51 protein-coding genes and 2 tRNA genes (2 of these 53 only partly in view) are annotated in these 56,418 nt (G+C 56.8%); 24 read left to right on the forward strand and 29 right to left on the reverse strand.

Annotated features, from left to right (window positions below):
* The 3 genes from MTP43_RS14090 to MTP43_RS14100 all read right to left on the reverse strand — a co-directional run.
* On the reverse strand, positions 1 to 335 hold the 5' portion of the coding sequence (locus MTP43_RS14090) for a DUF3592 domain-containing protein (protein WP_015537049.1). Its footprint begins 121 nt before the window's first position; 335 of the gene's 456 nt are visible here — the first part of the coding sequence; the start codon lies at positions 333 to 335; the stop codon falls past the left edge of the window.
* Positions 336 to 1,160: 825 nt separating this feature from the next.
* On the reverse strand, positions 1,161 to 2,429 hold the full coding sequence (locus MTP43_RS14095) for a GHKL domain-containing protein (RefSeq protein WP_113621617.1): 1,269 nt from the start codon (positions 2,427 to 2,429) through the stop codon (positions 1,161 to 1,163).
* Positions 2,426 to 3,124, reverse strand: a complete 699-nt coding sequence (locus MTP43_RS14100) for a LytR/AlgR family response regulator transcription factor (protein ID WP_005924492.1) — start codon at positions 3,122 to 3,124, stop codon at positions 2,426 to 2,428. Before MTP43_RS14100 ends, MTP43_RS14095 begins: the two co-directional genes overlap by 4 nt.
* Positions 3,125 to 3,303: 179 nt before the next feature.
* On the opposite strand from MTP43_RS14100, the gene MTP43_RS14105 reads away from it, so the two are divergent.
* Positions 3,304 to 3,891: an accessory gene regulator B family protein gene (locus MTP43_RS14105; RefSeq protein WP_005924490.1), complete on the forward strand. Its 588-nt coding sequence runs from the start codon at positions 3,304 to 3,306 to the stop codon at positions 3,889 to 3,891.
* Positions 3,892 to 4,126: 235 nt separating this feature from the next.
* Here MTP43_RS14105 and MTP43_RS14110 read toward each other — a convergent pair whose 3' ends face one another.
* The gene (locus MTP43_RS14110) at positions 4,127 to 5,302 is read right to left on the reverse strand and encodes an IS110 family transposase (RefSeq protein WP_113620806.1); all 1,176 of its coding nucleotides are present in this window, start codon (positions 5,300 to 5,302) and stop codon (positions 4,127 to 4,129) included.
* A 257-nt stretch (positions 5,303 to 5,559) separates the two neighbouring features.
* On the opposite strand from MTP43_RS14110, the gene MTP43_RS14115 reads away from it, so the two are divergent.
* The 9 genes from MTP43_RS14115 to MTP43_RS14155 all read left to right on the forward strand — a co-directional run bounded on the left by MTP43_RS14115 (position 5,560) and on the right by MTP43_RS14155 (position 12,237).
* Entirely contained in the window at positions 5,560 to 5,730 is a 171-nt protein-coding gene (locus MTP43_RS14115) for a hypothetical protein (RefSeq protein WP_005924488.1), read from the forward strand.
* 18 nt (positions 5,731 to 5,748) lie between these two features.
* Complete coding sequence (locus MTP43_RS14120) at positions 5,749 to 6,279, forward strand: DUF5626 family protein (RefSeq protein WP_005934533.1); 531 nt, start codon at positions 5,749 to 5,751, stop codon at positions 6,277 to 6,279.
* 13 nt (positions 6,280 to 6,292) lie between these two features.
* Complete coding sequence (locus MTP43_RS14125) at positions 6,293 to 6,439, forward strand: cyclic lactone autoinducer peptide (protein WP_081027705.1); 147 nt, start codon at positions 6,293 to 6,295, stop codon at positions 6,437 to 6,439.
* 47 nt (positions 6,440 to 6,486) lie between these two features.
* A complete protein-coding gene (locus MTP43_RS14130) occupies positions 6,487 to 7,251 on the forward strand; it encodes a hypothetical protein (protein ID WP_005934532.1) in 765 nt (254 codons plus the stop codon).
* A gap of 2 nt (positions 7,252 to 7,253) precedes the next feature.
* Positions 7,254 to 7,535 (forward strand): hypothetical protein, encoded by a 282-nt coding sequence (locus tag MTP43_RS14135; protein ID WP_005943373.1) that lies wholly within the window; start codon positions 7,254 to 7,256, stop codon positions 7,533 to 7,535.
* A 203-nt stretch (positions 7,536 to 7,738) separates the two neighbouring features.
* A complete protein-coding gene (locus tag MTP43_RS14140) occupies positions 7,739 to 8,305 on the forward strand; it encodes a hypothetical protein (RefSeq protein ID WP_005934531.1) in 567 nt (188 codons plus the stop codon).
* Positions 8,306 to 8,317: 12 nt separating this feature from the next.
* Entirely contained in the window at positions 8,318 to 9,055 is a 738-nt protein-coding gene (locus tag MTP43_RS14145) for a DUF3658 domain-containing protein (protein WP_223387800.1), read from the forward strand.
* A gap of 198 nt (positions 9,056 to 9,253) precedes the next feature.
* Positions 9,254 to 10,864, forward strand: coding sequence for a recombinase family protein (locus MTP43_RS14150; RefSeq protein WP_242965742.1), 1,611 nt, complete (start codon positions 9,254 to 9,256; stop codon positions 10,862 to 10,864).
* Positions 10,865 to 10,875: 11 nt separating this feature from the next.
* On the forward strand, positions 10,876 to 12,237 hold the full coding sequence (locus MTP43_RS14155) for an MATE family efflux transporter (protein WP_249234924.1): 1,362 nt from the start codon (positions 10,876 to 10,878) through the stop codon (positions 12,235 to 12,237).
* Positions 12,238 to 12,322: 85 nt separating this feature from the next.
* On the opposite strand, the gene MTP43_RS14160 is transcribed toward MTP43_RS14155, so the two are convergent.
* Positions 12,323 to 14,236, reverse strand: a complete 1,914-nt coding sequence (locus tag MTP43_RS14160) for an FAD-dependent oxidoreductase (protein WP_005924459.1) — start codon at positions 14,234 to 14,236, stop codon at positions 12,323 to 12,325.
* Positions 14,237 to 14,455: 219 nt separating this feature from the next.
* Here MTP43_RS14160 and MTP43_RS14165 point away from each other — a divergent pair, with 219 nt between their 5' ends.
* The gene (locus MTP43_RS14165) at positions 14,456 to 15,373 is read left to right on the forward strand and encodes a LysR family transcriptional regulator (protein ID WP_204987144.1); all 918 of its coding nucleotides are present in this window, start codon (positions 14,456 to 14,458) and stop codon (positions 15,371 to 15,373) included.
* A 335-nt stretch (positions 15,374 to 15,708) separates the two neighbouring features.
* On the opposite strand, the gene MTP43_RS14170 is transcribed toward MTP43_RS14165, so the two are convergent.
* From MTP43_RS14170 to MTP43_RS14180, 3 genes are all read right to left on the reverse strand, one after another.
* Positions 15,709 to 16,725: an ATPase P gene (locus MTP43_RS14170; protein WP_249234925.1), complete on the reverse strand. Its 1,017-nt coding sequence runs from the start codon at positions 16,723 to 16,725 to the stop codon at positions 15,709 to 15,711.
* 156 nt (positions 16,726 to 16,881) lie between these two features.
* Complete coding sequence (locus tag MTP43_RS14175) at positions 16,882 to 18,384, reverse strand: carbon starvation CstA family protein (RefSeq protein WP_249234926.1); 1,503 nt, start codon at positions 18,382 to 18,384, stop codon at positions 16,882 to 16,884.
* Positions 18,385 to 18,946: 562 nt separating this feature from the next.
* On the reverse strand, positions 18,947 to 19,882 hold the full coding sequence (locus MTP43_RS14180) for a LysR family transcriptional regulator (RefSeq protein ID WP_097782740.1): 936 nt from the start codon (positions 19,880 to 19,882) through the stop codon (positions 18,947 to 18,949).
* A 157-nt stretch (positions 19,883 to 20,039) separates the two neighbouring features.
* Here MTP43_RS14180 and MTP43_RS14185 point away from each other — a divergent pair, with 157 nt between their 5' ends.
* The 3 genes from MTP43_RS14185 to MTP43_RS14195 are packed head-to-tail and all read left to right on the forward strand — an operon-like array spanning position 20,040 to position 22,183.
* Positions 20,040 to 20,252 carry a hypothetical protein gene (locus tag MTP43_RS14185; RefSeq protein ID WP_005924418.1) on the forward strand — a complete coding sequence of 71 codons (213 nt, stop codon included), beginning with the start codon at positions 20,040 to 20,042 and terminating at the stop codon, positions 20,250 to 20,252.
* Positions 20,253 to 20,263: 11 nt separating this feature from the next.
* Entirely contained in the window at positions 20,264 to 20,800 is a 537-nt protein-coding gene (locus MTP43_RS14190; RefSeq protein WP_113621622.1) for a histidine phosphatase family protein, read from the forward strand.
* A 33-nt stretch (positions 20,801 to 20,833) separates the two neighbouring features.
* Positions 20,834 to 22,183, forward strand: coding sequence for an MATE family efflux transporter (locus MTP43_RS14195; protein WP_113621623.1), 1,350 nt, complete (start codon positions 20,834 to 20,836; stop codon positions 22,181 to 22,183).
* Positions 22,184 to 22,237: 54 nt separating this feature from the next.
* Here MTP43_RS14195 and MTP43_RS14200 read toward each other — a convergent pair whose 3' ends face one another.
* The 5 genes from MTP43_RS14200 to MTP43_RS14220 all read right to left on the reverse strand — a co-directional run bounded on the left by MTP43_RS14200 (position 22,238) and on the right by MTP43_RS14220 (position 29,306).
* Positions 22,238 to 25,537, reverse strand: a complete 3,300-nt coding sequence (locus tag MTP43_RS14200; RefSeq protein WP_249234927.1) for an ATP-binding protein — start codon at positions 25,535 to 25,537, stop codon at positions 22,238 to 22,240.
* Positions 25,534 to 26,142 (reverse strand): DUF4194 domain-containing protein, encoded by a 609-nt coding sequence (locus MTP43_RS14205; RefSeq protein WP_015537060.1) that lies wholly within the window; start codon positions 26,140 to 26,142, stop codon positions 25,534 to 25,536. Before MTP43_RS14205 ends, MTP43_RS14200 begins: the two co-directional genes overlap by 4 nt.
* Complete coding sequence (locus tag MTP43_RS14210; protein WP_249234928.1) at positions 26,129 to 27,559, reverse strand: Wadjet anti-phage system protein JetA family protein; 1,431 nt, start codon at positions 27,557 to 27,559, stop codon at positions 26,129 to 26,131. The genes MTP43_RS14205 and MTP43_RS14210 overlap by 14 nt, the downstream gene beginning before the upstream one ends.
* 326 nt (positions 27,560 to 27,885) lie before the next feature.
* The gene (locus MTP43_RS14215; RefSeq protein WP_249234929.1) at positions 27,886 to 28,434 is read right to left on the reverse strand and encodes a hypothetical protein; all 549 of its coding nucleotides are present in this window, start codon (positions 28,432 to 28,434) and stop codon (positions 27,886 to 27,888) included.
* Between the two features lie 362 nt (positions 28,435 to 28,796).
* On the reverse strand, positions 28,797 to 29,306 hold the full coding sequence (locus MTP43_RS14220; RefSeq protein ID WP_249234930.1) for a hypothetical protein: 510 nt from the start codon (positions 29,304 to 29,306) through the stop codon (positions 28,797 to 28,799).
* Positions 29,307 to 29,754: 448 nt separating this feature from the next.
* Here MTP43_RS14220 and MTP43_RS14225 point away from each other — a divergent pair, with 448 nt between their 5' ends.
* Positions 29,755 to 30,426, forward strand: a complete 672-nt coding sequence (locus MTP43_RS14225; RefSeq protein WP_097785130.1) for a hypothetical protein — start codon at positions 29,755 to 29,757, stop codon at positions 30,424 to 30,426.
* A 68-nt stretch (positions 30,427 to 30,494) separates the two neighbouring features.
* Here the strand turns inward: MTP43_RS14225 and MTP43_RS14230 are convergent, their stop codons facing one another.
* A complete protein-coding gene (locus MTP43_RS14230) occupies positions 30,495 to 30,821 on the reverse strand; it encodes an acylphosphatase (protein ID WP_249234931.1) in 327 nt (108 codons plus the stop codon).
* Between the two features lie 12 nt (positions 30,822 to 30,833).
* Complete coding sequence (locus MTP43_RS14235; protein WP_249234932.1) at positions 30,834 to 32,489, reverse strand: putative manganese-dependent inorganic diphosphatase; 1,656 nt, start codon at positions 32,487 to 32,489, stop codon at positions 30,834 to 30,836.
* Between the two features lie 250 nt (positions 32,490 to 32,739).
* Between MTP43_RS14235 and MTP43_RS14240 the strand changes: the two genes are divergently transcribed.
* Together MTP43_RS14240 and MTP43_RS14245 are read left to right on the forward strand one after the other, a co-directional pair.
* Positions 32,740 to 34,098, forward strand: a complete 1,359-nt coding sequence (locus MTP43_RS14240) for an MATE family efflux transporter (protein ID WP_249234933.1) — start codon at positions 32,740 to 32,742, stop codon at positions 34,096 to 34,098.
* Between the two features lie 250 nt (positions 34,099 to 34,348).
* Positions 34,349 to 35,005: a phosphatase PAP2 family protein gene (locus MTP43_RS14245; protein WP_249234934.1), complete on the forward strand. Its 657-nt coding sequence runs from the start codon at positions 34,349 to 34,351 to the stop codon at positions 35,003 to 35,005.
* A gap of 69 nt (positions 35,006 to 35,074) precedes the next feature.
* On the opposite strand, the gene gluQRS is transcribed toward MTP43_RS14245, so the two are convergent.
* From gluQRS to MTP43_RS14265, 4 genes are all read right to left on the reverse strand, one after another.
* A complete protein-coding gene (gene gluQRS, locus MTP43_RS14250; RefSeq protein ID WP_249234935.1) occupies positions 35,075 to 36,046 on the reverse strand; it encodes a tRNA glutamyl-Q(34) synthetase GluQRS in 972 nt (323 codons plus the stop codon).
* Positions 36,047 to 36,169: 123 nt separating this feature from the next.
* Positions 36,170 to 37,528: a 6-phospho-alpha-glucosidase gene (locus tag MTP43_RS14255; protein ID WP_249234936.1), complete on the reverse strand. Its 1,359-nt coding sequence runs from the start codon at positions 37,526 to 37,528 to the stop codon at positions 36,170 to 36,172.
* A gap of 68 nt (positions 37,529 to 37,596) precedes the next feature.
* The gene (locus tag MTP43_RS14260) at positions 37,597 to 39,156 is read right to left on the reverse strand and encodes a PTS transporter subunit EIIC (RefSeq protein WP_249234937.1); all 1,560 of its coding nucleotides are present in this window, start codon (positions 39,154 to 39,156) and stop codon (positions 37,597 to 37,599) included.
* 86 nt (positions 39,157 to 39,242) lie between these two features.
* Complete coding sequence (locus tag MTP43_RS14265; protein WP_015537071.1) at positions 39,243 to 40,061, reverse strand: PRD domain-containing protein; 819 nt, start codon at positions 40,059 to 40,061, stop codon at positions 39,243 to 39,245.
* A gap of 349 nt (positions 40,062 to 40,410) precedes the next feature.
* On the opposite strand from MTP43_RS14265, the gene MTP43_RS14270 reads away from it, so the two are divergent.
* Entirely contained in the window at positions 40,411 to 41,025 is a 615-nt protein-coding gene (locus MTP43_RS14270; RefSeq protein WP_249234938.1) for a hypothetical protein, read from the forward strand.
* Between the two features lie 64 nt (positions 41,026 to 41,089).
* Here MTP43_RS14270 and MTP43_RS14275 read toward each other — a convergent pair whose 3' ends face one another.
* Positions 41,090 to 42,214, reverse strand: coding sequence for a DUF362 domain-containing protein (locus tag MTP43_RS14275; RefSeq protein WP_097782755.1), 1,125 nt, complete (start codon positions 42,212 to 42,214; stop codon positions 41,090 to 41,092).
* 208 nt (positions 42,215 to 42,422) lie between these two features.
* Between MTP43_RS14275 and MTP43_RS14280 the strand changes: the two genes are divergently transcribed.
* Complete coding sequence (locus MTP43_RS14280; protein ID WP_154265617.1) at positions 42,423 to 43,700, forward strand: chloride channel protein; 1,278 nt, start codon at positions 42,423 to 42,425, stop codon at positions 43,698 to 43,700.
* Positions 43,701 to 43,778: 78 nt separating this feature from the next.
* On the opposite strand, the gene MTP43_RS14285 is transcribed toward MTP43_RS14280, so the two are convergent.
* Positions 43,779 to 44,630 carry an undecaprenyl-diphosphate phosphatase gene (locus tag MTP43_RS14285; RefSeq protein WP_217285294.1) on the reverse strand — a complete coding sequence of 284 codons (852 nt, stop codon included), beginning with the start codon at positions 44,628 to 44,630 and terminating at the stop codon, positions 43,779 to 43,781.
* A 197-nt stretch (positions 44,631 to 44,827) separates the two neighbouring features.
* Here MTP43_RS14285 and MTP43_RS14290 point away from each other — a divergent pair, with 197 nt between their 5' ends.
* The 5 genes from MTP43_RS14290 (at position 44,828) to MTP43_RS14310 (ending at position 48,473) form a co-directional block, all read left to right on the forward strand.
* Entirely contained in the window at positions 44,828 to 45,241 is a 414-nt protein-coding gene (locus MTP43_RS14290) for a potassium channel family protein (protein WP_005924324.1), read from the forward strand.
* A 44-nt stretch (positions 45,242 to 45,285) separates the two neighbouring features.
* Positions 45,286 to 45,954 carry a potassium channel family protein gene (locus tag MTP43_RS14295; protein ID WP_015537076.1) on the forward strand — a complete coding sequence of 223 codons (669 nt, stop codon included), beginning with the start codon at positions 45,286 to 45,288 and terminating at the stop codon, positions 45,952 to 45,954.
* Positions 45,951 to 46,382, forward strand: a complete 432-nt coding sequence (locus tag MTP43_RS14300; protein WP_005924318.1) for a hypothetical protein — start codon at positions 45,951 to 45,953, stop codon at positions 46,380 to 46,382. The genes MTP43_RS14295 and MTP43_RS14300 overlap by 4 nt, the downstream gene beginning before the upstream one ends.
* The gene (locus tag MTP43_RS14305; RefSeq protein WP_249234939.1) at positions 46,379 to 47,734 is read left to right on the forward strand and encodes a PH domain-containing protein; all 1,356 of its coding nucleotides are present in this window, start codon (positions 46,379 to 46,381) and stop codon (positions 47,732 to 47,734) included. The genes MTP43_RS14300 and MTP43_RS14305 overlap by 4 nt, the downstream gene beginning before the upstream one ends.
* A gap of 76 nt (positions 47,735 to 47,810) precedes the next feature.
* On the forward strand, positions 47,811 to 48,473 hold the full coding sequence (locus tag MTP43_RS14310; protein WP_112121720.1) for an HAD family hydrolase: 663 nt from the start codon (positions 47,811 to 47,813) through the stop codon (positions 48,471 to 48,473).
* 354 nt (positions 48,474 to 48,827) lie between these two features.
* Here the strand turns inward: MTP43_RS14310 and MTP43_RS14315 are convergent.
* The 8 genes from MTP43_RS14315 to mnmG all read right to left on the reverse strand — a co-directional run.
* A tRNA-Glu gene (locus tag MTP43_RS14315) sits at positions 48,828 to 48,899 on the reverse strand.
* Between the two features lie 91 nt (positions 48,900 to 48,990).
* Positions 48,991 to 49,067, reverse strand: a tRNA-Met gene (locus MTP43_RS14320).
* Between the two features lie 415 nt (positions 49,068 to 49,482).
* Positions 49,483 to 50,814, reverse strand: a complete 1,332-nt coding sequence (serS, locus tag MTP43_RS14325) for a serine--tRNA ligase (protein WP_249234940.1) — start codon at positions 50,812 to 50,814, stop codon at positions 49,483 to 49,485.
* A 95-nt stretch (positions 50,815 to 50,909) separates the two neighbouring features.
* Entirely contained in the window at positions 50,910 to 51,785 is an 876-nt protein-coding gene (locus tag MTP43_RS14330) for a ParB/RepB/Spo0J family partition protein (protein WP_005924304.1), read from the reverse strand.
* Between the two features lie 22 nt (positions 51,786 to 51,807).
* Positions 51,808 to 52,641, reverse strand: coding sequence for a ParA family protein (locus MTP43_RS14335; protein ID WP_170126605.1), 834 nt, complete (start codon positions 52,639 to 52,641; stop codon positions 51,808 to 51,810).
* A gap of 972 nt (positions 52,642 to 53,613) precedes the next feature.
* A complete protein-coding gene (locus MTP43_RS14340; protein ID WP_113991691.1) occupies positions 53,614 to 54,408 on the reverse strand; it encodes a ParB/RepB/Spo0J family partition protein in 795 nt (264 codons plus the stop codon).
* A 154-nt stretch (positions 54,409 to 54,562) separates the two neighbouring features.
* Positions 54,563 to 55,270: a 16S rRNA (guanine(527)-N(7))-methyltransferase RsmG gene (gene rsmG / locus MTP43_RS14345; RefSeq protein WP_005924286.1), complete on the reverse strand. Its 708-nt coding sequence runs from the start codon at positions 55,268 to 55,270 to the stop codon at positions 54,563 to 54,565.
* A 63-nt stretch (positions 55,271 to 55,333) separates the two neighbouring features.
* A protein-coding gene (gene mnmG, locus MTP43_RS14350) for a tRNA uridine-5-carboxymethylaminomethyl(34) synthesis enzyme MnmG (protein ID WP_117949336.1) crosses the window boundary here: on the reverse strand, positions 55,334 to 56,418 show its 3' portion. It continues 790 nt past the right edge of the window; only the last 1,085 of its 1,875 coding nucleotides appear in the window; its start codon lies off the right edge, out of view; the stop codon is at positions 55,334 to 55,336.

A 56,418-nucleotide genomic window follows, 5' to 3' on the forward strand; every position in this document is an offset into this window, starting at 1 on the left:
GTGTCTTTTCCAATCTTGTATTGGTACCGAATCACCCAAGGATAAATTACATCTTCATCAGCAAGGTGATAGGTACTCATGTGGAATTTTATGTGAACCCTTTTTACTGCATTAACTTTTCCGGAAACAATCTTTCCGTTTTTCAGCAGGTCTGCTTTGCGGATGTCTGTAATCCATGCTACCCCGATAATTGCCATAGCAATAAGCCACGCAGCTATGAGTGCCCCGATTCCAACTTGCTTATAGGCGATAGAAATCAGAAAAGCAACAAAAATCCCAACAGCACCAAGAATATGGAGCAAATCTTTAGAAAAGAACTTATGGATTTTTTTCATGGAAAGACACTTCCTTTCTCGGTAGACAACATTATTTATTCTATTGTATCATATGCTCTGTGTTTTTTCAAACCAAGTCAAGTGATTGGTGAAACGACATGAAATAATTGCATCTCACGACAGGTCACCGAAGATAATTGGATTTTTGCAAAAAGAGGAGTAGTGTATCGTCGAAGGATGTGTTATACTCAGTCCATGGAACAATTATGAACTTTATTGTTACTCGGCAGGGTTTGGGGCAGGCACGCCCCAACAAGATCACTTGGAAAACTCGCAAGAGTTTGAGAAGTGAAGTCCCGGATGGACAGAACATTTTCAAGAATTGAAAATTTGTGGCCACGGGACGGTTCTTGCTCTCCACCGCTGCGCTCAAAACGCATTTCCGAAAGTTGTTTCCGAATTGTTAAGACGCAAAAATAAGTAGAGAGTTCCGCTGCTCGTGTATGTTGATCGCCGTTTGCTCCGAACGAAGTTCCTGCCCCTGTTTTGCAGCGGCGTTGGCCGAAAAGCCGGTATCACGCTCGGACGGCTCATGAAATTCTCAAGGTACGGCTTCCCCAAAAAGAAAATACCGCCCACGCAGTACAGGCGAAGGATTTTGTCGGGTGAAACAGACGGCAAAATGATCGGGTGTGTTGCGGGGCGGTAAATCTTCGCAGGAAATAAAACCGCACAGAATCGTTTCTTTACAGAAATCGCTGTGGATTTGTTGGGAATGATAACATAAGTATTGATGTGTGTCAACACTTCAGGATAATGAATACATCAGATGAATGAAACACACAAAGTACAAGCAAAAGCAAAGCAATGTTTTAGGAGAATGTTTTAATTTTCGCAGTTCAGGCGGACTTGGACGGTAAACACACCGTCTTTCTTTTTCGTATAGAAGTCACCATGGTTCTCCTGAACGATACGATTTATATTTTTTAGTCCGTAACCGTGATACTCTCCGATGCGGATTCCGCGAGAAGTATCACTGTATGGGTTTTCCAGCCGATAGAAGAGGCTTCGATACTGCTTGCGCAGCTGTAGATGAATGATTCTCTGTTCCGCTGGCAGGTCGCAACAGGCTTCGATGGCATTGTCAAATGTGTTTCCGATAATGATGCTCAAAGACAACGATGAGATCGTCAGGACTTCAGGAATCGTCACATCCAGTTTGACGTTGATGTTATTCCTTTCCGCAATTCGTAAGTAATAATTCAAAAGAGCATCAACAACAGGATTTCCGACCGCAGAAATATTTGTGGAACGCTCGAAAACATCCGTGGCAGCCTGCGCAATCTTGTGAAGTTCTTCGGTATCACCGTGTTCTGCAACTGCCTGCATCGCCAGGATGTATTTCTTCACATCATGCCGCAGAGAACGGACTTCTTCCTGGCGTTCTTTGAGCTGCTGGTAGTATTCCATTTGAAGATTGTACTGCTGTTCGTTGAACTTAACTTTGAATTTTTCCAGTTCATTTTCCCGGAGAGCTTCCACATAGAACACGATCAGGATGTTTATAAGGAGAAGCACCGCCATAAGACCGACCATATAATCCGGGAAATACTCATCCACAGCATGATACTGTGCCACATAACAGACAGCAATACTTGCGATTTGAATCGCAATGATCGGCAGCAGCCATAGGATACGCAGAGCATTTCCTTTTCGGCTGAAAAAATGTGAGATCAGGACTACGAGTGGAATTTGAATCAGGTTTGAAAAAACAACATAGACCAACCGTGCTGCCCCAGCCTGCATTAGAATGTCGGTATCCGGGATACGCAGCCCAATCAGAAGCATTGCAAGCACTTCCACCAAAGCAATCAGTGTGAAGAAAGCTCCGCTTGCAAAAACCGCCTGCCACGGTCGAACCTCATAGAACAGCAATGCAAGGAAAAATCCGCCAACTAAAAGATAGATCGTGCGCTGCGTCACCCAATCCGGGAATAAACTCAAAGCACACTGCCCAGCAATCAAGAGTGCAACATAGGCATAGAACCACCTTGAGACGGGCTCCTTTTTGGGAAACAGCCGACCGATAAAAAGCAGCAACAGGGCAATGTTGGCAAAGCTCCCTGCAAACTCAACGAAATAATAAAGCATCATCTTCCCAAATAAGCGTTGAAGATCTGATTGAACTCCTGACGCTTCCTCCTGCTGATCGGCAGCTGATGTCCGCTGGAAAGAAAAACAGCGGTTCCCGTAGCGTAAACAATGTGTTCCATGTTGACGAGATAACTTTTGTGTGGTGACACAAAGCACCGTTTGGGAAGCTGCTCCAAGGCTTCAGGAATGCTCATTCGCAATGTAAGGTCTTGCTCCTTGCAGTGAATCAGAACTTTATGTCCGTGGCTTTCCAGAAAGTAAATGTCCGATGTTTCCAAGGACATGGTAACACCATCGTATTCGATCGTGAAATGTTTGGAGTTCAGTTCCTGAAGGACGGCATCCATTGCCGCAGCGAACAGCGTCTGATCCAAAGGTTTGACAAGGTAGCGGAATGCAATGCCATATCCCTGCACAGCGTACTCATGCCGCTTCGTGACAAATACCACCAAAGGATGCTTCTCCATCTGAATCAAAGACTGCGCCAGCTGAAAACCGTTGGATGGCATCTCGATATCGAGAAGAAGCAGATCAAAGGATTTCTTCTGCATTTGCAATTCGCTCAGAAGTTCGTTTCCATCCATGTAAGTTTCAATGTCAAAGCAGCCTTGCACATCGTACTGCTGGACGCTTTGAACAATGCCATCAAGGTCTGATTTCTCATCATCGCAGACTGCAACGTGGTACTTCAGCATTTCGACAACCTCCACAAAATAATGTCCTGCTACTATTATAGACTGTGCAAAGGCTCCTTACAAGTAGCCTGACCTACCACTTTTGTCACCAGAACGACCAGTTTTGCCAAACCTCTTGATTTTGCTGAAATTTATGATACAGTGAAGCAAAAATCAGAAGATAAGGTGGCGCAACTGCAATGTGGGAACGCACGCTGTCTCAAAAATCAGTCCGTCTTTTCTGCGAGCAAAAAGTGATAGATGAAGCAAAGGCGGATGCGTATGTCTATGGGTACGAGTTGCTCATATCATCTGTTGTGAGCGTTCTGCTTGTTGTTTTAATCGCTGTTGTGTGTGGTGATGTGCGGTACGCACTTTCATTTTTGATTGGGTTTATCCCACAGCGAATCTACATTGGCGGATACCATGCAACATCGCACACCAGATGCTATTTGGCATTCTCTGGACTGGCACTTATCTGCATTTTGCTAAGTAAGGCAATCGCAGCAAATCACCTTTTCCGTATCCTGACAACAGTAGCTCTTTTGGGCATCTCTATCTTTCTCTCACCTATCGAAGCAAAGAATAAGCCTTTAAGTGAAAAGAAGCGGTCAAGTTACAAGATGGTCGCATCTGTTCTTTCGTCAATAGATTTCCTGCTTGCCATTTTTAATGTGCTTCCGTATACACGTCATGTAGTTTGCTACTATCTCTCCAAATGGGTATTGATTGTATTCTCAACAATTCCTTTGGTTCAACAAAAATTTAATGCCAACTTTTGTAGATAGGGAGACTAACTATTAAAAGTCAAGCCCCAAAATGAAAAAATCCGCCAACCGACCGCTGCCCCTGACAAACAGCATTCAAATGCTGGAATCAGAGCAGCGAGGGCGACGGAGAGAACAGCAAAGCAAGCCCAGCCAGCCCTCGCACAAACAGGATAGCATTTGAATGCTTCGGTTCGTCAAGGGTTCGCTGCGCCAGCTAAGTTTCTGTTGGAATTAGCTCAGGCTCAGGAGAAAATCATGCAGCTGCAAGATATGCTTTCCCGGATTTCTGTAAGGCATAAATCAACCGAACGAGTTTCTTCATGGCGTGGGACAGGGCAACATTGTAGTGTTTTCCTTCGGCACGTTTTTTGGCAAGGTATTCAGCAAAGACAGGATTCCAGTAGCAGACGTACTTGGTTGCGTTGTAAAGGGCATGTCGCAGGTAGCGGGAGCCACGTTTTTCCATGTGAGCATAGCAGTTTGTGAGTTTTCCGGACTGGTATGTAGATGGAGAGCAGCCAGCGTAAGCAAGAATTTTGTCAGGAGAACTGAAATTGGAGAAATCCCCGATTTCTGCAAGGATCACAGCAGCGGAGTTTACTCCCATGCCGGGAATCGAGAGAATTGGTGGATTGAGCTCATCTATGATTTTCTGAATAGAATCTTCGATTTCGTTGATCTCGGAGGCAAGTTCTTGAATGAGTTTAATGGTATGCTTCAATTCCAGAGATTTAGCAGGCATGACAGAGCCAATAGAAGCTCTGGCTGCCTCTCGAATCTGGATGGCTTTCTCTTTTCCGTAGCGTCCTTTGGACGCTGTTGTAAGAAGGTTTGTCAGCTTGGTAAGATGGACTTCTGAAATTTGCTTTGCACCGGGATATTCGCCGAGAAGTGCGTAGATTGAAGTGCCATGGATAGACGAAACAAGCCCTTCCAATTCGGGAAACAGAATCGTAGCCAATCTGGACACCGATTGCTTTAGTTTAGCGCATTCCTGAACTTTATCAAATCGGTATCTTGTTAGTGACTTTAGCTCTTCGTTATGGTATGCTATATCCGTGTAGGACTTGAGGTCTACATCGGACAATAGCATAGTTGCAATCGTTCTTGCATCCACACGATCGGTTTTAGTTTTGCGAAGGCTGAGACTTTTTCGGTACAGGTTGGTGTGCAAAGGGTTAATGACATAAGTTGGCAGACCGTTGTCAAGAAGGAACCCAAGAATATTGTAGCTGTAATGTCCGGTAGCCTCAAGTCCTACTTTTATTTTGTCTGACTTTTTGGTGCAGTTTCGAATCGTTTGAAGCAGCTGCTTAAATCCATCCATGTTGTTGGGGATGGTAAAGCAGTCAGCACGAACCATTCCGTCTGAATCAAGAATACAGCAGTCATGCTTATCCTTGGCAACATCAATTCCAACACAAACCATTTTGATACCTCCGGTATATTTATTTCGATGCTGTTCAGGACCACAGACTTCTTTGCTCTTGTAACCTCGTTCTAAATAAACCGTCTGGCGGTATCTAACTGATTAACATTTCAACAAAGAAGCTGTGGTTGGAGCCTCCCGAAAACCGTCTTTGCGGTAGGTGATGTTCCACCAATCCACAGCATCCTGAACTTATTGTAGCATTCCGCTGGAGAGCGGTCTATAAATACTACTATTTTATTATACGAGGTGATAACATGAAAAAAAACAAATGGGTGCTGCTTCTTATCGCTTTTGTTGCATTTTTGGTATTGGTTTATTTTATTGGTGCTTGCCTTAATGCAACGGCAGAGGCATTGACAATTATTTCGCTCTGCATCGGCATACTGGTCATTTATTTAGTCGTAAAAGCAATCAAATCAAAATAAGGAAAGGAAAATGTGATCATGAGTACAAGAAAATTCATCAAAAAACTTACGGCGAGTCTGCTTTTTATTGCGGTTGTAATGTCGTTTGGCGTTCAGTCTGCCTTCGCTGAATCGAATTCACCGAAAGCTACCGTTAAGAACAATGTTGTTACTTTTAGCAATCTCGATCAACTGAAGGCAAACGAGAAGCTCGCAATTGCGGTAGTTGACAGTAATGGTGATCCAGCAACTATTACTATCGAGTCAGTGGACAATTCAATTTCTCGTGTAGCGAAATCGTCGAATTCTTGGAAGGTTTCGTATAAGGGAGTGGTGATTCATGCATATTTTTATATGACAGTGACGAATAACAAAGTCACAAATGCATGGGACTATTCGATTACAACTTTGGGTTCCACATATAGTGATGCAAGTTTGACGTATAACTCCAGTTCGGCAAAACTCACCTTTACCAGTAACGCTTATAATGGTATTGCTTCTCATACTTGCTGGCTGAAGGGAACTCCTCGCGGAACAAACAATGAAGTCGATGTAACGTATTCTATGTAATGTGGAGGACAATATGAAACAGAATTCACAAAAACTGATTTTTTTCCTGAGTAAAATTACATGTGCTTTTGCAATGGCGATTGCAGTCTTAAGTGTGAATAGCACCTGCTGCTTTACAGCGTATCAGCCGGATGTCCCTGAATCGCTTGATCGCAACTAAACTCATATGATAGACATTATATCAAAAACGATGTGAGGTGATAGAATATGAAAGATGTATCTCGAAGAGAATTCTTGAAAACTTTATGTTTAGGCATAACAGTAGCCGCTTTACAAAATTTGCCAATGACAACGGCTTTTGCAGACAGTGCAATCAGTAAAACAAAAATTATTTCTAAAAGCGACCGTGAAAATTTGGTGGCTACTGTTGCAAGAACTGTGCAAGTGTCCTACAAAATAGATAAAAATACGATCATTGAAGTAACTCGCTTTACTGATATTGATGGACAAAATGTTACCTTGAACCGGAGCGTTAAAGAAGATGGTACAGGTGAACTTGTCTATACGAAAGCCCAAAAAACGAAAAAAAGCAAATTGACCAATCAAAGCTATGATGTCTTTTTGAAATTAGCAACTTCAAAATCTATGCCTCAAACAAGGGGAGCCACTGTTGGAAGTGATGTTACAGGATCACAGTATAAGCATATATTTGTATCAAATCTCAGCTATACAATTGACAATACGGCGATTGCGCAAATTGAGATTGGTGGAGTTGAAACTGCAGCAAGCCTTTTAATTACTGGGTTGCACTTGCCGGGAAGCACTGCTGTTACGGTTGGATCCTTTTTGGTTAGTGTGGTTCTAGCTACTTCTCCATCGAAAGTTGTTATAAATCAATCGCTGTATGAAGTCCATTTCGCATATGATAATAGCTACTATACCCATTGCTATCATGATATTTTGTATTCGTATGATTCCGGTGGACACCTTATGGATACTACAAAATCGTACCATCAAGCTGTGGGAGGCTAAGAATGAAAAAAGGCAAAAGCAACTTTTTTCTTATTGCTCCTTTTGCCCTTTGGGGCTGCATTTCAGTATGGACTAGTAATCTTGTCCGATTGACAGATAAAAGCGCAGTACCTTATGCTTGGGCTTCTTTGTTTTTCTCATATGGAATCGTAGCAGTGCATTATATCCAAGTGGCAGTATCCTCCAAAGGCTGTAACAATGCCGAAAACGAAAAAATTGCATGGGTTCAGCTTGGGCTTTCAACTTTGTTCTTGATAGTAGCTGTTGTTCTAGCTATTCAATGAAGGAAAGCAAAGTAATCACCCAAAGCAGTGTAAGGTCACAATATTTTCTATTCCAGCAGTATTCTAGTAGTTTCAGCATTTGTATGGTTCACATTTATTTGCCGAGGAGTATACACCTGAAGGGGAAAATTTAATGAAGGTGATTCCAATGGAGCTTTAGTGTATTGAGTGAAGAAAAAAAATAAATTAGGAGGCAGTATACTATGACTAACAAAATCAAACGGCTGATTTCCATTCTATTGGTCACGGTTTTATTTCTCCTGACCATTCAGCCAGCATTTGCAACTGGAAATAAGAGAAAGATCGATGATTATTCGATAGAAGAACTTCTCAATCTTTCTGTGCAAGAACAAGAGAATCTCGGATTTTATGTTTTGGCCGAGGTTCCAATGCGCATTCCTGTTTCTAATACAGACGGCTCAAGAGTTGTATCGTATATTGATGGAACATGGAGAGTTCTTTATACAAAGGCCAATGGATTGGGCTTTTATATGAGTGGAACTACCGTCGGTATTGGCCCGGATTTAATAAAAAATGTTTCAGGAACGGATTACTACACGAGCTATTCCGATAACATCGAACGAAGCTGCCCATTTTCAACGACAGCACTAGTTCCAGAACAAAGTATATATAATACAACCTATACATATGACTTCTATGATGTTGGAACTTATCTTGATTGCAGCGTTGGGTGTTATTTTGGAGTGGTTGGCTCAAGCAAACCAATCTATTGGAGTGCAACTACACAAGTTACCATCCCGAAATTATGATTTTGACCAGCTATGGATGAAATTGTTTTTGAACCCAGTGATGTCAATATGTTAGCAGCTTTAGGCATCGTCGAAAGTGTAAAGTTGTTTCCGTTTATGTTATCAATGGGAGAACTTCAATATGCTTGCGATTCAGAATATCGTTGCAAACAATTCGTGAATTGCCTTTCAGAATATTATCCTGACAGCCAAATTGAAGCTAGACAACTGTGGTCGAAATATCATGGTACAGCGAATGCGGTTCAATGTGATATGATAAATCATAAGCCACTGCGTGTTTGGGTCAGGAGTTCTGCCGATTGTTGGTGCGGCATTTATTATATTTGTTACTATGCAGCAAAGTATGGTACAAATAGAATTTTGCTTGCATCCAGAGAAGGTCTGAAAGAATTTATGGAAGGGAAAACCGATAAGATCTCACAAAAGTATTTGACGGAAGAAACTATTACTGAGTATGCCAAAAGATGGGGAAAGCTATTAAACGAAAACACCTCCATGCGTATTTGGCATGCGAACGATGTTAAAAGCGTTAACATAGATTATTTCGACCAGAGAATTATTAGTTTAGTATCGAGAATTCCTATTTCGGTTGGTGAACTTACCGCAGACGTATTAAAAGCGATTTCTGCTCCGGTAAGTGACTGGTATGTCATGAAACGCATAGAAGCACTTTTGAAAAAGGGTGTTCTTCAAGTCGTTATTCCAAACAAAATCTTTTATAATACCATCGTCCAGCTAAACGAAGAATAAAGGAATCCGAGCAAGTCGGCCCAACAGTCACCTCATTTCAACGAGAGGGGTGGCTGTTGGGTCAATTGTTCAAAAAGAAAAACTGAAGATAATAAAAAGTCTTGATTTCTCCATCAAAACATGGTATATACATTATACGAAACAGTGCTTTGAAAGAACGCTCCACCGTTCAATGACGTGTAAAGAGAGGTGCTTGCCATGACCGCTGTGATCTACGCCCGCTATTCCAGTGATAACCAGCGCGAAGAATCCATCGAAGGCCAGATTCGTGAATGCACGGCCTATGCCGAAAAGAATGACATCACTATCGTCAAGCACTACATTGACCGCGCCATCTCTGCCAAGACGGATAATCGCCCTCAATTCCAACAGATGATAAAGGACAGCGACAAGAAGCTGTTTGATATTGTTCTGGTCTGGAAACTTGACCGCTTTGCCCGGAATCGCTACGACAGTGCCCGGTATAAGACCCAGCTGAAGAAGAACGGTGTCAAGCTCATGTCGGCTACGGAGATCATCTCCGAGGGGCCAGAGGGTATCATTCTGGAATCGGTTCTGGAGGGCTATGCAGAATACTACTCTGCCGACCTTGCCGAAAAGGTTGTCCGTGGACAGACAGAGAACATCCTGAAAGGCCGCTGCAACGGTGGTCGTGGAACGTTTGGATATACGCTGGATTCCGAGCGGAAATTTCACATCGACCCGCTTGCCTCCCCTTTCGTGCTGGAATCGTTCACGAAGTATCGGGATGGCCTCACGATGAAAGAGATTCGGGACTGGCTGAATGAAAACGGCATCAAGAACCCGGTCGGAGGCGAATTTACTTACAACAGCGTGGAGCACATGCTCAAAAACCGGCGTTATATCGGAGAACTGAAATTCCGGGATGTGGTCGTGCCGGATGCGATTCCGCCCATCGTGCCGCTGGAACTGTTCGATGATGTGCAGGAAAAGATTGCCAAAAACAAGAAAGCCCCTGCCCGAAGAAAGGCAGAGGACGATTACCTGCTGACAACCAAGCTGCACTGTGGTTGCTGCGGTGCGCTGATGTTTGGCGAAAGCGGCACAAGCCGGACGGGAGAAGTCCACCGCTACTATAAATGTGCCACGGCCAAAAAGAAGAAGGGCTGCAAGAAGAAAACTGTCCGCAAACAGTGGCTGGAAGATCTGGTGGTGAACCAGACCATGCAGCTTGTCCGGGACGATGCCGCCATGGAATCCATCATCGCCAAAGTCATGGAACTGCAAGACCGGGAGAACACCAACCTTCCCCTCTATGAGAAGCAGCTCAGGGATGCGGAATCAGGTATCCAGAATATGCTCAACGCGATTCAGGCCGGAATCCTCACCAGTTCCACCAAGGAACGGCTGGAGCAGCTCGAAGAAACCAAGCGTGAGCTTGAAGCCCGCATTGCAGAAGAAAAGCTGGCAAAGCCCAAGATCAAAGAGGAATTTATCCGTTTCTGGCTGATGCGCTTCCGTAAACTGGACATGAGCCTGAAAGACCAGAGGCAAGCGTTGGTGGATACGTTCATCAATTCGATTTATCTGTACGATGATAAGGTTTTGATAACCTTTAACTATAAAGAAGGTACACAGACCATCACGTTTGAGGAAGCGGCCCAAGCCGCATCAAAGGAAAATGGTTCGGATTTGGATTGCTTTACTGCACCAAGGACTGCTGCACAGGTTATGTGCAGCAGTCCTTTTTATTTATTTTATCGAATCCATCTTGCAAAAGCAGCACAGTGCCTTATAATAGAGGCTGTGCCCCGGTGTGCGCGGGTACGGTTAGGATGTATAGGATAAAGGAAAAAAGTATGAGCTCTCAAACGAATACGCTGACGGAAGGCCCTCTGGCCAAGCAGATCTTTCTGGTCAGTCTGCCGTTGGCGCTTTCCAACCTGCTGCAGGTGCTGTTCAATATGTCGGACGTGGCGGTGGTGGGTCGCTTTGCCGGGTCTACGGCGCTGGGTGCCGTGGGCTCCACCAGCACGCTGGTGACCCTGTTCACCGGCTTTCTCATCGGTCTGAGCAACGGCATCAACGTGCTGGTGGCGCGTTTTTACGGCGCGCGCCACCCCAAGGACGTGGAAAAGACCGTCCACTCGGCGGCCATCATCAGCGCCGTTGCCGGTGTGGCGCTGCTGCTCATCGGCCTGCTGGGCTCCCCTGCCATGCTGCGGCTGCTGAACACCAAGGAGGATCTGCTGCCCGGCGCGATTTTGTATCTGCGGGTGTATTTTCTGGGTATGCCGGCGCTGGCGCTGTACAACTTCGGCAACGCGGTGTTCAGCTCCATCGGTGACACCAAAAAGCCGCTGATATATCTGTCCATTGCCGGTGCCCTGAACATTGCACTGAACCTGTTCTTTGTCATCGTGTGCGATCTGAGCGTGGTGGGCGTGGCGCTGGCCAGCGCCATCAGCCAGTGCGTTTCCGCGTTTCTGATCCTGCGGGCGCTGACCCGGGTGCAGGACTGCTACGCGCTGGACCCGCACAAATTACAGCTGGACCCGGTGCAGGCCAAGAGCATCCTTGCGCTGGGCGTGCCCGCCGGGCTGCAGAACGCTATTTTTGCCATTGCCAACCTGTTCATTCAGGCGGGCGTCAACTCCTTTGACTCTTTGATGGTCAAGGGCAACAGCGCCGCCGCCAACGCGGATGGGCTGATCTACGACTGCATGGCGGCCTTCTACATGGCCTGCGCCAGCTTTATGAGCCAGAACTACGGCGCGGGACGGCCTGACCGGGTGAAGAAGAGCTACTTCATCAGTCTGGGCTACTCCTTCGGCGTGGGGCTTGTGCTGGGCGCGGCGCTGTTCTTCTGCGGGCCGGCCTTCCTTGCGCTGTTCACCACCGAAGCGGCGGTCATTGACGCCGGCATGAAGCGCGTATCCGTGATGGCCTTTGCCTACGGCATCTCGGCCTTTATGGACTGCACCATTGCCGCCTCCCGCGGGCTGGGCAAGACGGTGGTGCCCACCGTCATCGTGGTGTTGGGCTCCTGCGTATTCCGGGTGATCTGGGTGTACACCATCTTTGCCCACTTCCACACCATCCCGGCGCTGTACCTGCTGTATCCGTGCAGCTGGATACTGACCGCGCTGGCGGAGATCGCCTATTTCGCCAGCTGCTACAAGCGTGCCATGGCGATTTTCCGCAAGCCCGCGGCGGCGTAAGAGGAAATATGATATAAAAAGGGCTGCTGCACGGTTTGTGCAGCAGCCCTTTGTTTATGCTTTTGTCAGGGGGTCAGAGCGCAGCTCAGATCTCCTTCTTCAGGGTCTCGCCCATGATGTAGCCGTAGGTCAGAGCGGCGTCGAAGCCCATGCCGTACTGCTTGGCGTCCTTCTCCTCGATGGAGCCGCAGACGTCGCCGGCAGCGTACAGGCCGGGGATGGCCTTCTTGTCCTCGGTCAGGACGTGGCAATCGGTGTCGATGGCCAGACCTGCGGTGGTCAGGTAGAAGGTGGGGTCAACGCGGATGGCCCACAGACCGTCGCGGGTCTCGATGTAGGGGCAGTTGCGGCGGCCGAACTCATCGGGCTCGCCAGCCAGAGCGGCGGCGTTGTTTGCCTCGATGGCGTCTGCCAGATTGGGCAGGTTCAGCTCCTCAGAGGCCTTCTCCACGCTGTCGTAGTGCACAGCCTCGCCCTTCTCGAACATGGCAACGTAACCGTTGAAGCCGTAGGACTCGCTGTCGCGCAGCTTGACGGCAGAGGACTCGTCGAACACATAGTAGAAGGTGTCGCCGTTGTCCTTGTTCAGCTTTGCCTTGGCCATGGTGTAGTGGTTATCGGAGACGATGTTGCCGATGTTGTCGCCCTTGATGTTGACCATGATGCCGGGGGCAGACTGGTGGATGAAGGCCAGCTCGAACTTGCTCTTGTAGCTGGACAGGAAGGCGGGCAGAGCGCGGTTCTCGCACTCCACATAGCCGCCGGCGTCGATACCCATCTGGATGCCCTCGCCGGTCATGCTGGAGGCGCAATTGAAGAAGAAGTCGGCGTAGTCGGGGCTGTACTTCTTCAGCATTTCGGGGTTCTTGGCAAAGCCGCCGGAGGCAAGGCAGACCGCCTTGCCGCGCAGGGTATAGCTTGCGCCGTTCTCGCCCTTGGCGTGGAAGCCCACAACACGGCCGCTTTCGTCCTTGATCAGGTCGGTGACGCTGGTGGAGTAGATGATCTTGCCCTTCTCGTACTTCTCCACGCGCTGTGCCATGAACATCATGGCGTAGCCTGCGCCGCCCTCGTAGCAGCCGGGTGCCAGATACGGGGTGGAAGCGCCGTACTGGGTAGCGCTTTCGTAGTTGCCCATGGTGTTGAAGCCGATGCCGATGCCTGCCATCCAGTCCACCAGATCGCCGGCGACGGTGTACTGCTTGGTCATGTAGGGCATTTCACCGTTGAAGAACTCGGTGCGGTGGTACTTCTCCATGGTCTGCCAGAAGTTCATCATGCCCTCCAGCGTGCCCATGGCAGAGCTGCGGAAGCTGCCGTCCACATCGTAGTTGTACTGCAGCTTGGAGCCTGCGGTGGCAACGCCGCCGTAGGTCATGGACATGGAGCCGCCGGGGATATCGCGCTTCTCCACCAGAATGACGCTGTAGCCGGCCTCCAGCAGGCGGCAGGCGCAGGTCAGGCCGGAGGTGCCGGCACCCATGATGACGACATCAGCCTCTTCCTCGATGACCTCGTTGGAAGCAGCGATGGTGACCTCCTTGGAGAAGTCGTCCACGTTATAACCGGCCAGCTCGATGGCCTCCTTCACAGCTGCCTTGACAGCCATGGAGGTGATGGAGGAGCCGCGCAGGTTGGGCACGTTGACACTCTGGTGCTCGACGATGGCGGCGGGGATGCGGGAGCAGGCATAGTTGCCGATGCCGATGGTCTCCTCGTGAGACAGCACCTCACAGGCAGTGATCTTGCCGTCAAAGAAGGTGGTGGCAACGTGCACCCAGCTTTCGTGACCCATCGCCTTGGTGACGTACTTGCCGTCTACCGGGGAGGAGGGCTTGGTCACAGCGGAGGAAGCAGCAGAGGAAGCTGCGGAGGAAGCGGGAGCACCGGTGGTGCTGGAAGCGGAGTTGCCGCAGGCGGTCAGCAGACCGGCAGCAGCTGCGCCCATGGTGCCCACAGCGGCACCGCGCATAAAGTTGCGACGAGAGATCTTAGCCATAAGGTTCGCCTTTCTTTTCTCTTCTTTTTTGCGTTTTTCCTGTTCCTTCGTGCATTTTGAACATTGATATGATTATAGCAAAGTTTTGCCCCGGTGTGAAATACAAATTTGTGCCAGGATTTATCAAATCTCTTTATAAATCGTTTTCCCTTTACGGCCTGTGCGGAATCCTGTATAATAAAGATGACCAGCTTTTTACACAAGGAGGGGCGTCGTTCTATGACGATTTACCAATTGGAGTGCTTTATTGCCGTAGCAGAGGAGCTGAATTTCAGCGCCGCCGCCGAGCGGCTGTTCACCACCCAGCCCGCCATCACCTACCAGATCAATGCGCTGGAAAAGGAGACCGGGCTGCACCTGTTCGAGCGCACCACCCGCCGCACCAAGCTGACCGCTGCCGGGCAGTCCTTTTATCTAGACATGGTGCAGATGACCAGCTTTGGGCGGCAGGCGCTGAAGAAGGCGCAGGATATTCAGGACGCCGACCGCTCCCACCTGACCGTCGGGCTGCGGCAGCTGTTCGATTACAGCACCTTTTCCAGCATTCTGGCCCAGTTCCAGCACCAGTTTCCCAACGCCTGCGTAGACGTTGTGCCGCAGGACAACCGCCGCCCACTGGAACAGCTGCGCTCCGGGCAGCTGGATATCGGCTTTTTCTACGCCACCGAGCACTCCCGCGACCGGGACATCTCCTTTACGCCCCTGTTCGCCCTGGGCTACCATGTGCTGATGAACCCAAACTCTCCCCTTGCCGACCGGCGGGCGCTGCATCTGGCAGACCTGAAGGGGCAGAGCGTGGTGTCCTCCGGCGCGTTCGACAGCTTTCTGTCCGCCTGTCAGGGGCCGTCGCTGGAGCAGCTGGCGCAGGTGGGGGTGGATTGCAGCAAGATCACCCCCAGCTTTGAGGGTGCGCTGATCATGATCCAGATGGGCACCGCCATGTCCATCGTACCCTGCCTGTCCACGGCGGTGATCCCGGGCATCGTCAAGGTGCCGCTGCTGGATTTTCCCCCGGTGACGGTGGAGATCGCCGCCATGCGCCACGCACCCCGGCTGGAGGTGCAGTCCTTTATCGAGATCGCCAAGCAGAAATACGCCCATCACCCCGACCCGCTGCGGATGGAGGCGCTGATCTGAGGCACAGCTGCTACTGTTCAAAAGTCCCCTATGACCCATAGAGTTTTGAATAGTTACTTTTTCTGCGCCAAAACACGCAGAACACTGTGCTTTTTTCCCTACTGTTCAAAAGTAGCCAGAAGTTTTGAACAGTAGGGAGCAGCCGCAAATATAACGAAAGTACGATACTTTCAAATACTATCCAATATTCAAAAGTGGCAATAATGAGCTACTGTTCAAAAGTCCCCTTGTGTCATAGGGCTTCGCCGCCTGTTCTGAACAGCCGCACTGCCCTGTAAAAGCAGAAAACCGGACAGCCTGCGGGCTGTCCGGTTTTTTTGTGCTATCGAAAGGTTTTACTGATAATCGTGGTTGAGGAACAGGGCCTTGATGACCACCACCTCGTCATATTCCTCCTGCTCCACCTCCACGTCCGCGTTCAAGGATTTCAGACGCGCCTTGACTGCATCCAGTGCCTCGGGCACGGTGACAGCACGGCCCTCCTCCACGGCGTCCATCATCTGCTTGAGCACGATGGGGTGGGCGTACCAGCTTTTCACCGGGAACGCCCCGTGGGGATAGTGCTTGACATACTCTGCCATGGCTGCCTCGGCCTTCTCCGCACGCTTCATGATGGCGTTGTTGTTATTGTGGGCGGTGGGCAGCATATTGTAGCTGGAAAACAGGAAGATGGCGGCAAAGCCGAACAGCGCAAAGTACACGCCGTAGCTGCCGGTGTGGCTGAACACCGAATACAGACCGTAGGCCGCCGCCGCAACGCCCAGCACAAAGATGGCCAGCGCCACATAGCGGTACACCGGCTTGCTTTGCAGCTGCGCACGCTTGCGGCGCTGGGCAGCGCTCAGCTCGGCGGAAAGCTCCGGCTTTGCGTCCAGATACTCCTTTGCCCGGCGCAGCACGGTAAGGCTGTGCTGCGCGTCCTCGGAAAGCTCCGGCAGCTTGCGGGCGGCCTTTTCGGCAGCCTTTTTCTCCAGCGCCTGCTCACCGGCGGCGCTCAGCAGATGCAGCTGCGGCTGCTCCTTTGCCAGCACTTCCAGCAGGGCGTCCACGTCCCGCTCGTCCTTGAAGTTGCACTGCTTCTGCTTGCCGTCGTCGTACTCCACCACAAGATACGCCATGGAGGCAAACACGCCCTTGCCGGAAAAGCCGCCGGAGCTCATAGCCACCCGCTTGAACACCCGGGTGATGCTGCCGTAGGGCAGATAATAGCGGCGGTCGATGTAAAAGCTGTTCAGGTACAGCGCCTTTTTGCCTACGCCGCAGGGGCCGATCTTCCGGCAGGCTTTTTTGTCTGCCTCCAACTCCTGCGGGTCAAGCTTTGCCATGCCCAGCTGTGCGGGTTTGAAAATCATGGGTAGTTCCCTTCTTTGCTTTAAATTCTACGCCCCTATTTTCCCACGGGACGGGGGCAATTGCAAGCCTTGATTTTTAAAAAACAGCGCCCGCCGCTGTACGGTCAGGCAGCGGCGGGCGCAAGTTACTTACGGAAATATGGAGCCGTCAGTTCCTTATGCCTTGGAAGTAGAGCTCTTCTTGGTAGCATGGAGGAACAGAGCCAGCATTGCGATGGCAAAGACGATGCCGATGGGGTAAGCAACGGCGGTGTTGTAAGCCACCAGCTTGCCGTCCGCATAGGTGTTGATCATCTTGCCCAGGCACTCGGGAGCCAGCACGAAGTAGGTGCAGGACACCGCGCTCATGAAGGTTGCAGGCACGGCGGTGATCCAGAAGTTCTTCTTCTCCTTGAACAGGTACATGGAAGCAGCCCACAGGACGATCATAGCCAGCGTCTGGTTGGTCCAGCTGAAGTAACGCCAGATGACGGTGTAGTTGATGAAGCCCAGTGCGTTGCCGATGCCAAGGAAAGCACCAACGCCCAGCACGGGGACACACAGCTTCAGGCGGTTTGCGTAGCTGTCCTGATCGATCTTGAGCCAGTCGGCCAGAGTCAGACGAGCGGAACGGAATGCAGTATCACCAGAGGTGATGGGGCAGATAACGACACCGATCATAGCCAGTGCCACGCCGACCTTACCCATGGTCTTGAGGCAGACGTCGTAGATAGCGGCAGACTGACCGGCAGCCAGAGCCTCGGCCAGACCGACCATCTTGCCATCGGTGATGGTGTACAGTGCGCAGCCGGCAGCAGCCCAGATCAGAGCGATGATGCCCTCGCTGACCATTGCACCGTAGAATACGAAGTGACCCTGCTTCTCACTCTTCATGCAGCGAGCCATCAAAGGCGACTGGGTGGAGTGGAAACCGGAAATAGCACCACAGGCAACGGTGATGAACATGAAGCTCCAGATAGGAGTGTTGGAGGGGTGCATATTGCTGAAGTTTGCCCAGATCTCGGGGATGGTGTAGGCGGGGTTGGTGAAGATACCAAAAATAACGCCCACAGCCATGATGATCAGGCAGATGCCGAACACAGGGTAGATCTTACCGATGATGGCATCAATGGAGATAAAGGTTGCGATGAAGTAGTACACCAGAATGATGATCAGCCAGAACAGGGTGGTGGTCAGCACGCCGGACATACCGCCGTTCTTGCACAGGGTAACGATCAGGCCTGCGGGGCCGACTGCGAACACGGTACCGACCATGATCAGCAGCACCACAGAGAACACACGCATGATGTTCTGCATCACGGGGCCCAGATAGCGGCCGGTGACCTCGGCGATGGAAGCGCCCTCATTGCGCTCGCTCATCATGCCGGAGAAGTAGTCATGTACGCCGCCGGCAAAGATAGTGCCGAAGGTGATCCACAGGAACACCACGGGACCCCACAGAGCACCCTGCAAAGCACCGAAGATGGGGCCCAGACCTGCAATGTTCAGCAGCTGGACGAGGAACAGCTTCCACTGGGGCATCACAACGTAGTCAACGCCATCGTTGATGCGCACAGCAGGAGTTTCGCGGTCGTCCGGTCCGAACGTGTTGTCCACGATCTTACCATAGACAAAGTAGCCGATGATAAGGAGCGCCAGACACAGTAAGAAACTAATCATACCAGAAACCTCCTTTTGAATTTCAGCCGCCGACAGCTTATGCCATACTGCGGCTATGACCGATCTCTGGCTTCATGTTAACACCTTTTTCATAATTGTGTTAATATTTTTTAGGTATGGTTCCTATATCAAAAAGTATATGGCAGCTTATTTTATTTGTTTATTTAAACTTTTATTTTATGTCGATGGTTCGTTTTAATTTGCTCTATTGTTTCTCAAAAATATTCTTCCGGAAACGGTCAAAAGCGTCCCCGCCAAACTTTGCGCCGCCTTTTTGTGCATTTTGCTTAATCGTTTGCGATTTTCTCCCCAAAACGTGGAATTTGGGACGAAAAGAAGGGAAATCCGCCCCCTCTCGTGAAAATGCAATGTCGGGCAGCCCGCAGGCTGCCCGACATTGCTCTAATTAATTATAAATAATTCTTCCGCTGCAACAACGACGACCGCCGCCAGCGGCGGAAACAGGGAGGAGTTGTTGGGGCAGCGGCCAGCAAGACGCGCGTGCCGCCCAAGGCACGATGCGGATGCTGGGTGCCGCAACCCGGAAGACACGGCGCGCATTTCAAATCTTCTTCCACCCGCTGTCCTTGATGGTGGCATCTGCCTGCTTGTGCAGCAGTTGCACAAACAGCTGCTCCTCCGGCTGCAAAGGCTCCCGCTCCGGGTACACCAGTACGTCCCGCATCTGCTGCTTCTGCGCCGGGCAGTTATGCAGTGCCAGATGGTACTGCTCCAGCGCGCGCTGCGGCATGGGGGACGACCACATATAGGCCGTGGGCAGATTCTGCAAAATAGAGAACTGGCTGCACCGCTCATACACATGGATGCGGCGGTTGGGGTTCGCCTGCCAGCGGGAGACGGTGCTCTCCTCCCCGGGCAGATGGGCGTCGCCGTGCAGCACCTCGATGTAATCGTTCAGCTCGTCCAGCTCGCGCACCTGCCGCCGCGCCAGCGGGCTGTCCTGACTGGTGAGCAGCAGGTAGGAAAACTCCATGATAGGCTCCTGCCGCAGACCGTGGCGCTGGCAGTAGCGCAGGTAGTAGTCCTCGTCCTCGGCAGCATAGCGCAGCAGCGCTATGTGGTAGCCCTGCCGCAGCACAAAATCCAAAGCTTCAATGGCACCGCTCTCCCGGATATGCACCCGCAGCTGCTCGCTGCGGGCTGCCTGCTGCAAAAAATCCACCGCCGCATAGGAGGCGTAGGTGGCATGGGTCAGCACCACCCGCAGCTCGGCGCAGCTGCGCTGCTGGTGCGCCTCCTGCTTCAGCTCGTCCACCTGCTGCAGTACCCGCTGCGCCTGCCGGATGAACCGTTTGCCCTGCTCGGTGGGGATCATACCCGTGGAGGAGCGCTCGAAGATGCGCAATCCGTATTCCTCTTCCAGGTTCTTCAGTGCCTTGCTGACGTTGGGCTGCGCCGCGTACAGCTGCTTTGCCGCCGCCGACACCGACCCCCATTTCATGATGGCTACCAGATACCGCAGTTCCGTAATATTCATGAACCCCTCCGCGTGGTTTGCAGTCGTAACTGTATTGTAACAATTTCTCCGCGTCGCTGTCAAGCGGGGGAGAATAAACCCTCTCAGTCCGCCCCCCCTTGCACCAAAGCCCCCGGGTGCTATATAATAAGGAAAAACACAAAGGAGGGGCTGTACCATGCCGGAATACCGCGTGCTGCGCATTGACGAGCAGCTGTACGGCTGCGAGGAGCTGCCCGCCGGGCAGCCGGTGCTGTGCGATGTGACCCTGACCGATGCCGCCGGGGCTGCCAGCATCCTGCCCTACCCGGACAGGGAGCTGACATGTCTTGGCATCGACGAGGGAGACACCGTCTGTCTGCTGCCGGACGGCACCCTGCACAAGCTGTAAGGAGTATTTTTATGCACAATATCTATTTCACCCGCCACGGCGAGACGGTATGGAACGTGGAAAATAAGATCTGCGGCATGACCGACAGCCCGCTGACCGCCCACGGGCAGCAGCAGGCGCGGCAGCTGGGCGAGCTTGTCCGGGACAGCGGCCTGCACATTGACGAAATTCTGTACTCTCCCCTTTCCCGCGCCGCCGACACCGCAAAGGCCATTGCCGCCGCTACCGGTCTGCCCGCCCGCTGCGAGCCCCGCCTGCGGGAGCAGTGCTTCGGCAAATACGAGGGCACGCCCCGGGACGGTGCGGAGTTCCGCATCTCCAAGACCCACTTTGCCGACCGCTATGACGGCGGCGAAAGCATGATGCAGCTGGCACAGCGCATCTACAACCTGCTGGACGAATTGAAGGCGGACACCGGCAAGACCTACCTGCTGGTGGCGCACAACGGCATTGCCCGGGTGGTGCACTCCTATTTTTACGACATGACCAACGAGGAGTACGCCGCTGCGGGCATCAAAAACTGCCAGCTGGTGGAATATGCCTTTTAAGGCTTTTCCCGATAAATAACCGAAAGGATTTTTATGCCAAAGAAAACCATCCAATTGTCCGACCACTTTACCTATTCCCGCCTGCTGCGGTTCGTGCTGCCCTGCATCGGCACCATGCTGTTCACCTCCATCTACGGCATCGTGGACGGGCTGTGTGTCTCCAACTTTGTGGGCAAAACGGCCTTTGCGGCGGTCAACCTCATCATGCCGCTGCCGCAGCTGCTGGGCACCATCGGCTTTATGCTGGGCACCGGCGGCAGCGCCATCGTTGGCATCACGCTGGGCGAGGGCGACCCCAAAAAAGCCGACCGCTATTTTACCATGTTTCTGCTGGCAGCGCTCATCTCGGTCAGTGTGCTGGCCGTGCTGGGCATCCTGCTCCTGCGCCCGGTCGCCGAGCTGCTGGGCGCAAAGGGAGAACTGCTGGACTACGCCGTGCGCTACGGGCGCATCCTGATGCTGGCGCTGCCGCCCTTTGCGCTGCAGAATATGTTCCAAAGCTTTTTCGTCACCGCCGAAAAGCCGCTTTTGGGCTTCTGGTTCACCGTTGGTGCAGGCTGCACCAACATGGTGCTGGACGTGGTAATGGTGGGGATGCTGCACTGGGGCGTGGAGGGCGCTGCCATTGCCACCCTTATCAGCCAATTGGTGGGCGGCGTGCTGCCGGTGTTCTATTTTATCGACCACCACAATACCAGCCGCCTGCACCTGTGCAGAACGCAGTTTTACGGCCGCGTGCTGTGGGATGCCTGCATCAACGGCTCTTCCGAGCTGATGACCAGCCTTTCCATGTCGCTGGTCAATATCCTGTATAACTTCCAGCTGCTGCGGCTTGCCGGCGAAAACGGCGTGGCGGCTTACGGCGTCATCATGTACGCTGCCTTCCTGTTTGTGGCGGTGTTCGTGGGCTATGCCGTGGGCAGCGCGCCCATCTTCAGCTTCCATTACGGCGCGCGCAACCACGCCGAGGTGCATAACCTCTACCAAAAGAGTCTGCGCCTCATCGCCGTGGTGGCTGTGAGCATGACGGCGGCGTCTATGGTGGTCATTCCCTATGTGGCACGCATCTTTGTGGGCTACGATGCCCAGCTGCTGGCGCTGACCAGCCGTGCCTTCCGGCTGTATGCGCTGAGCTTCCTCATCATGGGCTTCAACGTGTATGCGTCCTCCTTCTTCACAGCGCTGGGCGATGGCGTGACGAGTGCTCTCATCTCTTTTCTGCGCACCCTGCTGTTCCAGCTTGCCGCGCTGCTCCTGCTGCCCGCCCTCTGGGGCATTGACGGCGTGTGGCTGGCTGTCACCGCCGCCGAGCTTGCCGCGCTGGCGGTGAGCGTGGCGATGTTCCTTACAAAGGATAAGACGTTCCATTACCGAAAGGCGTAAAACAAAAAGAAGCACGCGGCTGCGTGCTTCTTTTTGTTTATTCTGCTATGCACCTCACTCCGCTGCAAGGCGGACAAAGGGCGCGATGGCGTTGGCGTCGCCGTGGCGGACGATGGAGTAGGTGATATCGCAGTAGGGCTGGATGGCGGTGCTCTTTTCCACGGTGGAGATGAGCAGCACCTGCAATTGCAGGCGGCGGAACAGTTCCATCATGGGGCGGATGCGGTCGCTGGTCATCTTGCTGAAGGCTTCGTCCAGCAGCACCAGACGGATGCTGTTTTCGCTCTTCTGGTAAATTTGCAGCAGGCTGGCGCAGATGGCCACATAGAAGGGTGCCTGATTCTCGCCGCCGGAGGAATCGCGGCTGACGCGGGAAAGATACGCCTGCTGCCCAGTGACCTGATTGGTCACCTTGATATCGTAGTCCAGATAGGTGCGGTAGTCCACATAGTCCGAAAGGGTGGCACCGGCAGCGGTGCGTCCCTCCTGTCGGGCGCGGGTGTTCTCGTCCACGTCTGCCATGATCTTTTCCATCAGTTCGTCCACCTGACGCTCGTAGGCGGGGTCGGCGGTGGCGGCAAGGTTGTCCAGAGAGTCGCCCTCGGTCATCTGCTGGTTGCCCTTATCCACGATGACCTGATAGAACGCCGCCAGCTGCGGGTCGCGGCTGGGCTCCAGCTCAAAGCGGTAGACTTCCTCGCCGTAGGTCAGCTGCTCCATGACCTTGTTCAGCTCCCGGAACTGCCGCCGGGCGTTGAAGATATCGTCCTTCATGCGGAACAGGATATCCTTGCGGAAGCGGTCCTTGCAGTCCCGCTGCGCCTGCTCCAGACGGGCGGCGTAGCGCTCCAAATCGATGCGCACAAGGCTCTCATGCTGGGCGCGGTACTGTTCCAGCCCGGCAAGCCCCAGAGGATAATCGCAGACATAGCGCTGGTTGTAGGCCTTCTGCGCCGGTTCCAGCGTGCTGTTCAGGTAGACAGTCAGGGCATCGTCCAGCTTGGCCTGTGCCTTTTCGGCAGCCTGCGCGGCGGCGCGGGGAGATTTGTCCGGCCCGGTCAGCGCCTGCTGACGGCTGCGGGAGAGCGGCTCCACCAGCGGATGGGCGGCAAAAAAGCTCTCGGCGGCCTGTGCGCTCTTTTCGGCGGTGTCCACCGCCTTCTGCTGCTCCGCCTCGCAGGAGGAGATCTGTTTTTCGCATACGCGCAGGTCACCGCCGGTCTGCTCCACGGCGGTGCGGGCGGCTTCCCATGCGGCTTCGCGCACCTCTTCCTCTTTATACAGCTGTTGCAAAAGCGGATTCTCGCGGCACTCGGCCAGCTTTGCGGCCTGCTCGTCCACCGCCGCGCGGGCGGCGGTCAGGGCGGCGCGGGCGTCCCACAAGGCGGCAAGTTCTTCCAGCGTTGTGCCGCGCAAAAGGGTCTGGTACTGGCTGTATGCGGCTTTCAGGTTCTGCTCTGCCTGTGCGGCGGCGCGTACTTCTTCAGCAAGGGCGTTCATCTCCCCTGCCAGTGCCCCGGCGCGGGCGCGGCGGGCTTCCAGACCGATATAGCGCTGCGGGGTGCGCAGACGCTCCAACCGGAAGGGGTGGTGGCGCAAAAGATCCCGGGTGGCGCTGTCGAGATAGTTTTCCAGCGTGTCGGGGGTGTCGCAGCAGACGATGCGGCGCAGGATGGTGTCTGCGTACTGCGCGGCCAGCGGGTTTTCGCTGGTGACCTGTGCCGCCAGACTGTCGGCGGGGGCGGTGTCGGCGCGGCGATTGGCCTTGCGCAGACCCGGGGTGTCCAGCAGGCTGATGGGGCCAACCTTATCCTTCAGCGCCACAAAGGCGCTCTTTGCGGCGGCGTAGTGGGCGGGCGGCACAAGGATATCAAAGCGGCGGTCGCCCAGACAGGCTTCCACGCAGTCCTGCCAGCTCTCGTCCTCCACGTTCAGCAGCTCGCAGAAGATGCGGGCGTCCGGCTCCATGCCCCGGCTTTTCAGCTCGGCATTCACGGCGTCCCGCACCCGGGTGGCGGCGTCCCCGTGGGGGTACACCCATTTGCCACCGGATACGGCATCCAGCTCGGCGCGTTTCTCGGTCTGCTGCCGCTGCAGGGCGGCGGTGTGCTGCCGGGCGGCAAAATAGGCTTCTTCCAGCGGCTTTTCCTGTGCGGTCAGCCAGTCGGTCAGGGCGGGCAGGGTGTCAGGGGTCAGGTCTGCCAGCTTCTGCCCGGCGGCAAAACCGCTGCGGCGCAGCACCGCCAGCAGATTGCCGGTCTTTTCGGCGGCCTTTTCAGCGATGTCGGCGCGGCGGGCGGCGGCATCCAGTGCGGTCTGCCGGTGCGCCAGCTCCTCGTTGAGGGCGTCCAGTGCGCGGCCCTCGCCGCTGGCACCGGCGGCGCTGTGGGCGGTCAGGTAGGCGCGGCGGGCTTCCGCTTCGGCGGTCTTGGCCTCGGCGTAGCGGGTGCGCAGCGTTTCCTGCTGGCGGCGTCCGGCGTCTACCCGCTCCTGCCAGACGGCCTTTTCCCCGGCATCGGCAGCAGCCCGCGCCAGCAGGGCGGCACCCCGGTTCACAAGAGCTTCGGTCTGTTTTTCGGTGGCTTCGCGGCCATAGCGCACGATCTCGTCCAGCGCATCGGCGCGGGTCTGGGCTTCCGCCAGAACGGCGTGCAGGTTTTCCAGCTCCAAGCGGTCACCCTGCAAGGCTTCCAAGTCCAGTTCCGGCTGCGGGAGGATGTACTGGTACAGAAACTCCCGGAAATTCGGGATCTCGTCCATGCTGGTGCCCATCTGGAACACCTCGTTGAACTTTTTGCCCAGCGGGCTGGCTGCGCGCCCGATGCCCAGTGCGCGGCATATTCTGTCCCGCGCTTCGCTGGGGCTGCGGGTGTAGGAAAGCCGCCCTTCGGCGGGCTTGAAGTCCTCCTTGGCGCTGGGCGCACCGGTGCGCGGGTCGATGAAGGGCAGCTGCTCCAGCGTGATGCCGTCCTCGGAGATGTACCATGTCTGGTCGCCGGGGTGCAGCTCCTGCATGGGGCCTTCGGACTCCACCCGTACTGCGATGACAAAGCTGGTGTGCTTTACGCTGTCCCAGAACTCCGCCCCGATATACGCCACGGTATGCCCCGGGCGGCGGTAGGCGTTTTCGCCGCGCTGCTTGGCGTGGACAGAGCCTTGCAGGGTGCGGCCGCTCTTTTTATTGCCCAGCGCATTGAAGTTGCGGTTGGTGGTCAGGCAGTAGCGGATGGCGTCCAGAATGGTGGTCTTGCCCACGGCGTTCACGCCGATCATATAGGTCAGGCGGGCGCAGTCGAAGGTGGTATTTTCAAAGTTGTGCCAGTTGATCAGTTTCAGGCGTTTGAGTTCGATCATGCTTCACCCTCCCCTGCTTCCATGTCTGCCCCCTCCGGGCGCTCGTACAGGCCAAGCTCGGTGCGGGTGCGGGCGCTCTCGGCGGCGGCATCCGCAAGGTCAGCGTCCGGCAGCGCCAGCAGCACCGTGGGAAATACCTCGATGCGGCTGTCCAGCCCGGAGAGCCGTCCCACCGGACGCGCCAGATTGTACCGGCGCAGGGTGCGCATGAGCTTTTCCAGCGTTTGCTGATCCAGCTTGCGGGGCAGATTCATCTTTTGCAATTCGGCCTGTACTTCTTCTACGGTCACCAGCACCTCGTCTGCGCTGGCGGCAAGGCTTTCCCGCTTTTGCAGGTACAAAAGCCGCAGCACCAGCAGCAAAATGCTCTCGTACTTGAGCAGCCGCGCCTGACTGCCCTCATGCTCGTTGACCAGCGCCGCCGCCTGCATGGGCGCGGGGTACAAAAGCACCGCGTAGCCCAGCGGTTTGAACACCGCACGCACCTCGTTGAGGTGATCCTGAATATACAGATATTTTGCCCGCTGTTCCTCTACGCAGCCCAGCACAAAGCAGTGGTTGAGCAGATAGTTTGCGGTCTCTTCCAGCAGATCAATGGTTGCCATCCGTGTTTACCTCCTTGCGGCGGGTCAGGACAAAATCCTGAAACCGGAAGCCGCCGCGCTCCACCCAGTTTCCGGTCATGGTGATATCATACTCCCGGTGCGGCGACTGGGAATAGGTGTGCAGGCCGATGATGCCTGTAAAATCGTTCGGGTATTCCTCCACAAGGGTGGAGGCGTTCACCTGCCCGCGGGCGGCCAATGCCTGCTGCGCCAGCAGCGCCACGTTTTCCTCGGTGACGGCAAGGCGGGCGTAGTCCAGCAAAAGCTGCTGCTCCTGCCGCAGCCGGTCGGGGTCAAGGGGTTCGGTGCGCACCGGGGCAAGAGGTGCTTCTGTGCGGGGCGCGGCGGGGGGATACAGCGGCTTTGCGCCGAACACTGCCGCCGGGTACAGGTGCAGCCGCGCCGCCACCGGGCCGTCGTCCGGCTCAAACAGCTGCTCCGGGCTGCGGATGTCCTCCGCATAGCGGCGCAGCAGGGCGGTGACGCTGCCCTGCGCCGAGCGGTCGCTCAGCAGCAAAAACTGTGCCCGCTGCACCGCACGCTTGCGGTAGCGGATGTGGCTGGCGTCGATCTCCTTCATCAGGGTGCTCATCTCCTCCAGCGCGTCCCGCTGCTGCTGGATGAGGGCACGCACCCGGGGCGCAGCCTCGCCGGGGGCGCAGCGCTCCACCCGGGCGTAGTCCAGCGCCAGCCGGGGCAGTTGGTTCTGCTCGCAGTCGTCCAGTTCTTCTTCCAGATAGGCGCGATAATTGAACAGGTTATCGCTGGTTTTAAAGCGATGGTACGCCGCCGCCACCACCTTTTCCTCGTACTGGTCGAACAGTTCCAGCACCTCCTGCGGGGTGCGGTTATGGGTCAGGCGGTCGATATAATGCCCGATGGAAGCGTTGAGGGCGCGCAGGGACTTGTTCAAAGTCTCAAGGTCTGCCGCCACCTCCCGCAGCACGTTCTCGTAGGGGCTTTTTTCCTGCCCGATGCTGCCCAGCAGCTGCCACGCCTTGTACAGCTTGCCGGTGTAGGTGACCACCCGGGGGTTCAATATCTCTTCCAGCGCGTCCAGCAGCGGGGTGACTTCCGGCATAAAGGCAAAGGTCGGCTCGCTCTCATAACTGCCGGGCTGCTCCTCCAGCCAGCCGGTGCGGCGCAGACGCAGCAAAAAGCCCACCGCCAGCGTGTGGGGGTCGCGGGTGGGCTGCTCGTCCTCATCGCCCGCGCCATCGGCGTCCAGCGCCAGCGGCTTTGCCAGCGCGGCAAAATAATCCTCGGCGCGGGAGACGGCCTCGGCGCGGGAAATGCTGTAATCTGCCGTATGGCGGCACTCCTCCCAGAGCAGCAGCAAAAGCTCTGCATAAAACGCCCGGTTGGGCCCCGCCAGCGGGCGGAACAGCCGTGGGCTGACCAGTTCAAACAGCTGCATGGAAACGTCCTTTCTGTGTGAGTTCGATACCCTTTTATTGTACCACAGCGGGCGGGGTTTGTCACAAAAAGGCGAAAAAAAGCCCGCCGGGAGGGGTTGGCTTGGCGAACTGCGTGCGCCCTCTCCGTCTGCTCACTACGTTCGCATCCACCTCTCCCAAAGGGAGAGGCAAGGGCACTGCCGGAAGCTTTCTCATTACACCTAAGACTTCAGCAACAAGCCTCAGACCTTGGCTCCCCCTTTGGGGGAGCTGGCGCGGGAGCGCCTGAGAGGGCGTACGCAAAAAAGCCCCGGGGAGCGGGGTGCTCCTCGGGGCGGGGTGGGGTTCAGTTCTGCGGGGTGGTGTTGGTCAGCTCAAAGCCGATGGCAACATAGGTCTTGCCGCCAATGGTCCATGCGCCGACACCCAGCGCAGTAAGCTCCAGCGTCCGGCCGTTTTTCTTTGCGTTGGCAATCTCCTCGTTCACGGTGCGGAGCAGGGCTTGAACATTGGTATAGTTTGCTTTGATGGCTGCGGTTTTGGCGGCCTCGTAGAAAAGCGGCACATAGTTCTCTTTCGTGCTTTTGCGCACATCATAGCAGATCTGCACCAGCCGCACCGTGGTCTTACCATCGCCATCTGTTTTGTAGAGCATCTCACCGGTCAGGCTGTCTGCGCCATGTTTCTCCTCGATGTGCTCGATGGCCAGCCTCTTGATGTCGGCATCGTTTTCAAAGCTCGTCCCGAATGTCTTATTCAGCGCTTTCTGATAGGCGCTTTCCACCTTGGGATCAAACTCGGGGTTGCCGGGGTCGCTGCTGTCGCAGGCGGTGAACAGTGCCAGTGCCATGATACCGGCCAGCAGAACAGCCGCAAGACGCTTTAACTTTTTCATGCAATGCTCCTTTTATAAAATGCAGGGGGCCCATGCGGATGCACAGGGCATTCTGTTTTCATTTTACAGCAGCGCGGCAGGGTTCGTCAATGGCAAGTGTGCCTGTTTTTTGCCGGGATTTTTGGGCAGAGCGCAAAAAAGCCCCGGGCGGGGCAGGACGATTTGGAATGCGCGCCGCGTGCGCTTTGCGCATATTCAGCGGAAGAATTATTTTTATTTCGCGTTTGTCGCGCTCTGCGGAGCGCTCCAAACGCATTTTCACGGGAGGGGTCGTAAAGGCAAACGGCATTTGCCACGGTCAAAACAAAAAGCCCCGGAGGGCGGGTGCTCTCCGGGGAAAGAAAGGACTGATGATTCTTTACTTATTTGTGGTATTTGGGGTTCTTGACCTTGAACGCAATTGCCATGTAGCTCTGTTTGGTATTGACGTCAGTCTTAACAACAACGCCAATCTTCGTCCAATTGCCATCCTGGTTGATGTTGACATTCGTATCGGTATTGATCTTCCTCGAGATCTCATCCAGAATAGCGCCCAACAGCGTATCCTTATAGGTAACGTTCGCCGCTACGAGAACCGTCAGGAACTCTGCATTCTCAGTCTTACCCTTTACATCATAGCCAAGAACGAATTTATAGCCAAAAATACTGCCGGAAACATTGAGCTTCTCGTTCAAGAACTTTTCTGCTTCAGCTTTCATCGTTCTGTCATTTACTGCCACAGTGCTGGTGCTGTACTTGCTCAGAACCTCATCCTCAGTCTTTGTGTCCTCTTTCATGTTGCTGGTGTTGCCGCCGCCGGTACAGGCGGTGAGCATCACCATAGCCATTGCGCCTGCAAGCAGCAGAGCGACAATCTTTGACAGTTTCTTCATAGGGGTATCCCTCCAATCAGCGTTTTTTGTGGATATGTTTCTTTTTTCTCGAAAGGCTTTCGCAACCATCGTTGCCTTTCTGCCCTGATTATATCCGACGCCTGACGGTTTTGTCAATCGGGAATATCGCTAAACTTCCCGAAACAGTTTCGTGAAAATGATGAAAATAAGCGGGATTTGTTGCAGTTCTGATATATTCCGGAATAAAGTCTGTCGACAGTCTACGGAATCTCCGTTTCCCTGCCCCGGCGGCGCAGTTTTGCCGGGTGCGGGAGCGCTTAAATTTGGACATATGTTGTGTTAGCGGTGTTAACTCCCTCAGACGCGGCTTGCGCCGCGCCAGCTCCCTCTGGGAGGGTTTCCCCATTATTTTGCCTTTTTACACATTTTCACCACGTTTTGGTGGTAAAATCATGTCCAGATTGAAACGAACTTGGAGGAAGTACCCATGCAACACTGTCCCGCCCGCGCGGCACAGCGGCTGGCGGCGGCAGTTCTGGCGCTGGTTTTGCTGCTGTGCGCCTTTTTGCCCCATGCCCACGCCGCTGAACTGAAAGAGAAAAACGGCATCCGGCTGCTCAGCTTCGACACCAGCCACATTCTTTCCATCGGCAACCAGACCTCCGGCAAGTGCAGCCTGTACGCGCTGCGCTACGCCCGCACCATTCTGGACGGCAAGGTGTGCTCCGGCAGCGGGATGTGGTCGAACGGGGCGGTGTGGTCGGCAGCGGGCTACACAGGGTACTCCGGCACCCGCGCCGAGTGCCTGAAAAAGCTGTACAGCGAGCTTTCCGCCGGGCATCCGGTGATCGTGCACCTAAAAAATACCACGGTCAGCGGGGTAAAGCGCCACACGAACCGCACCTCTACTTATGAATACCACCTGACTTCCTCCGGCTGGAACGAGGTGAACTACCCCCACATTGCCACCAGCAGCACCTACGGACACTGGGTATGCGTGGCGGGCATCTCCCCCACCGCCGACCCGGAAAACCTGACCGAGAGCGACTTCTACGCCCTCGACCCCGCCCGGGTAACGGCAAATGGACGGCTTGCCGTCACCCGCCTGCTGGATCATACCCTGTGGGTGGAAAACTCCCCCCTCAAGGTGCTGGGGTGAAAATATAATATGATAAAACAGAGCGCCTGACACCGCAGTGTCAGGCGCTCTGTTTCTATTCAGTTCCTTTAATATCCCTTCACCGAGAACCCGCGCTCCCACGGGTCGGGCGGGATATCCTTCTGGCGGATGCCGGTAATTTGGATATAGTCGCTTTTCTGGATCATGGCGAACAGGGACATGAACTTATCCGGGTCGCCCTGCACTTCCAGCGTCACGCTGCCATCGTCCTCGTTCTGCACCCAGCCGGTCAGGTCAAGGGTCTGCGCGGCGTACCGCGCACGATAGCGGAAACCCACCCCCTGCACCTGTCCGGTGATGGTGTAGCGCCGCCGCTCCGTGCCTTCCGGCAGTGCGGGCGGGGTGCGATCTTTTTTGGAAAGAAAATCAAACACAGCGGTGTCCCTTTACAGCTCCTGATAAGCGGTCATCAGGGCGGGAATGAACTGCTTTTTGCGGCTCACCACGCCCGGCAGCGTCCAGCTGGCATCGGCGGCGGGCTGGGTGTCGAAGCCATCCGTCAGCACCCCGGCGGCGTAGCGTCCATCGCAGATGACCACACTCTCTTCCTTGGGCACGTCGGTCAGCAGCATATAGATGTCCTCCACGTTCTGCTTGTTGCGTGCCTCCTCGAGATAGGGCTTCAGCAGCGCCTCGGCGGCGGTCAGGTTCTTGCGGGTCATGTAGCTGCCCTGCGCCACGCCAAAGCGGATATCGCCGCACATGAACACCTTGAAGTCCTGCAAGAACACTTCCTCGGCGGTCTTGCCGTCCAGCTTTTCGCCGGCCTCAAACATCTCGTTGGCAAACTCGTTGATGTCCACCCCGGCGATCTTTGCCAGACGGTTGGCGGCGTTCACGTCAACGGGGGTGCAGGTGGGGCTGCGGAACACCAGCGTATCCGAAAGGATGGCGGCCAGCAGCAGACCGGCGGTCTTTTGCGGGATGGTCACGCCATTTTCATCGTACATCTGGGTGACGATGGTGGCAGTGCAGCCCACCGGCTGGTTGCGGAAGTACACCGGGCCGCTGGTCTCCAGACTGCCGATGCGGTGGTGGTCGATGATCTCCAGGATCTCGGCCTGATCAAAGCCCTCCACCGCCTGTGTGGCCTCGTTGTGGTCCACCAGAATGATGCGGCGCTTGCGCAGGTTGATGATATTGCGGCGGCTGATCATGCCGCAGTACTTGCCGTCTGCATCCAGAATGGGGAAATACCGGTGACGCACCTTTGCCATCACGCGGGTGACGTCTGCCACCGGGGTGACGAGGGTGAATTTCATGATATCGTCCCGGGTCATGTAATAGGAGATGGGTGCACACTGGCTGATGAGCTTTGCCGCCGCATAGGTATCGCAGGGGGCGCTCATGATGGCTACGCCGGTCTCGGCGGCAATGTGCTGGATGGTGCGGCCCACCTTTGCGCCGTTGCAGATGATGATGAGAGAAGCTTCCTTCTCGATGGCGCAGAGCTGGCTTTCGTAGCGGTTGGTCAGGATGACGATATCGCCCTTTTCCATGCTGCTTTCCAGCATTTCCGGGGTGGCGGTGCCAATGCGGATGTGGCCGGTGGTGCACTCCGCATCCTCGCTGCCCACCACCATGGTAGCGCCCAGCGTTTCCAGAATATTGCGGTAGCTGGTGCGGCTCTTGGCAAGGATGCCGGTGTCGAACAGGTCCATGTTAGCGGTGGCGATATCCTTCACCGTGATGACACCCTGCAATTCGTCATCCTCGCTGGTCACGGGGAGAGTGTCGATCTTCTGGTCGCGCATGATCTCCCACGCCTTGCGCAGACTGGTGGAGCCGGGGATGCCGGGCACCTGCCGGTAATCCACATCCCGAATTTTAGGGTTGACGTCGGTGCACATCCGGGGCGGCGTGACCCCGAACTTTTTCAGCACAAATTCCGTTTCCTGATTCATCTTGCCCGCACGCCGGGCCTCGCAGACCAGATCGCTGGTCTTGTTTTTCAGCTCTGCATAGGCAATGGCAGAGCAAATGGAGTCGGTGTCCGGGTTGCGATGCCCGATGACAACGACCTTATGCGCAGTTTGCTGCATACTGTACCCCCTTATGGGTCCTCAACTTCTTATCATATATCTTATCATTTACCAAAACAGCGCCCCTCTCCTGCACAGCGGGGCGGCTGCAACCTTATTTTAACACAACTGTGCCCATGGGTAAAGGGCACTGCACACGGCAGACTGTTGCTTTTTGGCACTTTCTTGTATACAACCTCTTGCATTTCGACAGCTTCCGCTGTATGATAGAAGCATTCGAGCTTTTTTGTCATTTGCAACGGAGGACAGCATGAAATCGTCCAAATTCACATCCACTCCCCTGTTTCCACGGCAGGCGCTGGTGGCGCTGCTGCTACCGCTGATCGCGGAGCAGGCGTTAAGCGTGACCATTGGTCTGGCCGATACCTTAATGGTATCCTCGGTGGGCGAAGCCGCCGTGTCCGGCGTGAGCCTTGTGGACAGCTTCAACACCCTGATGATCCAGATCATGAGCGCACTGGCCACCGGCGGCGCGGTGGTCACCAGCCAGTACATCGGCCATCAGGAGCCGAAAAACGCCAAGGCGGCGGCTGCGCAGATTTTATTTGTGCTGTCCAGTTTCAGTGTGCTGGTGGCGGCGGTGGTCATCGGCGGGCGGCACGCCATCCTGCGGGGCATCTTCGGCTCCATTGATGCGGACGTGATGCACTATGCCGAGACCTACTTTCTGCTTTCGGCGCTGAGCTATCCCTTCATCGGCCTGTACAACGCCGGTGCGGCGCTGTTCCGGGCACAGGGCAACAGCAAGATCAGTATGCTGTCCAGTCTGGTGATGAACGTGGTGAACATCGGCGGCAACGCGGTGCTGATCTACGGCTTCGGCATGGGGGTCATGGGCGCAGCGCTGGCAAGCCTTGTGTCCCGCGCCATTGCCTGCGCGGCGGTGCTGTATCTGCTGCAAAAGCCGGGCTGCGCCCTGCGGGTGGACAGCCTGCGGGCGATGGCTCCGAACGGCGGGCTGATCCGGCGCATCCTGCGGGTGGGCATCCCCGCCGGTATCGAGAACGGCATGTTCCAGATCGGCAAGCTGTCGGTCTCCAGCCTGACCTCCACCCTTGGCACGGCAGCCATTGCCGCCAACGCCGTTGCCAATACCACCACCACTTTCCTGAACATCCCCGCCAACGCCGTGGGCATGGCTGCCCTGACCGTGGTGGGCCAGTGTCTGGGTGCGGGCGAAAAGGAGCAGGCAGTGTACTACTCCCGCCGCCTGATGCTGACCGCCTACTGCGGCGCGTGGGTGATGAACCTTTCGGCCTTCTTCTTTGCCAACCGGTTCGCGGTGTCTCTGTTCAACCTCTCGCCGGAGGCGCAGGCCATGGCGCTGGACATCATGGTGTGGTTCAACATCGTTTCCCTGTTCGTGTGGCCGTCCAGCTTTACCCTGCCCAACATCCTGCGCGCCGCCGGTGATGCCCGGTTTACCATGACCGTGAGCATCGTGTCCATGTGGGCGTTCCGGGTGGGCTTCTGCTATCTGGCCGTGCTGTGCTTCGGCGGCGGGCTGCTGAGCATCTGGATGGGGATGTATCTGGACTGGGTGTTCCGCTCGCTGTGCTTCTACCTGCGCTTCCGCCGGGGCAGCTGGCTGGAGCAGAGTGTGATCTGAATTTTTGGCATCCACCCCTTTACCGATCCTTACAGACCGGTGAAGGGGTGGATTTTTTCTTTTTTGCAGGAAACCGCCCCTCTGATTCGTATTATCAGCAGAAGAGCGACGGTATTTTTTACAAGTTCCACAAATTATTTTTTCAGCGCTTGACAAAGTTTTCACCTTTCGTTCTTGCAATCTTCATCGTTCGGGCGTATAATTTCTCAATGCTATCGAGTTCTGCTCTTCTGCAAAAGGAGGCTATTCTATGAAACGCAGCTGGCTTGCGCGCCACCCCATCGGGTTCATGGCGCTGTATACTATATTTTATCTTTCCGTTTTTCACTCTCTGGAGGCAAACGTCCCCCTGCGCAGCATTCTGGTGCACTGCCGTCTGGACGATCTGATCCCCTTCTGCAAATATGCGGTGATCCCCTATTTTGCTTGGTTTTTGTGGATTCCCTTCACCCTGTTCTATCTGCTGTGGAAGGCCCCGCGGGAGGACTTCTGGCGGCTATGCCTGCCGCTGTTCTCCGGCATGACCATTGCACTGGCGTGCTACGCCGTGCTGCCCACGGCGCTGGACCTGCGCCCCTACTGGGTGCCGGGCAGCGATATCTTTGCGCAGACTGTGCGCTTTTTGTACCGCACCGACACCGCCACCAACGTCTGCCCGTCCATTCATGTGTTCAACTCGGTAACGCTGCTGCTGGCGTACTACCGCAGCCGCATTTTTGATGCGCCCCGCCGCCGCTGGATGCGTCCCGCCGCCGCTGTGTTGTGCATTTCCATCGTCTGCTCCACCGTGCTGCTCAAGCAGCACAGCTGCATTGACGTAGCCTTGGGTGCGCTGCTGGCACTGGCGCTGGACAGCGCCTTTACCGCCCTCGAGCGCAGCCAGCTGCCGCAGGTGCGGAGAGCCTAAGAAAGAAAGAAAAAACGACTCCTGTCAGCGCCTTTGGCGCTGGCAGGAGTCGTTTTTTCATTTCCTTTTTCAGAACAGCCCCTCGGGCAGGCAGATATCCTGCTTGGGGACTTTTGCCCACGCAAAGTCCGGCACAAGGCTTTCCGGGGTGCGGGGCACAGGCTCCGGCTGCAGGCCGTAGGCATACGCCAGCTTGCCGATGATCTCCGGGGCGGTATATTTTGCCCGCAGGTTTTCAAGACTCTGGTCGCCGTCCCGTTTGGACAGCCGCCGCCCGTCCGCTGCCAGCAGCAGCGGGCAGTGGGCAAAGCGGGGCGCTTGTAAGCCCAGCAGCCGGTACAGGTACAGCTGCCGCGCCGTGGAGGAAAGCAGGTCTGCCCCGCGCACCACCTCGGTGACGCCCATGCGGGCATCGTCCACCACCACCGCCAGCTGATAGGCAAATACCCCGTCTGCCCGGCGCAGATAGAAGTCGCCGCAGTCCCGCAGCAGGTTTTCCGTGTGGGTGCCCATGCAGCCGTCCGTAAAGGTGATGGCCTCGTCCGGCACCATCAGGCGGTAGGCAGGGGCTTTCTTTTTGCGCTTTTCCGCGATCTCTTCCGGCGTCAGTCCCCGGCAGGTGCCCGGGTAGATGACGTTGCCGTCCGAGGTGTGGGGTGCGCTGGCGGCGTGCAGCTGGGAGCGGGAGCAAAAGCAGGGGTACACCAGCCCCCTCTGCTCCAGTTTGCGGTAGCTTTGGGTATAGATGTCCCCGCACTCGCTCTGGTAATAGGGCGCGTGTGCGCCGCCGGTGCTGCCGCCCTCGTCCCACGTAAGCCCCAGCCACGCAAGGTCCTGCTCCAGCAGGTCGGCGTAGACGCGGGGGCAGCGCTCGGCGTCCAGGTCCTCGATGCGCAGCACGATGCGCCCGCCCTGACTTTTTGCGCTGAGCCATGCCAGCAGGCTGCACGCCAAATTGCCCAGATGCAGCCGTCCGCTGGGGCTGGGCGCAAAGCGCCCGGTGACCGGGCGGTTTTGGGATACAGGGACTTGGTTTTGCATGGGTGTGCTTCCTTTCGTTTTTACTGGTTTTTTCTCATTATAAGCCCTTGCTCTGCAAAGGTCAATGCGCATAAAAAAGCCGCCGCAGGCGGCAATGCCTGCGGCGGCGGGAAAACCGGCTGCTCAGTGCAGCTCCGGCCAGTAGCCCTTGTTGGCTTCGATCATATCGTCCAGAATGGCCTTTGCAACGCTCATGCTGGGCACAGTCTTGTTCAGGGTAAAGGCCTGCAGCACCTTCTCGTAGCTGCCTTCCACGCAGCCCTCTACCAGCAGTTTTTCGCTGTTGAGCTGCTGCATCATCAAGCCCTGCTGGAACAGCGGGATGTTGTCCCGGGCAATGACCTCCGGGCCATTTTTGCCGATGTAGGCGGGCAGCTCCACCATTGCGTCATAGGGCATATTGGGGATCGCGCCGCGGTTCTCGGTGATGATGAGGAAGCGTGCCTTGGTGTCGTTCTTCAGCGCAGCGGAAAGATCTGCGATCCAGTCGCCGTGGCTGCCGGCATAGAAGGTGTTGGCGTCCACCTCGCCGGTCTTGAGGTAGTGGTCGATGCCGTCGAACAGGTTCTTTTCGCGGGTCTCCTCCACCTCGTTGGCGCGGGTGTGGTTCGGGTCCGAGTGCTCCACGAACTCCTTGGCCTGCAGATAGTAGTTCAGGTAGGTGTTGGGCAGGTACTCCGGGAAGTTTTCCATGATCTCGTACTCGCCCTTCCACACATAGTACCAGCTGCCCTTGGTGTGGCGGTTCTGGTTGCTGGAGGAAGTCAGCGCGCCCATGCCCTTGAGGTAGCTTTCCGGCAGAAGGATCTTGTTCTCCTTGATGTAGGCGCGCAGCTTGGGCATCAGATCCTCGCCGTGGTACTGGATGGAGGTGAACCAGCCGAAGTGGTTCAGGCCAAAGTAATCGTAGACGATCTCCTTCTTGTTCTGGATGCCCATGGCAGCTGCCACCACGTCAATGATGGCGATGGGCATATCGCAGATGTTGATGATCCGTGCCTTCGGGCGCAGCTTGCGGCAGGCTTCGGATACGATGGCGGCGGGGTTGGAGTAGTTCAGGATCCAGTAGTCCTTCTTGGCATACTTTTCCACGTCATCGATCAGCTTGATCATGGGGAAGATGGTGCGCATTCCGTAGGCCATGCCGCCGCAGCCGCAGGTCTCCTGTCCCACGCAGCCGTGGCGCAGGGGGATCTTTTCGTCCTGCTCACGCATGGCGTAGCCGCCCACACGCATCTGGGCAAACACAAAAGAGGCATCCGTGTAAGCCTGCTGCACATCGGTGGTGACCACCAGCTTGATGTCGGTATTCAGTTCCTTGTGCAGGACCCAGTCCACCACAACGGCAACCTTGTCCTGCCGCTCCTTGTTGATGTCGAACAGACGGATCTCGTCCACTTCCAGTTCTTCCCGGCGCAGGGCGATGGATTTGACGATACCGGCGGTAAAAGTGCTGCCGCCGCCAGCGATGGTAATGACCATAGTTAAACGCTCCTTTTTTGTATTTTCAGGTTAGCCCGGCGCAGTCCGCCGGGGCGCGGAAAAGCGGTTTACTGGTTTTCCAGCTGTGCTTCCACAGCACGCTTGATATCGGCTACCTGCAGACCGTAAACGATCTGGATATCGGTACCCTTTTTCACGATGCCGCTGTTCGGCAGTTTGTTGATGGCAGCTTCGTCCAGCTTTGCGGGGTCCTTGATGTTTACCCGCAGGCGGGTGAAGCAGTTGTCCACCGACAGGATGTTCTCCTTGCCGCCCAGACCGTCGATGACGCACTGCACCTCGGCAGCGTTCTTCACGCTTGCCTTCTTGGCGGGTGCATCGCTCCCCGCGGTCTCGGTGCTCACCTCTTCCCGGCCGGGGGTGTGCAGGTTGAAGGCCTTGATCAGCAGGGTGAACACCACAAAGTACACTGCGATCTGGCACAGCGCCAGCAGGTACAGGGTGGGATAGTTGGTCTTATCTGCACCGGCAGAAAGGTTCATCAGCACCGAGCCGAGGAGGTTGGTGGTAAAGCCGGTGACATGGAAGATGTGCAGCAGCACAATGAACAGGCCGGAGATGCAGGCGTGTGCCACCCACAGGATGGGGGCAGTGAAGCAGAACATGAAGTCCAGCGGCTCGGTGATGGAAGCCAGAGAAGCGGTAAAGGCCAGCGGCACCAGAACGGCAGCGGTCTTTTTGCGGTTCTCCTTGCGGGCGCAGAAGATGAAGGCCGCCACGATGCCAAAGTAGCCGAAGGTCTTGGTGAAGCCGGTGTACATCCACACGATGCCGTCCGAGAAGGGCAGACCCATGCTGTACTCCATCATCATGACGATGTAGGAGCCGGTGTAGGTGGCATCGCCCACGGTCAGGCTGTTGCCCAGTGCAGAGAACTGGAAGGGGGTGTAGATGAGGTGGTGCAGGCCGGTGGGGATGAGGAAGCGCTCCAAAAAGCCGTACAGGAACAGGCCGAAGTTGCCGGAGGTGGCGATCAGATCGGTCAGTGCGCTGATGACGCCCTGCACCGGCGGCCAGAAGAAGCAGGAGCCAAAGCCGAACAGGATGGAAAAGACCACCATGCAGGTAAAGGACCAGCGGTTGCCGGAGTAGATCTGGGTGATGATGCCCTTGAACTGCTTTTCACAGGTGCGGTTGTACACCCAGCCGCAGACCAGACCCAGCAGGATGCCGCCGAACACGCCCATATCCACCGTCTGGATGCCGAACACGGTGGACTGACCGGTGCCGTACAGACCCACCATCGGGTCAGGCTCTGCCAGCATACCCAGCTGGGTCAGGGTGACATTGCCGGCGGTCAGGTACATAAAGTAGCTCATCAGGCCGATGATGGCAGCCTGCTGCTTGTTCTTTTTGGCCAGCGCCGCTGCGATGCCCACGCAGAACATCAGGCTGAGGTTGTTGATGATGACCATGATGCAGTTGTAGATCAGCTGTCCCAGCAGCTTGATGGGGGTCCACTGCAGAACGGGGATCATCGCACTAAGGCTTGTGCTGGTAAGCAATGCACCCAGCACAAGGATCAGGCCTGCTGCCGAGATATACGACAGCGGTGAGAGCATGGCTTTGGAGAACTTTTCCAAGCCATTCATGACTTTTTCTTTCATCGTGTAATACTCCTCACTTTTTGACTTGACTGTTTGGGGGGATGATTTCTATTCTGCAGGGCTTCCGGACGCCCTGTTGAAACATTTTATCCAACGATCTTGGTCAGGTGGATGAGCAGATAGACCTGCTCCTGATGATCCAGCTCGTAATCAAATTCCTGCCGCAGATAGGCATTGATGCGCTGCAAGCACACCTCGTTGCGGCTGTCGCGCTGCAAAAGCACCGTATACATGGATTCCAGCCCGGCGTCCTGCCAAGGCGTGTGCCGCAAGATGCGCGCCGCCAGAAACTTGAGGTGCACGGTCAGGCGGGTGGTCTCAAGGCTTTCTTCCTCAAAGGTGCAGTGATAGGTATCGCAGATGATCTCCTTGACCGCCTTGACGAACTTTACGGTATCATACGCCAGCGCGCCGTCCGCCGCACCGGCTACCAGATGCAGGGCAATGTAGCCCGCTTCGTCCTCCGGCAGCTGTACGCCGCAGAACTGCCGGACAAGTTCCAGCGCCCTTTGCCCCACTGCGTACTCCTTTGGGTACAGCATCCGCGTCTCCGAGAGCATGAGGTTGGGCAGAAAGGTGCCCTTTTCCACACGTTCCAGCGCAAAACTGATGTGGTCCACCAGCGAGATGGTGCTTTTGCTGCTGAGCAGAATGCCCTGCTCCTCTGCCGCCAGCGAGATGCGCTCGGCGGCCTGCATCACCTGCGGGGTAACGTTATCCAGCATCTTGAGGAACTTGGTCTGCAGCTCGTTCTGCACATAGTACACCTTGGAAACGCGGCTTTTGTCGATCACGTCCCCCGGGCGGCGGCCAAACCCAAGCCCGTTGCCCACGAGAATGGCTTCCCTGCCGTCCGGCATGACCACCGACACCGCATTGTTATTGAATACCTTTACAGCCTGCATCGCCGCACTCCTCCGCTTCCATGCCGCAGCTCTTGTGAAAAAGAAAAGGGCACAAGAACCAAAGGGATGCCGTTGCCGCCTTCCCTCTGATGCTCATGCCTGATCGAACAGTTACACGCACTGATAAATTCACTTGTCTGCTTTTGATTATACGAGCCAGCGCGGAGAATGTCAATGCGTTGAACTGCCCGAAATTCAAGCTGCATTTTTGTATATCCTGCACAGGTGCTGCTTGAAATTCGTCCTGCGCAGAACGATTGACAACGCCGTGCGCAGAACGTATACTTAGGGTGTAGATCCCGCTTTGCTCCGGCGGCTTGCCGGAGCACCAGTTACGGAGGTTTTTCTTATGACATCGAAATATATCCGCTCCCTTGCGCTGCTGCTGTGCGCCGCTTTGCTGGGCTGTCTGCTGGCAGCCTGCGGCGGCTCTGCAAGCAGCCCCGCATCCAGCGCTGCGCCCGCTTCGGACAGCGCATCCGCTTCCGGCAGCAGTGAGCTGCCTTCCTCCACCACAGAAGCCAACACCGGGGAGCTGAACCCCGGCAATTTCGACGAGAACTCGGTGTTCTCCATCACCGGCACATCCAACGCCTTTGCGCCCTGTCTGGGCTGGGGGCCCGGGGTATCCGGCTGCTCCTTGAAATCGGTCATCGCGGCGGCATCGCTGCTGCAATGGGCCGAGGGCGCACGGATGTCCAGCCGCTCCCCGGAGGCCATTCAGGATGCCTTTTACAGCTGGTACGACGGCCTGACCGACAACCAGCAGGAAGGCTTTGCCGAGGCTTGGCCGCTGGTCAAGGACGCCGCGCTGGACCTGCTCAGCGACAAGGACAGCATGACCGGCCGCATCGCGGACGCAGGGCTGGACGCTGACACCCTGCCCGGCTGCACCCTGAAAAACTGGCAGGCGCTGCAAAGCGTGCTGGACGATATCGTGCCGGAGACGAACGGCGAGGCTTAAACGCAACCTTAAATTTTAAAGCGCAATGGGGCGCTGACCGTATGGTCAGCGCCCCATTTTGTCGTTATACCTTTTTCAGCACATACTGGCGGGTGCCCATGCCCACCTTCTCGGCCTGTTCAAGGGTGGCCTTCCACTCGATGTTGGGGTTGGAGTCCTTGAAGTTGTCGTGGTAGCAGTTCCAGCCCGGCTTTGCAAGGTTTGCACCCAGCTGGCTGTTGGGCAGCGGGGCGGCATTCAGGCAGGCGTCCACGCAGGCCTGATCCAGCGCCACAGGGTCAAAGGACGCAAAGATACCGATATCCGGCAGGATGGGTGCATCGTTCTCGCAGTGGCAGTCGCAGTTGGGGCTGATGTCCTGCACCAGAGAAACGTGGAAGCAGGGACGGTCGTGGCAGACTGCGGCGGCGTACTCGGCCATTTTGCGGTCCAGCAGCTCGTTGGCGCAGTCGTTGGGAGAATAGATGGCGTCAAAGCTGCACGCGCCGATGCAGCGGCCGCAGCCCTTGCACTTGTCGTAGTCGATGACCGCCTTGTTTTCGGCATTGTAAGTAATGGCGTCCGAGCCGCACTCCTTGGCGCAGCGGTGGCAGCCGCGGCACAGCCCCTCCTGCACGGCGGGCTTGCCGGCAGCGTGCTGCTCCATCTTGCCCGCGCGGGAGCCGCAGCCCATGCCGATATTCTTGAGCGCACCGCCGAAGCCGGTGGACTCGTGGCCCTTGAAGTGGGTCAGGCTGATGAACACGTCCGCATCCATGATGGCGCGGCCGATCTTGGCGGTCTTGCAGTATTCGCCGTTGGGCACCGGCACTTCCACCTCATCCGTGCCGCGCAGACCGTCACCGATGATCACCTGACAGCCGGTAGTCATGGGCCAGAAGCCGTTCAGCTGGGCGCAGCTCAGGTGCTCCAGCGCATTCTTGCGGCTGCCCGGGTACAGGGTGTTGCAGTCGGTCAGGAAGGGCATACCGCCCTGCTCCTTGCACAGGTCTGCCACCACCTTGGCGTAGTTGGGACGCAAAAAAGCCAGATTGCCCAGCTCGCCGAAGTGCATCTTGATGGCCACGAACCGACCATCCATGTCGATGTCCTTGATGCCGGCGGCAATGCACACCCGGCGCAGCTTTTCCAGCAGGCTGGTGCCCACCGGACAGCGGAAATCTGTATAGTAAACTTTGGATGCTTCCATGGTATTTTTCCTCCCATATCCTTCCGGCGGCGTCTGCCGCGCGGTCTCTCTTTTGTTCAGTATAGCACACCCGGCCGAGCGGTGTAAACAGAAAATGGAGCAGCGCCGTTTTTTCTGCCCATTTTGGGGTTGACAGTCCTGCCCTGTGGTGTTATTTTATATCGGTTCCAAAAAGCGGAACGGATGTCAAGATACAGGAGTTATGTCTATGAACGATTTTGATACATTCCGGCGCGAAGCCGTAGCCGCCGTCCGGGTGGCGCTGCAATGGTTCTTTCTGGCGGTCCCCATGGGTCTGCTCTGTGGATTTCTGGGCACCTTGTTCCACCTTGCTGTCGAGCACGCCACCGAACTGCGCGCCGCGCAGCCCTGGCTGCTGTTCCTCTTGCCCGTGGCAGGTCTGCTCATCACCGCCCTTTATAAGGTAACAAAGTGCGAGGGCGTGGGCACCAACAACGTTATCCGCGCTGTGCAGAGCGGCGAACCGGTCAGCATTCTGCTGGTGCCCGCTATCTTTCTGGGTACGGTGCTCACCCACCTGTGCGGCGGCTCTGCCGGCCGCGAGGGCGCTGCGCTGCAGATGGGCGGCAGCATCGGCTGGAACCTCGGCACCCTGCTGCGGCTCAAGGACCACGACCGCCGCACCGCCACCATCAGCGGCATGGCTGCGTTCTTCTCTGCCCTGTTCGGCACCCCGCTGGCGGCGGCCTGCTTTGCCATGATGGTGGAGGATGTTGGCCTGACCTTTACCGCCGCCTTTGTCCCGGCCTTTACCTCTGCCCTCATCGCCTACGGCTGCTCGCTGGTCTTTGGCATCGCGCCCACCCACTTTGCCCTCACCGCGCCGGAACTGAATGTCCGCACCGCCCTGCTGGTCATCCTGCTGGGTGTGGCCTGCGCTGCCGTTTCCCGCCTGTTCTGCTACACCCTCCACTTCATGGAGCACACCGTGCCAAAGCTTCTCCCAAACCCGTGGGTGCGGGTCTTTGCGGGCGGCGTGCTGGTCATCGGCTTTTCCTATCTCTTCGGCGTGGGGCGGTATAACGGCGCGGGCATGAGCGTCATCATTGCCGCCGTGGAGCAGGGACAGGCACTGCCGTGGGATTTTCTGTGCAAGATCTTCCTTACCGCGCTGACCCTTGCCTGCGGGTTCAAGGGCGGCGAGGTAGTGCCCAGCTTCTTTGTGGGTGCTACCTTCGGCTGCGTGGTCGGCCCGCTGCTGGGTCTGCCCGCCGGGTTTGCAGCGGCGGTGGGGCTGGTGTCCATCTTCTGCGGTGCCACCAACGTCCTGATCCCCTCCATCCTGCTGGGCTTTGAGCTGTTCAGCGGCGCCGGGCTGGAGCTCATCGCGCTGGGCTGCGGTATCTGCTTTATGCTCTCCGGCCACCACGGCCTGTACAGCAGCCAGACCTTTGTTACCAACAAACTGCGCTCGGAGTATATGTCCCACAAGTGGCGCGTAAAGGTGAAAAAAGCGGAAGAGTAAGCGTTTAATACTAAAAAACAGGGGCTGCTGCACCGAATGCCGTGCAGCAGCCCCTGTTATCATTATTAAGCTTTTCTCTTATGCCAGCGCGGTGATGGCCGCCACAGCCAGCACGATCGCACCCAGCACGATGCGGTAGATGCCGAAGAACTTGAAGTCGTGGCGCTTGACGTAGTCCATCAGGAAGCGGATGGCTGCAAGGCTGACGACAAAGGCCACGATGCAGCCCACCAGCAGCACAGCGACCTCGGTGCCGGTGATGGATACGCCGGAGACCGCGAACTTGATCACCTTGAGCAGGGATGCACCCGCCATGACCGGGATGGCCAAATAAAAGGTGAACTCCGCCACGCAGGCGCGGGAGAGACCCAGCAGCAGACCGCCCACGATGGTAGCGCCGGAGCGGGAGGTGCCGGGGATGATGGCAAGGCACTGCCACACGCCGATGAGCAGCGCGTCCCGGTAGCTGATCTGTTCCAGCTTTGTGACCCGGGGCGTGGTGCGGCGGTTCTCCACCACAAGGAAGAGCACACCGTACAAGATCAGCATGGCGGCTACGGTGATGTAGTTATAGAAGTGCTCCTCCATCCAATCGTCCAGCGGACTGATGACCAGCACCGGCAGGGTGGCGGCTACCACCTTGAACCACAGGTTCCACACGCTGGGCTTGGAGATAACCTTGCCCTGCCGCAGCCCAAAGGGCCACAGCTTATTCCAGAACAGCACCACCACGGCCAGAATGGCACCCAGCTGGATGACCACCCGGAACATGGACATGAATTCTTCACTGGCATTGAACTTGACGACCTGCTCCACAAGGATCATGTGACCGGTGGAGGAGATGGGCAGCCACTCGGTAATGCCCTCCACGATACCCATCAGGATCGCTTTGATGATCTCGAAAAACGTAATAAATCCCTCCTGCAGCACCCGTTGGATGCGTAGTTTATTTCAAAAGCAGTTCCAGTATACCATACTATGAGCCGCTGTGCATACAGATTATAGAAATTTTCCCCCGGGCGCTGTATTTATCTGCCCCGGGAAATGTGCTATACTATAAAAATAAGAAGTCTGTCCGCTTTCTGCGCCCGGCGCTGAAAGCACTGAGAACAACGAGGTGAACCTTCATGAACATACTGGTGATCGGCTGCGATCAGGTGGGTGCGGCGCTGATCCGCGATCTGGAGCGCATCGGCCATGATATCTCGGTGGTGGAAAAGGACCCTGAGCAGCTCAAGCGTCTGGATGCCTTTGACGATTATACCTTTCACGGCACTGCCCTTGTGGGCGACCCTACCGACCCGGACACCCTGCGCCGGGGCGGCGTGGAGAACTGCGACGCCGTGGCGGCGGTGACCGAGGAGGACTCGGTGAACCTGATGGCCGCACAGCTGGCGAAGAACATCTTCCGCCGGGATAAAGTCATCTGCCGGGTATCCGACCCGCATCTGCAGATCTTGTACCACAAGGCCTACGAGCTGGAGACCATCTGCCCCACCGTGCTGACTGAGCAGGCGGTGTTCCGGGCACTTTCCAAGTAAAACAGCCTGTTTTTGCTTTACAGACCGTAGAACGAGGTAACGATATGAAAGTTTGTATTGCCGGCGGCGGCCGGGTGGGCATGTATCTTGCCCAAAGCCTGCTGTCCCACCACCATAAGGTGACCATCATCGAGCCGCAGGAGGCGCTGTGCCGCACCCTTGCTGATACGCTGGATATCCCGGTCATCTGCGGCGACTCCTTGAGCTTTGACACCCTGCGCACCGCCGATGTGGCCAGCTGCGACGCCTTTGTGGCGGTGACCAACACCGACGAGACCAATCTGGTGGCGTGCCAGATCGCCAAGCGGGAGTTCGGCGTGAACCGCACCGTGGCGCGCGCCTCCAACCCCAAAAACCGGGACATCCTGCACACGCTGGGCGTGGACACCGTGGTGTGCGGCACCGACAACCTGAGCCATATCCTGGAGCGGGAGATCGAGACCGACACCATCCGGCAGCTGCTGTCTCTGGGCGGCGGCACTGCCAGCCTGAATGAAATTTTGCTGCCGGAGGACTTTCAGTTCGCGGGCAAGGAGATCAAGGAGATCCCCATTCCCGGCGATGCCATTCTGGTCAGCATCACCCGGGATACCGAGTTCATCATCCCCCACGGCAGCACGGTGCTGCTGCCGTGGGACCGGCTGCTGTGCCTGACACAGGACGACACCCTGCATCTGCTGATGGATGCGTGGGGTCTTTCCTCCCACAAATGAGCGAGCAGGAGCTGCTGCGCACCGCGCTGGTGCTGCCGCCCCGCGCCCGCCGGGTGCTCTGCGTCTGGGCAGCTGTGCCCGGGCTGGTCTGCGCGCCTTTTGCCTTCTGGCAGAGCGTGTGGGCGGGCGCGGTCTTTTGCGCTGTATGGGCGGCGCTGGTGGCGCTTGTCCGGGCGCGCTGCTGCAGCTTTGTTGCCGCCCTGACGGCGGACAGCGTCACGGTGCAGGCCGGGGTAGCTGTCCCTGTGCTGCACCGCATCCCGCGCCGGGCGGTCACCGGGGTGCAGCTGCTGCGCACCCCGCTTCTGTGGGCGGCAGGGTGCACTGTGCTCCTTGTGCGCAGCCCGGGGCTGCAATTGGTGCTGCCCGGCATCCCCGCCGCACAGGCCACTGCGCTGGCGGCGGTGCTGATGGAGGGTGATGTATGAACCGGGAAAAGCACTTCCACCCGCTGGCGGCGCTGCATCTGCTGCGCAAGACTTTGCTTGTGTACCTTCTGCCGCTGGTACAGGTGCTTTTTGACCGCAACTGGGACGCCCTGCGTGCGGCGCTGCGGCAGGAGCTTGTATTGCTCTTCTTTATCAGCGCCGTGTGCTGGGCGGTGTACTATGGCGGCCGCTGGCAGGTGGATGCCGAGGGCACAGTGCACGTCAGCTGGCGGCTTGGCGTGCGGCTGGACCGTGCCCTGCGCGCCGAGGGTCTGGCGGCGCTGGTGCTGGAGCAGCCCCTGCTCTACCGCTTGACCGGTGCCTGCCGGGTGGTGCTGTACCCCGTGGGGCAGACCAAGACCATTACCCTACATCTTACCCGGCAGCAAGCCGCGGAGCTTGCCGATGTGCTGCTGCCGGTGACAGACCCGCTGTGGCACGCACCCAAGGGCGGCGAAAAGCTGGCCTTTACGGTGCTGGGTGCCAACGGCCTGTCCACCCTGTTTTTGTGGTGGCTGGCCATCCACCAGACCCAAAGCTACGCCCCGGACGCCCAGACCGCTGCCCTTGCGCAGCTGGGACAGCTGGCGGCGCTTGCCGCCCGCTGGCTGCCGCTGGGCGCGGCGTGGCTGCTGGTGCTGGCGGGTACGCTGTTCTGCATCAGTCTGGTGCGCAGCGCTTTGCAGGCGGTGCATTACACCGTCTGGCGCACCGATACCCAGCTGGGCAGCCGGGGCGGGCTTGTACGCCGGTACGAGATGCGGCTGCGGCTCAGCCAGCTGAACTACGCCGACCTGCGCCGCTCCCCCGCCACATGGGCGCTGCATTACTGCCCGGTATTTGTCTCGGCAGGGGCGTGCCGCCCGGAGCTGCCTTTGTTCGTCTGGCGGGAGGGCACCCCGCTGCTGCGGGAGCTGCTGCCGGAGATGGCGCAGCTGCCCCCGGACACCCGCGCCGACACCACCGACCGCAGCGTAGTGTTCTTTTTACCGGCAGGCATCCCGCTGGGGCTCTGCCTGCTGCTGACGGCGGTATCCCGCACCACCCTGCCTGCCCTTACCCTGCCGCTGCTCATCCCCACCGGGGTGTTTGCCGCCCTGCTGGGCGCTGCCGCCGTGGGCTGGCACCGGGAGGGCGTATGGCAGCAGCAGGGACAGCTGCTGCTCTGCCGGCAACACCGGTGCCATCTGCACCAGCTGTGCGTGTTCCACCCGGACACCTGCTTTACCGCGTTGCAATCTCCTTGGGCGGTGACGGTGCAGCGCGCCAACCTGACCCTTGTATTTCCCGGCAAAGAAAAGGTCACGGTGCGCAGCGTGCCGCTGGCGGCTCTTGATTTTCTGGAGATATAGAAGTATACTTGCGATGCCCCGCTGAACCTACGGTCGGCGGGGCATTTTTGTATCACAGACCAACGGAGACTATTTTATGATAAAGACTGTATTATTTGATCTGGACGGCACCCTGCTGAACACCATCGACGACCTTGCCGATGCCGGGAACTGGGTGTGCGCACAAAACGGCTGGCCCACCTTTACGGTGGCACAGTTCAAGCTGATGGTGGGCAACGGCATCCCCAAGCTGGTGGAGCGATTCTCCCCCGCTGACGCCCGCACCCCGGCGCAGCTGGCGGCTACGCTGGCGCAGTTCACCGCCCGGTACGATGCCCACAAGGAGGACAAGACCGCGCCCTACCCCGGCATTCCGGCGCTGCTGGACGCACTGAAAGCCGAGGGCATCCAGTGCGCGGTGTTCTCCAACAAGGCGGATGCCCTGTGCGGCGGCATCATTGCCCACTACTTTGGCACCGGCCGCTTTGACGCCGTGCGGGGCAACCGCCCGGGCGTACCCACCAAGCCCGACCCCACCGGGCTGTACGCCCTGATGACCGAGCTGGGCGCAGACCCCGCCGCCACCCTTTTTGTGGGCGACAGCGATGTGGACATCCTCACCGGACACAACGCCCAGCTGCCCGCCATGGGCGCGCTGTGGGGCTTCCGCGGCCGTGCTGAGCTGACCGCCGCCGGTGCGGATGCACTGGCAGAGGTGCCGGAGGATATCCTGCGGTATGTGCAGGAGCAGAATAAATAAATAAATAAATAAATAAATAAAAACACGGGAAGGTCTGCGGATCTTCCCGTGTTTTTGCGTATTTTTGCGGATCAGGATGCCGATTCCAGCGGGTCTACCACTCCCACCTTTTCAACGTAAGTATATCTTATTTTTCAAAAAAAGTCTATATCCTGTATCCTGTATTATGTAGCTAAGCTTCCCGTACGGGTCTTAGCGGCAGAAACCACGGTAGACATTCCTACTGATTGGGACCCGCGGGCTAACCAAAGCCCCACTGGGGCTTTGGTTGCGGTGCTGCGCACCGCCGCCCTGTTCGATTCCCGTACGGGTCAAATTAAAAACGCCCTTGCGCAATGCGCAAAGGCGTTTTTATGACCCGTACGGGAATCGAACCCATGTTACAGCCGTGAAAGGGCCGTGTCTTAACCGCTTGACCAACGGGCCTTACAAATACAGAGCTTCGCTAAAACCTCCGACTTTCATCGTCCACTACTGCGGACGACCGTCCCCCTTATCTTAGCGAAACTCTGTAACGTGGTAGCGGTAACTGGATTTGAACCGGTGACACTTCGGGTATGAACCGAATGCTCTAGCCAACTGAGCTATACCGCCACATATTTAGCTTGCACTTGAACGGTGCTTTATTATTATATCCATAGATGCCCTTTTTGTCAACACATATTTTCAAAAAATTTTGCAGTTTTTTGAGATTCTTAATTTATTTACATAGGTTCGTTGAAATATGGGTTTTCTTGTTGTTTTTGCGGGAAAAACTCCCCCAGTCTCGCTGCGCTCGACAGCCCCCTCTAGGATGGGGCCTTTGGCATAGCGGCAAAGTTTCCGGCTAAAGTGCAAAGTTTGCGGGCGCGCCAAAGGCTCCCTCCCAGAGGGAGCTGGCAAAACCGTCAGGTTTTGACTGAGGGAGTTAAGCACCCGCTTTCCCACACAAAAAGCACCGCTTCCCTCTACGGAAAGCGGTGCTTTTTTCAACCTTTTTCTGCCCGGTTGTGGAAAACCCGGTGCAGTTTTAGTTCTTCTTATTGGTGGGGACCATGACCTTCAGCCCGCCCATGTACGGCTGCAGCACTTCGGGGATGGTCACGCTGCCGTCGGCCTGCAGATGGTTCTCCAGGAAGGCGATCAGCATACGCGGAGGTGCCACGCAAGTGTTGTTCAGGGTGTGGGCCAGATAGGTCTTGCCGTCCTTGCTCTTGATGCGGATGTGCAGGCGGCGTGCCTGTGCGTCACCCAGGTTGGAGCAGGAGCAGACCTCGAAGTACTTCTGCTGGCGGGGGCTCCAAGCTTCGATGTCGCAGCTCTTGACCTTCAGGTCAGCCAGATCGCCGGAGCAGCAGTTCAGCTGGCGCACGGGGATCTCCATGCTGCGGAACAGCTCCACAGACATCTGCCACAGCTTCTCGTACCAGTCGGCGCTCTCCTCGGGGCGGCAGACCACGATCATCTCCTGCTTCTCGAACTGGTGGATACGGTAGATGCCGCGCTCCTCGATGCCGTGTGCGCCCTTCTCCTTGCGGAAGCAGGGGCTGTAAGAGGTCAGGGTCAGGGGCATCTTGCTCTCGTCCAGCGTCTGGTCGATGAAGCGGCCGATCATGGTGTGCTCGCTGGTGCCGATCAGGTACAGGTCCTCACCCTCGATCTTGTACATCATGGCGTCCATCTCGGGGAAGGACATGACGCCCTGCACCACGTTGCCGTGCATCATGAAGGGCGGGATGACGTAGGTGAAGCCCTTGTTGATCATAAAGTCGCGGGCGTAGGCCAGCACAGCCTCGTGCAGGCGTGCGATATTGCCCAGCAGGTAGTAGAAGCCGTTGCCGGCCACGCGGCCTGCGGCGTCCATATCAATGCCGTCAAAGCTCTCCATGATCTCGGTGTGGTACGGGATGGGGAAATCCGGCACAACAGGCTCGCCGAAGCGCTGGGCTTCCACGTTATAGGTATCGTCCGGGCCGATGGGCACGCTGGGATCGATCATCTGGGGAATGGAGTACATGATCTCCTGAATGCGGGCGGACAGTTCCTCCTCTTCCTTCTCCAGCTCTGCCATCTTGTCGGCGTCCGCCTTGACGGCGGCGTTGTTGGCGTCGATCTGTGCCTGCAGCTCAGCCTTCTGTGTCTCGTCGGTGCACTTCTTCAGCTGACCGAACAGCGGGCCGTTGGCCTTGCTCAGCTTGTTGCGGGCGGCCTTCAGGGCCTCCACTTCCTTCAGGGCTGCACGGTACTTGGCATCCTTTTCGATGACCTCGTCCACCAGCGGCAGCTTTGCGTCCTGAAACTTCTTTTTGATGTTTTCCTTAACGGCGTCCGGGTTCTCGCGGACAAATTTGATATCCAGCATGATTGACTCTCCTTAACTCTATTGGGCTTGCAGCGGTGCACTTGCGGCTTTCCGCTGCCGTTCAAAGGCGGCTGTTCCCGCCTTGGATCGCATGATTATTCGGTTTCCATCTGGTACTGTCCCAGCAGGTTTGCAAAGGCGCGCAGCTGCTCGTCGGAGTAAAAATGCACCGTCAGCTTGCCCTTGCCGCCGTGGTAGGCCACGTTCACCTCGCTGCCCAGCACCTGTTTCAGGCTCTCCTCCACCTCCACCGGCAAAGTGCCGCGGGGTGCGGGTTCGCGGGGCTCCTTGGCGGGCTTTGCCATCTTTTTGCAAAGCGCCTCGGCCTGTCGGACGTTCAGCTGGTTGTCCGCGATGATCTGCGCGGCTTCGGCCTGCAATTCCGGTGTGGGCAGACCCAGCACCACCTTGGCGTGACCGGTATTGATAAAACCGCTTTTCAGCAGTTCCAGCACCGTTTCCGGTAAGTTGAGCAGACGCAGACTGTTTGCCAGTGCGCTGCGGCTCTTGCCCAGCTTGCGGGCGGCCTGCTCCTGTGTCAGGTCACAGCGGGTCATCAGCTCCCGGATGCCGGCAGCTTCTTCCACCGGGTCCAGATCCTCGCGCTGTAAATTCTCCACCAGCGCCAGCTCCATGGCCTGCTCGTCGGACACATCCTTGATGACCACCGGCACCTCGGTAAGACCCGCCATGCGGGAGGCGCGCCAGCGGCGCTCGCCTGCCACGATGCTGTAACCGCCCATGGGTCTCGGACGCACCGCGATGGGCTGCAATAAGCCGTGCTCGGCGATGCTGGCAGCCAGCTCACTGAGGGTCTCCTGCTCAAAGGTCTTGCGGGGCTGGTCGGGGTCCGGCTCGATCTCGCGCAGCGGCAGCGTTTCCACCGCTGCGTGCTCTGACTCAAAGACCGGTGCTGCGTCCTCAAACAGACTGTCCAGCCCGCGTCCGAGCCCTCCTTTTCCTCTTGCCATTGTTTACCTTGTTCCCCCTGTTTTAATCTTCCAGAGCATTTTTCGCCGGCTCTGCGGCGGGTGCAGCCTTTGCGCGGGACTTTTTAGGTTCCTGCGGGCGGTTGTGCTTGACAAATTCGATTGCCAAGTCCATGTAGGCCTCGCTGCCCTTGCCCTTCGGCTCGTAGAAATTGATGGGCTGGCCGTAGCTGGGCGCTTCCGAAATGCGGATGGAGCGCGGGATGGTGGTCTTGTACACCTTGGAGCCGAAGTACTTCTGCACCTGTTCCACCACCTGCACGGTCAGGTTGTACCGCAGCGAGAACATGGTGAACACCACGCCCTCGATATCCAGATACGGATTATACTTTTTGCGGATGGTCTTGAGGGTGCTGATGAGCTCCGACAATCCTTCCAGCGCATAGTACTCGCACTGCACCGGGATGAGCACACTGTCGCAGGCGCTCAGGCCGTTGAGGGTGAGTAGATCCAGACTGGGCGGGCAGTCGATAAAGATGAAGTCGTAGTCCTTCTGCACCTCAGCCAGCGCCTTGCGCAGACGCCCCTCGCGGCCGGGCAGATCGATCATTTCCAAGCTGGCACCGGCCAGCCGGGTGTTGGAGCCGATGACATCGGTGCGGTACTCGGTGTGCCGGATGGCCTGCGCCGCCGTTGCCCTGCCGATGAGCACCTCATAAGTGCCCGCTTCCACGCTGCGCTTTGGGATGCCATAGCCGGTGGTGGTGTTGCCCTGCGGGTCTAAGTCCACGATAAGCACCTTTTTGCCCAGTGCCGCTACGCAGGACGAAAGGTTGACGGCGGTGGTGGTTTTGCCCACTCCGCCCTTCTGGTTTGCGATCGCTACAATTTTTGCCACGCGCTTTTCTTCCTCCCGGGGAAAGATTTGTTCCACGTGGAACACGCAGTCGTACCCGCCGGTTTCCCCGTCCGGCAGGCACCTTGGCTTCTAGTATAACACATCCAAATTGTTTTTTGAACCATCTGGAGCGTTTTTCAGCTGGATTTTTAACTTTTGGGGGTGAAAAAGTTAAAAGACCGCACGATTCTGTGCTGCAAATAAACGATTTGGAATGGCTTCCGCTTCTTCCGGGTTGCGGCACCCAGCATCCGCATCGTGCCTTGGGCGGCACTTGCGTCTTGCTGGCCGCTGCCCCAACAACTCCTCCCTGTTTCCGCCGCTGGCGGTGGTCGTCGTCGTTGCTAGCCATGTTCAGCGGAAATAATATTTATATTTTCGCGTTTGGAGCGACCGCGTTTGCGGAGCGCAGCGCAGCAATGAAAGCCCCAGTGGGGCTTTTAAGCGGCAGAGCGGTCTGCATTAGCAGATGGAGGGGCTTTGCCCCGACAAGCTCTGCGGAGCGCTCCAAACGCTATTTTCACAGAGGGGGTCGTAAAGGCAAGCGGCATTTGCAGCGCCGCTGCGGGAAAGTTTTTGGTCAAACCGCAAGGTTTACGGGAGCGCTCGCTCCCCCTTGGGGGAGCTGTCGCGCAGCGACTGAGGGGCTACGAATGGAGAAGCGAAAAAAGCGTTAAAGCGATAGCGCCGACTGGCGCAGCGCTAGCTTTTTTGTGCTTCGACTTCTTCTTTAGGATTGTCAAGGGCGTGCAGCCCTTGGCCTGTTGCGGGGTGGGTGGAGTCCAGAGGTAGGGAGGGGGGAGTCGGAACACCCCTCCCTGCCTCTGGCCCAGCGGAGCGTCTTTGCACGCTGCTGGCAGGCAGAAAGTTGCCCCGCAGAGCGCCACACTTTTCTGGTTCTCTTTTGGTGTCAAAAGAGAACATCTCTCGGCTACATCCTCTTCCCCTCTTCCCTGTTCCACATGGAACAATTCACTTCTCCGCGGCGGCGGTGGGGATGCGGACGGTGTACTCGATGTAGCCGTCCTTCTCTTCCCGGTGGGCGGTGGCGGGCACGCCGTTGTCGGTCATCAGCCGGATGGCGTGGTCGATGGTATTGACAAAGATGCGCACGTCCCGCACCATGGAGATGCGGTGCCCAGCCTTGGGCGGGCTGTTCAGCAGCTGCTCGATGTAGCTGTCAGTCTGGCGGGCATTCAGGCGGCGCTTGGCGATGGTAATGAGCGCCTCGCTGCGGCGGTTCTCCGGCAGGCGCAGCACCGCGCGGGCGTGGCGCTCGGTGAGGTTGTTGTCCAGCACGAACTGCCGCTGGTCTGCCGTCAGCTGCAACAGCCGCAGCTTGTTGGCAAAGGTAGGCTGCGCCATGCCCAGACGCTTGGCGGCTTCGGCTTGGGTGCAGTCCCACAGCACCATCACATCCCGCAGCCCCTGCGCCTGCTCAAAGGGGTTCAGGTCGGCGCGCTGGATGTTTTCCAGCAGACCCAGTGCAGCGGTGCGGTCGTCGGCGTAGCTGCACAGGATGGCGGGGATGGTGGTCATCTTTGCCAGCTGACAGGCACGCAGCCGCCGCTCCCCTGCCACCAGCTCGTAGCCCTCTGCCGCTTTGCGCACCGTGACCGGCTGGAGCAGACCGTTCTCCCGGATGCTCTGCGCCAGCGCCGTCAGCTCCTGCTCGTCAAAGCTTTTCCGCGCCTGAAAGGGCGACGGGTGGATCTGGTCGATGGGCAGAGAGAGTAATTTCCCGGACGGTTTCTTGCGTTCAAACATGATGCTGCCCCTTTCCTGTGAAATAAACCTTCGGTTTTTCCACATTTCTCCGGGAAATCGTGGAAAACCTGTTCAGCTTCAGTGTAGCACACAAAGAAAGACCCCGCCAGAAATTTCGTTCGGCAGGGTCTTACAGGTTGCGTCAGGTTATGCGTTATTTCAGCGGGCTTTTTGCAATTTTACCGCCGTTTCTGGGATATGCTGTCGGAGTTTGCGAAATCTTTTTGCACAAAATCAGCGTGCGGGTGTCGCCGCCGGGCAGGTGCAAAGTGCGGGTCTCGCGGTACTCGCCGCCCAGCTTTTTGATAGCACCCCGGGCTGCGGTCAGCTCCTCTTCCCCGGATGCGCCCTTCATGGCAAGGAAGTTGCCGCCCACCTTCACCAGCGGCAGGCAGTATTCTGCCAGCATGGGCAGGGCTGCCACGGCGCGGGCAGAAGCCAGATCAAACTGCTCCCGCCACACCTTGCGGGCAGCTTCCTCGGCGCGCTCCTTGGCAAACTCTACCCCGGTCAGACCCAGCTGGGCGCAGGCGTACTTCAAAAACTCCACCCGCTTGCCGGTGGGCTCCATAAGGGTCAGTTCCAGTTCCGGTTTGAAGATCTTGGTCACGATGCCCGGAAAGCCCGCCCCGGCACCCACGTCCACCATGCGCCCGGCTACCTCCGGCTGGCTGGCAAACAGCAGGCTGTCGAGGAAGTGTTTGTCCTCGATGCCCTCCGGGTCGGTGATGGCGGTCAGGTTGACCTTCTGGTTATAGTCTACAAGGATCTGGGCAAAGGCGTCCAGCTGATCCAGCTGGGTGCCGGTGAGGGCAATGTTCCATGTGGAACACTTTTCCTCCAACCGCTGTTTGTCGATCATAGTGTTGTCCTTTCTGTCGGGTGGTTGGGGTAGCGCAATCGTTTATTTTATCGCAACTTCGTATTATTTTTGTTGTTTCCCTGCCAGTGCGATGCTCAGCTGCGCCACATCGGAGGGCGAAACGCCGGGGATGCGCCCCGCCTGCCCCAGATTGCGGGGACGGATGCGGGCAAGCTTTTCCCGGGCTTCCAGCGTCAGGCCGGTCAGGGCGGCGTACTCGAAATCCTCCGGGATGAGGGTCTTTTCGTGGCGTGCCACCTCGCGGATCATCCTGTCCTGTCGGGCGATGTAACCGGCGTACTTGATCTCGGTCTCCAGCCGCTCCGCCAGCATGGGGGTAATTTCATCCCCCCAGCCGATGATGCCCGCCACCAGCGGGTAGCTGATCTCGGGACGGCGCAGCAGCTCCTCGGCAATGCCGCCCTCGGCGGCAGGGGCAAGACCGACGGCTTCCATGGCGGCGCGCAGGTCTGCGGTGCGCAGGTGTGCTTCGTGCAGGCGGCGGCGCTCGGCTTCCAAAATCTGCTGGGTGTGCTGGTACTTTGCCCAGCGGTCATCCTGCACAAGGCCGTATTCCCTGCCGATGGGGGTCAGGCGCTGGTCGGCGTTGTCCTGCCGCAGGGTCAGCCGGTACTCGCTGCGGCTGGTCATCATGCGGTAGGGGTCCATGACGCCCTTGGTGACAAGGTCGTCCACCAGTGTTCCCAGATAGCTGGTGTGCCGGGGCAGCACCAGCTGCTCTAAGCCCAGCGCGTTGCGGGCGGCGTTCAGACCCGCCAGCAGACCCTGCGCGGCGGCTTCCTCGTAACCGGAGGTACCGTTGAACTGCCCTGCCCCGTACAGACCCCGCACCACCTTGCTTTCCAGCGTGGCTTCCAGACTGGTGGGGTCTACACAGTCGTACTCGATGGCGTAGGCGGGGCGCATGATCTCCAGATGCTCAAAGCCTTTGATGCTGTGGTAAAAGGCGTTCTGCACATCCTCCGGCAGGCTGCTGGACGCACCCTGCAGATACATCTCCTCGGTGTTCTCGCCGCAGGGCTCTACGAACAGCGGGTGACGATCCTTGCCGGAGAAGCGCACCACCTTATCCTCGATGGAGGGGCAGTAGCGCGGGCCGACACCCTCGATCATGCCGCCGTACAGCG

It is taken from the genome of Faecalibacterium sp. IP-1-18 (genome assembly GCF_023347355.1).
Lineage (GTDB): Bacteria > Bacillota > Clostridia > Oscillospirales > Ruminococcaceae > Faecalibacterium > Faecalibacterium prausnitzii.

Bases quoted from the DNA above. Each gene is read 5' to 3' on its own strand.
- MTP43_RS14245 (WP_249234934.1), top strand. From the start codon at position 34,349: ATGAAACGCAGCTGGCTTGCGCGCCACCCCATCGGGTTCATGGCGCTG.
- MTP43_RS14220 (WP_249234930.1), bottom strand. From the start codon at position 29,306: ATGAAGAAACTGTCAAAGATTGTCGCTCTGCTGCTTGCAGGCGCAATG.
- MTP43_RS14145 (WP_223387800.1), top strand. From the start codon at position 8,318: ATGGATGAAATTGTTTTTGAACCCAGTGATGTCAATATGTTAGCAGCT.
- MTP43_RS14275 (WP_097782755.1), bottom strand. From the start codon at position 42,214: ATGGAAGCATCCAAAGTTTACTATACAGATTTCCGCTGTCCGGTGGGC.
- MTP43_RS14280 (WP_154265617.1), top strand. From the start codon at position 42,423: ATGAACGATTTTGATACATTCCGGCGCGAAGCCGTAGCCGCCGTCCGG.
- MTP43_RS14190 (WP_113621622.1), top strand. From the start codon at position 20,264: ATGCACAATATCTATTTCACCCGCCACGGCGAGACGGTATGGAACGTG.
- MTP43_RS14100 (WP_005924492.1), bottom strand. From the start codon at position 3,124: ATGCTGAAGTACCACGTTGCAGTCTGCGATGATGAGAAATCAGACCTT.
- MTP43_RS14300 (WP_005924318.1), top strand. From the start codon at position 45,951: ATGAGCGAGCAGGAGCTGCTGCGCACCGCGCTGGTGCTGCCGCCCCGC.
- MTP43_RS14340 (WP_113991691.1), bottom strand. From the start codon at position 54,408: ATGTTTGAACGCAAGAAACCGTCCGGGAAATTACTCTCTCTGCCCATC.
- MTP43_RS14150 (WP_242965742.1), top strand. From the start codon at position 9,254: ATGACCGCTGTGATCTACGCCCGCTATTCCAGTGATAACCAGCGCGAA.
- MTP43_RS14185 (WP_005924418.1), top strand. From the start codon at position 20,040: ATGCCGGAATACCGCGTGCTGCGCATTGACGAGCAGCTGTACGGCTGC.
- MTP43_RS14260 (WP_249234937.1), bottom strand. From the start codon at position 39,156: ATGAAAGAAAAAGTCATGAATGGCTTGGAAAAGTTCTCCAAAGCCATG.
- MTP43_RS14110 (WP_113620806.1), bottom strand. From the start codon at position 5,302: ATGGTTTGTGTTGGAATTGATGTTGCCAAGGATAAGCATGACTGCTGT.
- MTP43_RS14095 (WP_113621617.1), bottom strand. From the start codon at position 2,429: ATGATGCTTTATTATTTCGTTGAGTTTGCAGGGAGCTTTGCCAACATT.
- MTP43_RS14215 (WP_249234929.1), bottom strand. From the start codon at position 28,434: ATGAAAAAGTTAAAGCGTCTTGCGGCTGTTCTGCTGGCCGGTATCATG.
- MTP43_RS14120 (WP_005934533.1), top strand. From the start codon at position 5,749: ATGAGTACAAGAAAATTCATCAAAAAACTTACGGCGAGTCTGCTTTTT.
- serS (WP_249234940.1), bottom strand. From the start codon at position 50,814: ATGCTGGATATCAAATTTGTCCGCGAGAACCCGGACGCCGTTAAGGAA.
- MTP43_RS14165 (WP_204987144.1), top strand. From the start codon at position 14,456: ATGACGATTTACCAATTGGAGTGCTTTATTGCCGTAGCAGAGGAGCTG.
- MTP43_RS14240 (WP_249234933.1), top strand. From the start codon at position 32,740: ATGAAATCGTCCAAATTCACATCCACTCCCCTGTTTCCACGGCAGGCG.
- MTP43_RS14195 (WP_113621623.1), top strand. From the start codon at position 20,834: ATGCCAAAGAAAACCATCCAATTGTCCGACCACTTTACCTATTCCCGC.
- MTP43_RS14305 (WP_249234939.1), top strand. From the start codon at position 46,379: ATGAACCGGGAAAAGCACTTCCACCCGCTGGCGGCGCTGCATCTGCTG.
- gluQRS (WP_249234935.1), bottom strand. From the start codon at position 36,046: ATGCAAAACCAAGTCCCTGTATCCCAAAACCGCCCGGTCACCGGGCGC.
- MTP43_RS14135 (WP_005943373.1), top strand. From the start codon at position 7,254: ATGAAAAAAGGCAAAAGCAACTTTTTTCTTATTGCTCCTTTTGCCCTT.
- MTP43_RS14160 (WP_005924459.1), bottom strand. From the start codon at position 14,236: ATGGCTAAGATCTCTCGTCGCAACTTTATGCGCGGTGCCGCTGTGGGC.
- MTP43_RS14270 (WP_249234938.1), top strand. From the start codon at position 40,411: ATGACATCGAAATATATCCGCTCCCTTGCGCTGCTGCTGTGCGCCGCT.
- MTP43_RS14125 (WP_081027705.1), top strand. From the start codon at position 6,293: ATGAAACAGAATTCACAAAAACTGATTTTTTTCCTGAGTAAAATTACA.
- MTP43_RS14210 (WP_249234928.1), bottom strand. From the start codon at position 27,559: ATGCAGCTGTTTGAACTGGTCAGCCCACGGCTGTTCCGCCCGCTGGCG.
- rsmG (WP_005924286.1), bottom strand. From the start codon at position 55,270: ATGATCGACAAACAGCGGTTGGAGGAAAAGTGTTCCACATGGAACATT.
- MTP43_RS14115 (WP_005924488.1), top strand. From the start codon at position 5,560: ATGAAAAAAAACAAATGGGTGCTGCTTCTTATCGCTTTTGTTGCATTT.
- MTP43_RS14155 (WP_249234924.1), top strand. From the start codon at position 10,876: ATGAGCTCTCAAACGAATACGCTGACGGAAGGCCCTCTGGCCAAGCAG.
- MTP43_RS14130 (WP_005934532.1), top strand. From the start codon at position 6,487: ATGAAAGATGTATCTCGAAGAGAATTCTTGAAAACTTTATGTTTAGGC.
- MTP43_RS14265 (WP_015537071.1), bottom strand. From the start codon at position 40,061: ATGCAGGCTGTAAAGGTATTCAATAACAATGCGGTGTCGGTGGTCATG.
- MTP43_RS14170 (WP_249234925.1), bottom strand. From the start codon at position 16,725: ATGATTTTCAAACCCGCACAGCTGGGCATGGCAAAGCTTGACCCGCAG.
- MTP43_RS14200 (WP_249234927.1), bottom strand. From the start codon at position 25,537: ATGATCGAACTCAAACGCCTGAAACTGATCAACTGGCACAACTTTGAA.
- MTP43_RS14295 (WP_015537076.1), top strand. From the start codon at position 45,286: ATGAAAGTTTGTATTGCCGGCGGCGGCCGGGTGGGCATGTATCTTGCC.
- MTP43_RS14310 (WP_112121720.1), top strand. From the start codon at position 47,811: ATGATAAAGACTGTATTATTTGATCTGGACGGCACCCTGCTGAACACC.
- MTP43_RS14105 (WP_005924490.1), top strand. From the start codon at position 3,304: ATGTGGGAACGCACGCTGTCTCAAAAATCAGTCCGTCTTTTCTGCGAG.
- MTP43_RS14225 (WP_097785130.1), top strand. From the start codon at position 29,755: ATGCAACACTGTCCCGCCCGCGCGGCACAGCGGCTGGCGGCGGCAGTT.
- MTP43_RS14205 (WP_015537060.1), bottom strand. From the start codon at position 26,142: ATGGCAACCATTGATCTGCTGGAAGAGACCGCAAACTATCTGCTCAAC.
- MTP43_RS14140 (WP_005934531.1), top strand. From the start codon at position 7,739: ATGACTAACAAAATCAAACGGCTGATTTCCATTCTATTGGTCACGGTT.
- MTP43_RS14235 (WP_249234932.1), bottom strand. From the start codon at position 32,489: ATGCAGCAAACTGCGCATAAGGTCGTTGTCATCGGGCATCGCAACCCG.
- MTP43_RS14180 (WP_097782740.1), bottom strand. From the start codon at position 19,882: ATGAATATTACGGAACTGCGGTATCTGGTAGCCATCATGAAATGGGGG.
- MTP43_RS14175 (WP_249234926.1), bottom strand. From the start codon at position 18,384: ATGATTAGTTTCTTACTGTGTCTGGCGCTCCTTATCATCGGCTACTTT.
- MTP43_RS14290 (WP_005924324.1), top strand. From the start codon at position 44,828: ATGAACATACTGGTGATCGGCTGCGATCAGGTGGGTGCGGCGCTGATC.
- MTP43_RS14255 (WP_249234936.1), bottom strand. From the start codon at position 37,528: ATGGTCATTACCATCGCTGGCGGCGGCAGCACTTTTACCGCCGGTATC.
- MTP43_RS14330 (WP_005924304.1), bottom strand. From the start codon at position 51,785: ATGGCAAGAGGAAAAGGAGGGCTCGGACGCGGGCTGGACAGTCTGTTT.